The 52,107-nt window shown below is 57.4% G+C and carries 35 protein-coding genes; 15 read left to right on the top strand and 20 right to left on the bottom strand.

Going from position 1 to position 52,107, the window contains the following annotated elements:
• On the bottom strand, positions 1–618 hold a 618-nt coding region (locus IEY52_RS22800; protein ID WP_268239757.1), incomplete at its 3' end, for an alpha-amylase family glycosyl hydrolase.
• A gap of 813 nt (positions 619–1,431) precedes the next feature.
• Between IEY52_RS22800 and IEY52_RS22795 the strand changes: the two genes are divergently transcribed.
• Positions 1,432–3,801, top strand: a complete 2,370-nt coding sequence (locus IEY52_RS22795) for an isoamylase (protein WP_189007541.1) — start codon at positions 1,432–1,434, stop codon at positions 3,799–3,801.
• Positions 3,802–3,971: 170 nt separating this feature from the next.
• On the opposite strand, the gene IEY52_RS22790 is transcribed toward IEY52_RS22795, so the two are convergent.
• Positions 3,972–6,521 (bottom strand): hypothetical protein, encoded by a 2,550-nt coding sequence (locus tag IEY52_RS22790; RefSeq protein ID WP_189007538.1) that lies wholly within the window; start codon positions 6,519–6,521, stop codon positions 3,972–3,974.
• A 505-nt stretch (positions 6,522–7,026) separates the two neighbouring features.
• Between IEY52_RS22790 and hslO the strand changes: the two genes are divergently transcribed.
• The 5 genes from hslO to IEY52_RS22765 all read left to right on the top strand — a co-directional run bounded on the left by hslO (position 7,027) and on the right by IEY52_RS22765 (position 10,731).
• Complete coding sequence (hslO, locus tag IEY52_RS22785; protein ID WP_308425025.1) at positions 7,027–7,893, top strand: Hsp33 family molecular chaperone HslO; 867 nt, start codon at positions 7,027–7,029, stop codon at positions 7,891–7,893.
• Positions 7,894–8,838, top strand: a complete 945-nt coding sequence (locus IEY52_RS22780; protein ID WP_189007536.1) for an RluA family pseudouridine synthase — start codon at positions 7,894–7,896, stop codon at positions 8,836–8,838.
• Positions 8,839–8,952: 114 nt separating this feature from the next.
• Positions 8,953–9,477, top strand: a complete 525-nt coding sequence (locus IEY52_RS22775) for a PH domain-containing protein (RefSeq protein WP_189007533.1) — start codon at positions 8,953–8,955, stop codon at positions 9,475–9,477.
• A 214-nt stretch (positions 9,478–9,691) separates the two neighbouring features.
• Positions 9,692–10,318 carry a superoxide dismutase gene (locus IEY52_RS22770; RefSeq protein WP_189007530.1) on the top strand — a complete coding sequence of 209 codons (627 nt, stop codon included), beginning with the start codon at positions 9,692–9,694 and terminating at the stop codon, positions 10,316–10,318.
• A gap of 68 nt (positions 10,319–10,386) precedes the next feature.
• A complete protein-coding gene (locus tag IEY52_RS22765) occupies positions 10,387–10,731 on the top strand; it encodes a hypothetical protein (protein ID WP_189007527.1) in 345 nt (114 codons plus the stop codon).
• Positions 10,732–10,803: 72 nt separating this feature from the next.
• Here the strand turns inward: IEY52_RS22765 and IEY52_RS22760 are convergent, their stop codons facing one another.
• From IEY52_RS22760 to IEY52_RS22750, 3 genes are all read right to left on the bottom strand, one after another.
• Positions 10,804–12,618, bottom strand: coding sequence for an MDR family MFS transporter (locus IEY52_RS22760; RefSeq protein WP_189007524.1), 1,815 nt, complete (start codon positions 12,616–12,618; stop codon positions 10,804–10,806).
• Positions 12,615–13,058 carry a MarR family winged helix-turn-helix transcriptional regulator gene (locus IEY52_RS22755; protein ID WP_189007522.1) on the bottom strand — a complete coding sequence of 148 codons (444 nt, stop codon included), beginning with the start codon at positions 13,056–13,058 and terminating at the stop codon, positions 12,615–12,617. Before IEY52_RS22755 ends, IEY52_RS22760 begins: the two co-directional genes overlap by 4 nt.
• Before the next feature lie 119 nt (positions 13,059–13,177).
• Positions 13,178–16,180: a tetratricopeptide repeat protein gene (locus IEY52_RS22750; RefSeq protein ID WP_189007520.1), complete on the bottom strand. Its 3,003-nt coding sequence runs from the start codon at positions 16,178–16,180 to the stop codon at positions 13,178–13,180.
• 268 nt (positions 16,181–16,448) lie between these two features.
• Here IEY52_RS22750 and IEY52_RS22745 point away from each other — a divergent pair, with 268 nt between their 5' ends.
• The 5 genes from IEY52_RS22745 to IEY52_RS22725 all read left to right on the top strand — a co-directional run bounded on the left by IEY52_RS22745 (position 16,449) and on the right by IEY52_RS22725 (position 21,032).
• Entirely contained in the window at positions 16,449–17,165 is a 717-nt protein-coding gene (locus IEY52_RS22745; protein WP_189007518.1) for a hypothetical protein, read from the top strand.
• Between the two features lie 206 nt (positions 17,166–17,371).
• Positions 17,372–17,974 carry an FAD-binding oxidoreductase gene (locus IEY52_RS22740; protein ID WP_189007516.1) on the top strand — a complete coding sequence of 201 codons (603 nt, stop codon included), beginning with the start codon at positions 17,372–17,374 and terminating at the stop codon, positions 17,972–17,974.
• A 110-nt stretch (positions 17,975–18,084) separates the two neighbouring features.
• Positions 18,085–18,852, top strand: a complete 768-nt coding sequence (locus IEY52_RS22735; RefSeq protein ID WP_189007514.1) for a tetratricopeptide repeat protein — start codon at positions 18,085–18,087, stop codon at positions 18,850–18,852.
• Between the two features lie 2 nt (positions 18,853–18,854).
• Positions 18,855–20,288, top strand: coding sequence for an NAD(P)H-hydrate dehydratase (locus IEY52_RS22730; RefSeq protein ID WP_189007512.1), 1,434 nt, complete (start codon positions 18,855–18,857; stop codon positions 20,286–20,288).
• Positions 20,289–21,032 carry an ImmA/IrrE family metallo-endopeptidase gene (locus tag IEY52_RS22725; protein WP_189007510.1) on the top strand — a complete coding sequence of 248 codons (744 nt, stop codon included), beginning with the start codon at positions 20,289–20,291 and terminating at the stop codon, positions 21,030–21,032.
• 20 nt (positions 21,033–21,052) lie between these two features.
• On the opposite strand, the gene IEY52_RS22720 is transcribed toward IEY52_RS22725, so the two are convergent.
• The gene (locus IEY52_RS22720) at positions 21,053–21,736 is read right to left on the bottom strand and encodes a response regulator transcription factor (protein WP_189007497.1); all 684 of its coding nucleotides are present in this window, start codon (positions 21,734–21,736) and stop codon (positions 21,053–21,055) included.
• Between the two features lie 113 nt (positions 21,737–21,849).
• On the opposite strand from IEY52_RS22720, the gene IEY52_RS22715 reads away from it, so the two are divergent.
• Complete coding sequence (locus IEY52_RS22715; RefSeq protein WP_189007494.1) at positions 21,850–22,836, top strand: PAS domain S-box protein; 987 nt, start codon at positions 21,850–21,852, stop codon at positions 22,834–22,836.
• A 194-nt stretch (positions 22,837–23,030) separates the two neighbouring features.
• Here IEY52_RS22715 and IEY52_RS22710 read toward each other — a convergent pair whose 3' ends face one another.
• The 5 genes from IEY52_RS22710 to IEY52_RS22690 form a co-directional block, all read right to left on the bottom strand.
• Positions 23,031–27,965, bottom strand: coding sequence for a right-handed parallel beta-helix repeat-containing protein (locus IEY52_RS22710; RefSeq protein ID WP_189007491.1), 4,935 nt, complete (start codon positions 27,963–27,965; stop codon positions 23,031–23,033).
• Positions 27,965–33,085 (bottom strand): hypothetical protein, encoded by a 5,121-nt coding sequence (locus IEY52_RS22705; RefSeq protein ID WP_189007488.1) that lies wholly within the window; start codon positions 33,083–33,085, stop codon positions 27,965–27,967. The genes IEY52_RS22710 and IEY52_RS22705 overlap by 1 nt, the downstream gene beginning before the upstream one ends.
• Entirely contained in the window at positions 33,082–35,832 is a 2,751-nt protein-coding gene (locus IEY52_RS22700) for an isopeptide-forming domain-containing fimbrial protein (RefSeq protein ID WP_189007485.1), read from the bottom strand. The genes IEY52_RS22705 and IEY52_RS22700 overlap by 4 nt, the downstream gene beginning before the upstream one ends.
• An 80-nt stretch (positions 35,833–35,912) precedes the next feature.
• A complete protein-coding gene (locus IEY52_RS22695; protein ID WP_189007483.1) occupies positions 35,913–38,669 on the bottom strand; it encodes a beta strand repeat-containing protein in 2,757 nt (918 codons plus the stop codon).
• Between the two features lie 8 nt (positions 38,670–38,677).
• Positions 38,678–39,169 carry a hypothetical protein gene (locus tag IEY52_RS22690; RefSeq protein ID WP_189007480.1) on the bottom strand — a complete coding sequence of 164 codons (492 nt, stop codon included), beginning with the start codon at positions 39,167–39,169 and terminating at the stop codon, positions 38,678–38,680.
• Between the two features lie 391 nt (positions 39,170–39,560).
• On the opposite strand from IEY52_RS22690, the gene IEY52_RS22685 reads away from it, so the two are divergent.
• Positions 39,561–40,067 carry a pyridoxamine 5'-phosphate oxidase family protein gene (locus IEY52_RS22685; RefSeq protein WP_189007477.1) on the top strand — a complete coding sequence of 169 codons (507 nt, stop codon included), beginning with the start codon at positions 39,561–39,563 and terminating at the stop codon, positions 40,065–40,067.
• Positions 40,068–40,120: 53 nt separating this feature from the next.
• Here IEY52_RS22685 and IEY52_RS22680 read toward each other — a convergent pair whose 3' ends face one another.
• The gene (locus IEY52_RS22680; RefSeq protein ID WP_189007474.1) at positions 40,121–40,645 is read right to left on the bottom strand and encodes a cyclin-dependent kinase inhibitor 3 family protein; all 525 of its coding nucleotides are present in this window, start codon (positions 40,643–40,645) and stop codon (positions 40,121–40,123) included.
• 73 nt (positions 40,646–40,718) lie between these two features.
• Between IEY52_RS22680 and IEY52_RS22675 the strand changes: the two genes are divergently transcribed.
• On the top strand, positions 40,719–41,048 hold the full coding sequence (locus tag IEY52_RS22675) for a hypothetical protein (protein WP_189007471.1): 330 nt from the start codon (positions 40,719–40,721) through the stop codon (positions 41,046–41,048).
• A gap of 95 nt (positions 41,049–41,143) precedes the next feature.
• Here IEY52_RS22675 and lpdA read toward each other — a convergent pair whose 3' ends face one another.
• From lpdA to menC, 8 genes are all read right to left on the bottom strand, one after another.
• Positions 41,144–42,550, bottom strand: a complete 1,407-nt coding sequence (gene lpdA, locus IEY52_RS22670; protein WP_189007468.1) for a dihydrolipoyl dehydrogenase — start codon at positions 42,548–42,550, stop codon at positions 41,144–41,146.
• A gap of 140 nt (positions 42,551–42,690) precedes the next feature.
• Positions 42,691–43,920, bottom strand: a complete 1,230-nt coding sequence (odhB, locus tag IEY52_RS22665) for a 2-oxoglutarate dehydrogenase complex dihydrolipoyllysine-residue succinyltransferase (RefSeq protein ID WP_189007466.1) — start codon at positions 43,918–43,920, stop codon at positions 42,691–42,693.
• Positions 43,921–44,015: 95 nt separating this feature from the next.
• A complete protein-coding gene (locus IEY52_RS22660; RefSeq protein WP_189007463.1) occupies positions 44,016–46,814 on the bottom strand; it encodes a 2-oxoglutarate dehydrogenase E1 component in 2,799 nt (932 codons plus the stop codon).
• 147 nt (positions 46,815–46,961) lie between these two features.
• A complete protein-coding gene (locus tag IEY52_RS22655) occupies positions 46,962–48,125 on the bottom strand; it encodes a pyridoxal phosphate-dependent aminotransferase (RefSeq protein WP_189007460.1) in 1,164 nt (387 codons plus the stop codon).
• A 56-nt stretch (positions 48,126–48,181) separates the two neighbouring features.
• Entirely contained in the window at positions 48,182–49,027 is an 846-nt protein-coding gene (locus tag IEY52_RS22650; RefSeq protein WP_189007457.1) for a hypothetical protein, read from the bottom strand.
• A gap of 108 nt (positions 49,028–49,135) precedes the next feature.
• Positions 49,136–49,627, bottom strand: a complete 492-nt coding sequence (locus IEY52_RS22645; RefSeq protein WP_189007454.1) for a hypothetical protein — start codon at positions 49,625–49,627, stop codon at positions 49,136–49,138.
• 102 nt (positions 49,628–49,729) lie between these two features.
• Entirely contained in the window at positions 49,730–50,506 is a 777-nt protein-coding gene (locus IEY52_RS22640; RefSeq protein ID WP_229684926.1) for a GNAT family N-acetyltransferase, read from the bottom strand.
• Positions 50,503–51,609 carry an o-succinylbenzoate synthase gene (menC, locus tag IEY52_RS22635; protein ID WP_189007451.1) on the bottom strand — a complete coding sequence of 369 codons (1,107 nt, stop codon included), beginning with the start codon at positions 51,607–51,609 and terminating at the stop codon, positions 50,503–50,505. The genes IEY52_RS22640 and menC overlap by 4 nt, the downstream gene beginning before the upstream one ends.
• A gap of 113 nt (positions 51,610–51,722) precedes the next feature.
• Here menC and IEY52_RS22630 point away from each other — a divergent pair.
• The coding region (locus IEY52_RS22630; RefSeq protein WP_229684925.1) for an ATP-binding cassette domain-containing protein at positions 51,723–52,107 on the top strand (385 nt) is incomplete at its 3' end.

The following is a 52,107-nucleotide window of genomic DNA, read 5'->3' as shown; positions in this document are numbered from 1 at the left end:
TGCGAAGTCGGGCAATCCAGAAAGCGGGCAGGTGATGTCGTTTCCGGTGCAGTTGCTGTGGAACCAGGTGGGGTTGGTGCTGGCGACAGTTGCGCCATATCCGGCGTGGTTGACCACCATGTCCATCATGAATTTCATGTTGTTGGCAGGCAGGTGCAGGTCGGAAATCAGACCGGTCAGGTCGCTGCTGCTGCCCAGTTTGGGCTCCACACTGGTGTCTGCTGCGTTGTTGGTGAAGTTGGCCCAGTAACCGTGGTAGCCGCAGGAGCTGCCGACCAGTCCGACCTGTTTGTAAACCGGGGTGGTCCAGACAGTGGTGGCCCCCAGGGATTTGATGTAACTGATTTTGTTGCGCACGCCCTGAAGATCGCCGCCGTGGAATTTGGTGCCACTGGCAGGGTCAAAGCAGTTGGCGGCTCCAGCATTGTCGTTGGCGGTGTTTCCGTTGGAGAAACGGTCTGGAATCAGCAGGTAAATCACCTGTTTGCGCCAGGTGTCGATGTTGGTGCCAGAAATGGTTTGTTGATCAATCTGGGAAGGAGAGACAGGGGCGGTTTGCTGGCTGCAGGCAGCAAGGGCCAGCGTCAGCAGGGCAATCAAGCCACGACGTTTCAGCATGAAAAAACTCCTTTTGGTAGAGGGTGAAAGGGAATTTGTTTTTGGGTTGACTGATCATAGCTCAGGATCTGGCAAAGTGGAACCATTTCCAGAAACCCTCAGGTCAACTTGTATAGACAATCTCGCATAGGGTGTAATGATAACACTCTTTTTACAAATCGAAAGCTTTCGAAAGGATGGATGCTTATGCGATCCGGTGAATTCTTGTGCAGTACAAGCTTTTCTTGGGGGTTGGTGTTGGATGCCCCGAGACTCAGTTTTTTTATTGCAATACTTCGTTATTTTATGGCTGTCAGAATTCTGTCAGACTTGTTCGCTGCCAATGGGGGATTCTGACCTCAAAACCATGGATCAAACAAAACGAACTATCGCTGCAATCTCAAAAGGCAGGAATTCCCCTGCCCAATAAAAGTTTGAATCCAGTCAAAGAAAATCCAGAATGATTGATCGTAAGCGCTTTCCCTGCTGGGGAGAATCTGAAAACAACGTCCTGCAGAAACGATAAACCTGATTTTCAGAACCTGTCAGATTTTGGAAAGGGTTTGTAAGATTTCTGTGAATTATGTCTAGACAAATTTTGGAATTGGTTCCATTTTTGCCATTGATCGTATTGGAATTGATTCCGGAACGTGTTAGCATTTGCTTACCTCAAACAACCCCGGTTGCCACTGCAAGGTGGTGCGCCTTCCTTTGCTCCTTCACTGCCTGGTTTCACAGCAGTTCTGCTTTCAGGTTTTCAGGTTTCTGGCCCCCTGTGTTTGCTTTGCGTGCTGCCAAGACGCAAAGGGACCTTTTATGCCTTCAGGAGCTCAAATGCGCAAACCCGTTCTTGGATTCACACTGATGCTTGCCCTCGCCGCCTGCGGAACCCAGATGCCCGTACAGCCCCAGGAAAGCAGCATTGCCATTTCAAAAGAAGCCCTGAGCCCCACCGCATTGGGAGCCCGCTACACCGATTCCACAGGCAACGTGACCGGCACCACCCACATCACCTTCCGGGTGTATTCCTCTAAAGCCACCCGACTGGATGTTTACCTGTACGCTGGTGCTGCAGGAGCTGCTGAAAAAACCAAATACACCCTGGTGAAAGACGCTGCCACCAACATCTGGAAGGTCACTGTTCCTGTCTCCAGCCTCACCGCTGCAGGGATTGGCAGCACCGTGTATTACGGTTACCGCGCCTGGGGACCCAACTGGACTTACAACGCAAGCTGGACCAAAGGCAGCAACCTCGGGTTTGTCTCTGACGTGGACGCAGCAGGCAACCGCTTCAACCCCAACAAACTGCTGCTGGACCCCTATGCACTCGAAGTTTCCCACGACCCCACCAGCCCCACCTCTGGCAACTACACCGGATTTGCCTACGCCTCCGGTCCCAGCTACAGAAACCTGGACTCTGGCAATGTGGCTCCCAAAGGGATTGTGCTGAACACCGACACCACCAGCTACGGCACCAAACCCACCCGCGCCCAGAAAGACGACATCGTCTATGAAGTGCACCTGCGTGGCCTGACCAGAGGAGACAGCAGCATCGCCAGTTGCGCTGGAACCTACTCTGGTGCTGCCCAGAAAGCCGCTTACCTGCAAACCCTGGGCATCACCGCCGTGGAATTCCTGCCCGTGCAGGAAACCGACAACGACACCAACGATGTCACAGACGCTGCCTCCGGGAAATCTGCCACCAGCACCAACGGAGACAACTACTGGGGCTACATGACCACCAACTACTTTGCTCCTGATCGCCGCTACAGCTGCGACAAGACTGCAGGCGGACCCACCAGAGAATTCAAAGCCATGGTCAAAGCCTTCCACGACCGGGGCATCAAAGTCATGATTGACGTGGTGTACAACCACACCGCAGAGGGCGGCACCTGGGGCACCAGCAACACCGCCACCATCTTCAGTTTCCGTGGCCTGGACAACGCCGTGTACTACTCCCTCACCGCAGACAGGCAGAACTTCTGGGACAACACCGGCATCGGGCACAACTACAACACCCGCAACCCCATCGCACAGAACCTGATCATCGATTCCCTGAAATACTGGCGCGACGAACTGGGCATCGACGGCTTCCGCTTTGACCTCGCCTCCGTGCTGGGCAACACCTGCGAACACGGCTGCTTCAACTTCGACAAGATGGACAGTGGCAATGCCCTCAACAAGATTGTCGCCAGCGTGACCCCCAGACCCGCAGCAGGGGGCAGCGGTGTGGACCTGGTGGCAGAACCCTGGGCCATTGGAGGAAACTCCTACCAGGTGGGCAACTTCCCCACAGGCTGGAGCGAATGGAACGGCGATTACCGCGACACCATCCGCAAAGACCAGAACAAACTGGGCACCGACGCCATCACCCCCGGACAGCTGGCCAACAAATTCGCTGGCTCCAGCGAACTGTACCAGGACGATGGCCGCAAACCCTGGCACAGCGTGAACTTCATGGTGGCCCACGACGGCTTCACCCTCAAAGACCTGTACTCCTGCAACGGCAAAAACAACTCCCAGGCCTGGCCTTACGGCGCAAGCGACGGTGGGGAAGACAACAACAACAGCTGGGACCAGGGCAGCATTGCCGCAGACCAGCGCAAAGCCGCCCGCAACGGCACTGCCCTGCTGATGCTGAACGCTGGAACCCCCATGATGACCGGTGGCGATGAATTCCTGCGCAGCATCAACTGCAACAACAACCCTTACAACCTGGATTCCAGCGCCAACTGGCTGAACTACACCCTGAACACCGACCAGACCAACTTCAAAACCTTCACCCAGAACATGATCGCCTTCAGAAAAGCCCATGCTGCCCTGCGCCCTGCCAACTTCTACTCCAGCGTGGACAACAACGGCAACGTGATGGAACAGCTGCGCTGGTTCAAACCCGACGGCAATGTGGCAGATGGTGCTTACTTCGGAAGCTCCAGCAACCATGCCCTCGCCTACCGCATCGACGCCACCGAATTTGGTGAAACCAACCAGGCCATCTATATTGCCTACAACGGCTGGTCCGGCGCAGTGAATTTCGTGCTCCCCTGGCCTGGCGCCGGCAAGAACTGGTACCGCGTCACCGACACCTGCACCTGGGCAGAAGGCGCAGGCCAGGTGGACCTGAATGCCACCACCAACCTCGGCGGCGAATGGACCAACTACAGCGTGTGCGGACGGGGTCTGCTGGTGCTGGTCGCAAAATAAGCTGAAACTCCACTCCCTTTCCTGAAATTCGAAGATCGCCCCTGCAAAGGGGTGGTTTTCTTTTGCCGAGGGCTTATAAATGCTTTAAGATCCCATGTGAAGAGAAGTGGCTTTTAGGCCACTTCTCTTCAGTCTTTTTTGCTGTGTTCAGCAGATTTGTCAGAATGCAATCAGAGGCCTACGAGACGCACTTTCTTCACATTGACATAAGCTTTGCCGGGCCAGTACACCCTGAAATCATATTTGGTGTTCAGGTCAGGATTCTGAGCAAAATCCACTGAGAAGGTCTGGTACTGATCGGAAGCCAGGAATTGAGACCTGTTCAGAACTTTTTCAGCCAGAAGCTGCCCTGTGGTGAGGTTGTACACCTGTACACGTGCGATTTCATCATTGCTTGCCAGGAGGTCTTTGACCTTCAGATCGAACTCGGCTCGCAGTGGAGCATTCACAACGATTGGCATCTGATAATTTGCACCATAGATCAGATAGGCAGGGGATGGACTGGTGCCCGAGGTGGCCGCCCAGCCTTCACCTTCTGCAGATCCTGTGGTGTGAAAGAGCTTGTTCGCTTGCCATTCCAGATCATGGAGGGTGGTGCTGCGGTGTTTCAGGCTGATCCCACCTGCCCACTTGATCCTGAATTCGTAGGCTTCATCGTAGCCGCCTCTTGGAAACACCAGTGGGAAAGTCTGGAAGGTGTTGGCTTTGGCAAAGTCAGACCGACGCAGGGTCCGGCTGCCCAGGGTTCGCATGCCATAATTGGTCACTGCATCAATGGTGGCCACCACATCATTGGTGCCCACAGTGTTGTCAATGGCCAGCTCAAAATCGGCTTGCAGGCAGCATCTCCACTCTGAGCCCATCACTTTGACGCTGGGACCATAGGACATGCTGTAACTTCTGATGACCTGGCCCAGGAACCAGACATCTGCTGGTGGGAAGTCTCGACCCGCCACCACAGACCAGTTCCCTTCAGCATCCACAGAACCATAGCTGTGATTCAACTGACTGGATGTCCACTTCTGGGTGGGCTGGGGAACATAAGCTTTGAAACCAGTTGCAGGAGCAGTCTGTCTGATCGAATAAATTCCACTGGCGAAGCTGTCCCAGGGGTCAGAGATCAGGACGCGATCGTAAGGGTGATCCACAGTGGTGACATAGGTCTGAATGCGCGCACGAATGTGGGGGTAAGAAACCACATAAGACAGCACAGGAGAATAATGCATGCTGAAAATGGGTTTGCTGGGTGGGCGGTAAAGAGCGACGGTGATGAAGTTGCGATTGCCCACACCATCACGAACAGCATTGGCCATTCCATTGGAAGCATTGATAAAAGGCAGGGCATCCAGAGCAATCAGTTTGAAATTGCTGGTGACCGTGTATTTGGGGGTGCCATAGTCTCTTGTCTGGTCATCAAAAAACTTTTGCATGCCTTCAGTGAATTTCCAGGGATAGGTTGCCGTGTTGAACATGGGTTGTCCTTCGGGCCAGGTCCCAAAGTTCAGGGTGCACGCTCCCATGTATTGCTGTGATCTGGACATTCCACCCGCAGACTTGTTTCCCAGAATGGCAGCAGGATTGTTCGGGATGGCAGACTTCAACGGGGTAGAACCTGATCGATCAACCATTTTGTAGTTGTAGAAAGATTCACCTGTTTCAAACGGTTTGCCATAGAACTGAGCACCATCGAATTCCCAGAGCCACTGCGCCACGGCACCCAGGGTGGCAGGACCGCATCCCAACAATCCCTGATATGGATCGTGTTCTGCGCCTGCTACCCTGGAAACAATGTGGCTGATGAAATTGTCAAACTGGGTGTTGCCTGTGACATTCCCCAGGCAGCGCGGTAGCGTGTAATTCTGGGATTGATACGGTGCGTCCTTGTCGTAAAGATAGGGAAATTGAGCATAACCTCCTGGCAGGTTTTGAACCTTGTTGTCGGACATTGCACCCTGATAGGTCTCGCTGCAGATGAAGTTCAGGGGCCACCACCAGCAGCTCTTGGCCACAAGATTGTCTCCAGTCGGCCCAAGGGTGTTGACGGCAGATTGACGGATGATGGTGCCATCTGATGGAATCGCCGCAAGGGGCTGTCCATAACTGGCCGCGAGGGTCTGGAAATTCACATTTCCGGTGCTGTCCGTGATGGATGAAACAGCCAGTTTGCTGAACCCTGTGGTGGTCTGGTTGAGGGGGGTCAGCACGTCATTCCAGTTGTCTTGCAGGCCCTGTGCAAGCTCAGCATCACTGTTCTGCTGAACCAGGCTCTGGTAGTCCTTGGTTTGCTGCTCCACCTGCTGGGCTGTCATGGGGGTGGATTCACCAATGGGCCAGAAGTTTCCTGCTTTGTCCTTGATGGTCAGGAAAGATGGAGCAAAAGCAACATAGGCTGCCACATTGCCTGTTCCTCCCACCTTCTGCACCGTTTTGGCAATCTTGATCAGGGTGTACAGACCGAACTCCTGTGCAGAGACCACAGAGCGTGCGGTTGTTGCCCCCACCACAGAGGTGTACCATCTGGCGGGATCCAGCTTCCATTCCGTACCTGTCAGAGTGAGACCAAAAGCAAGGGGGTCTGTGAAGGTGCGGGGTGCCGTTGAGATCACATGAACAAAGTCATATCCCAGCACATCTTTGAAGGTGATGGTGCGGGCCGTCAGCGTGCCAATGTCTGTGGCAGAGAGTGCCTTGATTCCCTGCTGCTGGCTGAGTCCAATCAATTGCCCAATGTTTTTGGGTACAGGTTGCGCTGTCCCGAGCAAGTTGACGGTTGCCTGTTTCTGTATTCCAACTGCTTCAACATGCGTGGTTTCCTGATTTGCTGGTGATGGAGACCTGACGCTGTTGCAAGCAACAAGAACACAGCTGAGTGCCAATACATACAATTTATTCATTCTCACCTCAGTGCCATATTTCATTGCGGCACACCAAATGTTACATAGAAATGAACAAATTTGTCACTTTCTTTACATTTCTCTCATGTGTTTTTTTGAATTTTATGGTGTTCAGGTCATTGGAAAATGAATGTATATACAAGATTTTTTGATCCTTGCGGTTTTGAACCAAAAGCTGCAGCCAGGAAAACCGCAGCCAGGGAACGTGTACGGTCCAGGGCGTCTTCCCCTGCCGGAGGTTTCCTGGGTTCTGGCCTCCTGAAACCTTCTGCTGTCCTGCAAAGTAACCTTGTTTACCCCCCACTCTCATGATTTCACGTAAAATCTGAGGGTGAGTTCGTATCTGATCAAGGGCACTGCCGCCGAGGGAACGCTCCGCGTGCTGGCCGCCCAAACCACCGAAACCGTTCAAGAATCCAGCGACAGGCACAACCTGTCCATGACCGCCACCGCAGCCCTCGGGCGACTGATCACCGGAGCAGCACTGTTTGCCCAGGTCATCAGCAAGCACGAGAAAAGCCGCGTGACCCTGCGTGTGCAGGGTGGAGGCCCCATCGGGTACCTGCTGGCAGAAGGCAGCACCGATGGCAGTGTGCGGGGCTATGTCGCCAACCCCCATGCAGATTTGCCCCCCAGAACCACCGATGGCAAGCTTGATGTGGGCGGTCTGGTGGGCAACGATGGGGATGTGGCCGTGATGCGCCTGCTGGAAAACACCGATCCCTACACCTCCAGCACGGCTCTGGTGAGTGGCGAGATTGCCGATGACCTGACTTTTTACCTGGTGAAAAGCGAACAGGTGCCCAGTGCCCTGCTGCTTGGGGTGTATCTGGAAGGCGGAAAAGTCCACACTGCCGGAGGACTGTTGATCCAGGTGATGCCCGGAGCCAGCGAAGCCACCCTGCAAACCCTGGAGAAGAACATCAAGAGCCTGGGTCCGGTCACTGAAGCGCTCAGGGGCAGAAGCCTGATTGAAGTGATTGAAAAAGCCACCGAAGGCCTGGGTTTTGAGCAGATGGAGGAACCCCTGCCCATCCGGTTGCAGTGCCGCTGCTCCAGAGAGAAAGCCATTGGCAGCATCCAGTACTTCTCTGAAGCAGAGCGCGAAGAGATGATCGAGGCCGGAGGTCAGGAAGTGGTGTGTGACTGGTGCGGCACCCGCTACCAGATCACCCCCCAGGAAATCCGGGAAGCCTGAGTGGAAACCCACACTTTCACGGCTGAAAAAGGCCGTCTGGATCAGCAGGTCAGCTTGCACACCGTGTATTCCCGTTCCCAGGTTCAGCAGTGGATCGAGGCCGGACTGGTGCAGGTGACCGGAGAGGCCATCACCCGCACCGGATTCAAACTCAAGGGTGGGGAAGAGGTGACCTTCCAGATTCCCCCCGAGAAACCCATGCATGTGGTGGCAGAAGATGTCCCTTTGGAGGTGATTTACGAAGACGAACACCTGATTGCCGTCAACAAACCTCCGGGCATGATGACGCACCCCTCGCAGGGCATTGTGACCGGAACACTGGTGAATGCCTTGATGGGACGCATCCAGCTTCCAGATGCAGACCAGGACTTCGGGGAAGAAGGCTACCGTCCGGGCATTGTGCACCGTCTGGACCGGGACACTTCTGGGGTGATTGTGGTCGCAAAAACCGTGCTGGCCCATGCCAGACTGGCAGAAGCCTTCAAGGAACGCACCACCCAGAAAACCTACCTGGCCATCACCACAGGACGGGTGAACCAGGGAAAAATCATCACCCTGGATGCCCCGGTGGGTCGCCATCCGGTGCAGCGCCAGATGATGACGGTGGGAGGGGCCGCTTCCCGTGAATCCCAGACCCACTTCCAGACCCTGGCAGAAGTGCGGGATGAAGCGGGCCGCTGGTATGCCCTGGTGCAAGCAAAACCCCGCACGGGACGCACCCACCAGATCCGGGTGCACCTGCAGCACCTCAAAGCCCCTGTGCTGGGAGATGAGGTGTACGGGAAGGCCCACCCGGCCATTCCCAGACAGGCCCTGCATGCGTTCAGGCTGCAAATTCCCCATCCCGAGACAGGGAAAATGCTGGACCTGCAGGCAAATTTACCCGCAGACATGACAGGGGCGTGGCTGACCCTGGGTGGAACCGAAGCAGACCTGCCCGGCTGAGTCCTCTTTGTAACAAAAAAACTGCAACACCATGAACGTGCAGCGCCACAAAAACGTCATAGAATGAGAAAGATCTGAAATTCAGGTTTTCTCAATCACAGAGGTGTCTGCCGCATGCAAACTGTCTTCACACCGCACCCGCCTGAGAAATCACGCCTGACCCTCTGGTGGGTGTTCAGTGCCATCATGCTGATCCTGACGGGATACGTGTTCTGGATCACCCGCAATGCAGAAGAGCAGAATTTCATTCCCAGTTTTGTGCTGCTGGTTGTCTCCCTGCTGGTGCTGGGCATCTGCCTGCTGGCCGTGCTGGGACCCCTGCGCATGAAATACATCATCACCGAGCAGAGCCTGATCCTCAAAGGTTTTTCTGGACAGAAGGTTCTGCCGATCAAAGACCTCAAAGCCCAGGTGCTGGAACCCTCCATCAGCTTGCGGGTGATGGGAACTGGGGTTCCCGGCTACTTCACGGGCCTGTATGCCAGTGAACAGGGCAACATCCAGGTGATCGCCACCACCACCTCCAGAGGAGTGCTGCTGGAACACGCGAAGGGCAAGGTGTTCATCACCCCGGAAGATGAAGAGTTGTTTTTGCAGATTTTGATTCAGAGGCAGAGAAGCATGATGTCTGCTGTGTGAGAGCAGAAAGCAGAAGGCAACAAATGCTTTAGCGAAGGCTGTGCAGTAAAAGCCTTCTGCTTTCAGCCTTTTGCCTTCTGCTGCACAACAACCTGTCACCCACAACAGAACCCTCTAGGACATTTGTAATCCAGCCCCCTTCGCCCCCCTCAACTCCCGGTATGATGAGAGTCGTCCCGTTTCGGACCACACATCTTTTTTTGGAGGTTTTACCATGCCCAAGTACGAATTGCCCCAGCTGCCTTACGCTTACGATGCTTTAGAGCCCCACATTGATGCCCGCACCATGGAGATCCACCACACCAAGCACCACCAGGCATACATCAACAATGCCAATGCTGCTCTGGAAGGCCTCGAAGACCTGCAAGCCCTCAGCCCCGAAGAGCTGGTCGCTGATCTTTCCAAAGTGCCTGACGCCAAGCGTGGCGCACTGCGCAACAACGCTGGCGGTCACGTGAACCACAGCTTCTTCTGGCAGGTTCTGGGCACCGGCACCGAGCTGAAAGGTGAACTGAAAGACGCCATCGAAGCCGCTTTCGGCTCCGTGGACAGCTTCAAAGAAAAATTTGCCGCTGCAGGCGCAACCCGTTTCGGCAGCGGCTGGGCCTGGCTGGTCGTCAAGCCTGATGGCAGCCTCGCTGTGGGATCCACCGCCAACCAGGACAGCCCCCTGATGGGTGAAGCTGTTGCTGGCCTGAGCGGCACCCCCATCCTGGGCCTTGATGTCTGGGAGCACGCCTACTACCTGAACTACCAGAACCGCCGCCCTGACTACATCTCTGCTTTCTGGAACGTGGTCAACTGGGACAAAGTGGCTGAACTGTACGCTGCTGCGAAGTGATTTAACCTCACCCCGCTCTGCTCCCTCTCCTGAAAGGAGAGGGTTTTTTTGGTATGCAAAAATAAACCATGTTGCCTGCTGAAATTCAAAACTGGAAAAATGAAGTTCATGGGGTCCATCTGGAGCTTCTGGAAGCCCTGGAGGCTTTTGGGGTGCAGTTTTCCTGGAAGCAGATTGAGAAGACCCTGGTCTGGTTTGAGCTGCGCTCGATTTATGCTGGCCGAGTTTACGAACATGTTCCCTATGAATCGGATAGACACTTAACAGAAACCGCAGAATGGCTGATCCTGAAAACAGCCCAGACCTTGCAGCACCAGGGTTTTGTTTCTCCCATCGAGCTGTCCAGTGTGCCCCTTTCCGATGAATGGGTGGCCGTCTGGAGTGATGTGATCGAAGATCCAGGCCTGACATGAAAAATACCCCCCTGAATTTTCAGGGGAGGAAAACGAATGAAATGAGCAAGGTGGGGTAAGACGAGGTGGGGCTTACTCCATCACAGGAGGTCCCTGTCTGGGTCCTTCCTGTTTCTTGAACGGCACTTCAGGAATCAGGGCGGTGACGATCATGCCCAGGATCACCACGATCAGGCCCACCTCAAAGATGCCCCGGATGGCGTCCGTCCAGGCGGTTTTGTAGGCCACGCTGACCTTATGAATGCCAGTGGTGGCGGTTTTTTCCACCTCATCCAGTTTTTTGAGGGCATTGTCGTATGCGGTCTTCAGGAAGGGTTTGGCCTGAGGAGACACCTCCCCAGAAGCCAGGGTTTGCCTGAAAGCCGCAGGCACTTCGGGGTTTTTGGCAAATTCCTTCATGGCTTCGGGTTTGTTGTCGATCAGGGCTTCTTTGACCAGGGTGCGTTGTTCTGCAAATTTCTTCTGGGTGTCTGTCAGGATTTTCTTTTCATTGAAGCCAGTGGCTGCGTTGCCTTCGCTGGATTTGCTTTGCTGGCCAGCAAACATGGACTGCATTTCTTTGGGAACCACAGGCACCACTTTTGTTTCAAACTGGTGGGTCAGGCTGCTGGCAAACACCGTTCCCAGCACAGCCACCCCGATGGTGCTGCCCATCTGCCTCAGGAAGGTGGCGCTGGAGGAGGCCATGCCAATTTTGTCTCTGGGTGCGGTGTTGATCATCAGTTGCGTGTAAAGCGGAATGGAGGGTCCCAGACCAATGCCCAGCAGCACCAGTTTGGCGATGATGCTGCCCTGGGTTTCGTCGGGATGCAGGGTGAAGACCAGAATCAGGTAGCCTGCCAGCAAAATCACCAGGCTGCCCAGCAGCACGGGTTTGTATTTGCCGATGCGGGCCACCAGCTGACCGCTGAGGATGTTCCCGGCCACCACCCCGAGGGTCAGGGGGGTGAGGGCGGCTCCGGCACGGGTGGCACTGACGCCCAGCACGTTCACCATGAAAAGCGGCAGGAACACGATGGTGCCCAGGAACGCTGCGCCCAGCAGGAAAGCTGCCAGTGCGGTGATGGTGTAGGTGCGGTTCTGGAACAGTTTGAGGTCCACGATGGGTTCGCCGGTGCGCCGTTCCTGCCAGATGAACAGGATCAGCGACACCAGGGACAGGCCAAACATCCCCAGAATTTGGGTGCTGCCCCAGGCGTAAGTGTCGGGGGCCAGTGTGAGGGCCAGCAGCAGGGGGACCACGGCCACAATCAGGAACATGCCGCCCACATAATCAATTTTCCCGCCACGGGAGGATTTGAGGGGAGGCATTTTGGTGATCATGAACCACAAAGCAATGATGGCGATGGGGACGTTGATGTAAAACACCCACCTCCAGCTGATGTAGTCGGTCAGGAGGCCCCCTGCGTAAGGTCCCACCACGCTGGAAAGGCCAAAGACGGCCCCGAAGAAGCCCTGGTATTTGGGGCGCTCCTGTGCAGTGAAAATGTCACCCACCACGGCAAAAGCGGTGGAGAAGATGGCCGCACTTCCCAGGCCCTGCAGTGCTCGGTAGAGCACCAGCTGGGTGGGGTCCTGGGCCAGTCCACACAGCATGCTGGCCAGGGTGAACAGCACCACCCCGGTCATGATGATGCGCCTTCTGCCATACAGATCCGAGAGCTTGCCCCAGATCGGGAGGGTGGCGGTGCTGGTCACCAGATAGGCGGTGGTGAGCCAGGTGATCCAGCTGGTCTTGAAGTTCAGCTCCTTGATGATCTCGGGGGTGGCTGTGGAGACCACCGTCTGGTCCAGTGCGGCCAGAAAAAGGGCCAGCAGCACACCGATCAATGTGGCCATCTTCTGCTGCTGCGTGTAGGCGGGGGGCTGGGTGGAGACCTGGGTCATGTGTCCTCCTTGAGTGCTTCACTGAGTTTCAACAGTTCCTGAGAAATGTGTCGGAGTTCAGCAGAGCTGAGTTTTGAATTCTGGAACCGGCTCTGCAGAAAATGATGTGCCTGCTGAACCACACTTTTTCCTGTGTCGGTGAGGTTCAGCCGGATGCGTCTGGAATCCTCAGGATCGAGTTCACGGGAAACCAGTCCCTGCCTGACGGTGCGAACGATCATCTGGGACACCACCGGAGGAGGAAATCCGAACCCCTGGCTGATTTCTCCAGGATGCACGTACCCCTGGTGCAAAGCCTGCAAAAGCGGCATGTCTGAGGCATCGATGTTCAGTTCACGCTCGATGTCCCGCATCATGCCGTGTTTCATGGAATGGAAAAATTGCCTCCAGGCCAGCATGAATTCGGTGCAGTCTTCCTGGGTGGGAGGTTCTTCTTGCATTTTTTAATATTTATGTTTTTTAACTATTTAAAGTGTGAAAGATCTGACAATGTTTGAAGGCTGCCTGGCGGTTCTGTGGGGCAGCCTTCAAACATTCTGTTGCAGTTTAAAGTTGCAGTTTAAACCAGCATGCTCAGGGCATCCCGCAAGCTGAGTTCGCAACCTTTGAGTTGCGGAAAGACCTCCAGCATGGTTTTCTGGGCCTGTTGCTGGTCCTGGTGGTCTTCCAGCGCCTTGCCAATTTCCCGCATCACACTGGCCTTGAATCCGGCAAGGTCTGGGTCCTGCATTGCGGTTTTGACCCACAGCAAAGTGGCTTTCAGGTCGGGTTCGGTTTGCATCAGGGCGCGGGCTTCCAGGCTGATCAGGGCGCTGGTCACGCCGGGATCCGGGCGGGTCTGGTTGCTGGGGTCCTGCATGCCCAGGGCTGCCCGCCTGAGCAGGGCATGGGCACGGTTGACCTCTGCCAGGGCTTTGTCTGCTTCCTGCATGCGCAAATACACATCTGCCAGGGTGGCCCGCACCTGGGCCTCTGCGTAACTGTGGTTGGTGAGATCCAGTGCCCGTTTTGCATGCACCAGAGCCTTGTGGGCATCGGGTTCTGCTGCAGCAAGATTCAAGAGGATGTCCGTGATCAGGATGGTGTAACGGTCTGCCGTGTGGGTGTAGGGGGTGGCTTCCTCCAGAACCCGGTGCAGGATGGTTCTGGCCACCTGGATGTCCGGGTGGTCAAAATTGGGACCGGGGAAGGGAGGCAAATACGGATTTCCCAGACCCCTGGCCAGATACGCCAGTCCGATGCGGTAACTGGCCCGCCATTCCCGGTACTGGGCTTCCTGGCGGCGTTCGGTTCCGGTGCGCAGGGCCTGCGTTGCAGCCTGGGCCAGCCGCAGACCTTCCCGGAAGTTCTCCATCGCCAGCATGATGGGCGCTTTTTCGGAGATCACCCGGGCCTGAATCACCGGATCGGTGCCCTGGGACAGCCTCTCTGCTTCATCCATCACGGTTTTGGCTTCTGGGATGCGGCCCAGTCGCCTCAAACCTGTGGCATAACGGGCGGTCACACGTGCCCTTTCTTCCAGCGCTGCACCTGCACTTTCCAGGGCATCATGGGCTTCTTTTAAAGCAGTGACAGCAGGAAAAGGCTGACCCAGACGCAGCCTCAAATCCCCTTCCTGGTACCTGGCACGGGCATAAAGCAGGGGGTCACGGTCCAGAATGGCGGAAAGGTCATTCAAAGCCTCGGTCCAGTGCCCGGAGTCTTTCATGATCAGGCCGCGCCACAACTTGGTGCGGTTGGACAGGGTGGAGTCTGCCTCACTGGCGTATTCCACGGCCAGATTGACGGATTTTGTGGCGGCTTCCAGGTCTCCCTGCCAGCGTGAAAGAGCGGCCTGCACCAGCACCGCTTCTGCACGGGTCACACGGGCAATTTCACTGGTTTCTTTGCCCGACAGCACATCCTGAATGTCATGGTTGTTTAAAAGGTTCTGGGCGGCCTCGTAAGCTGCACGGTCAATGGCGCTCTCGGCCAGTTTGACGCGACCCCAGGCGCGTGCTCCGGTGTCGTTGCTTTCCAGCATCACGCTGATGGCATCTCTGGCGTCCGGGTGGGCGTACTGTCCGAGAGCGGCGTAATAACCCGCCACCACGCGGGCCAGCGATTCCAGCACCCCGCCATGCACCTGCCGTCTGGCCCTGGCCCAGGCATCGGCCAGCACCCCATAGCGTTCACCGTGTTTGGAGACCCACTGGATCACCTCGGCCCAGGCTCCAGAGCGGGCCAGGTGGGCCAGCATGCGTTCTTCAAAGACAGCTTTTTCACCTTCACGGGCATTTTCCAGCGCTTTTGCATAAGCATCCGAGGCCAGACGGTGGGCTTTGGCCAGTTCTTCGCTGCGCAGGTGTTTTTTGACCTCCGGGAGCAAATCCCTGGAGACCACCCGCACGGTTTTGCTGGAGGTGTCGTCCATCAGGTTGCGGTACACCTCTGGGAGGGTGCCCAGAGGACGGCCCATGGCATGTTCCACCACGAAACGGGGAGCGCTGGATTCTCCAGGCAGGATGGCTGCAGCCAGCACCGTCAGCAGGGAACGCACTTCAGGGTCGCTCAGGACGGTGCGCACATCATGCACTTTGGCGCCACTGCCCAGCGCTGAAAGCCCTGCAATCAGGGCCAGTTGTTCCAGATTGCGCCCACTCTGCCGGATCAGGCGGTCTGCTTCGCTGGGGGTGGCAGGCATGCGGGTGGTCAGAAAGCGCCGGGCTTCTTCCAGCGTGGGGGGTTTCAAGGTGATGATCTCACCTTTGTAGTGCGGATGCACCTCACGGGGATCACTGAGGGCCAGCAGCACACTGGTGGAGGTGGTCTGCAAAGGCAAAAACAGGTTCTCCCACACCCAGCGGGACAGGCTGATGGTTTCTCCCAGCGCATTTCTGGGTTGCGTGCCAGCAATGGTGTTGGGGGCGTTGCCAATGCGGATCAGCAGGATCTTGCCTTCCATGCGTTCCCGGATCAGGCGGGCCACCTCATGTTGCAGGCTGGCCTGCACGGCAAAAGGCAGACCCGAGTGCAATCTGGCCAGGCTTTCTGCATTGGCCCCGGACAGTTCCAGAATGCTGGTCAATGAGGGGGCAATTTCGCCATCGAGCATCAGGCGGTAACTTTCCTGCACGCCCAGTTCCCTGAGAGAGCGTTCCAGGTGGTCAATCAGGATGGTTTTTCCGACCCCATTGCGCCCCACCACCACCATCCTCGGCGCACGGCCTGTCCTGATGCCTGCAATGAACTGGCGGTAGGCCCGCTTTTTCTGCCGTCCCAGCAGCTGGGAGGCCTGTTTCATCACCCGGCTGGAGGCCACATCCCTGGCCCCTTCGGGGGGTTCGGGCAACTCCATGTTGTTCTGCTCGTACAGGCTGGCAATGATCTGAAACAGGGTGCTCTTGTCCTCTGCGGTGCCAATCTCTCTGTAAATGATGTTGCGCACAGCGTGTGGATTGGCATTCTTGGATTCCATCTGCTTTTCCAGCCAGCGCAGGCTGCCCACGTGCCCGTGCTCGTCCCGCTGGCCGCGCAGGGAGGGCCGCAGGTGTTCCAGGATTTTCAGCCAGGTGGTTTGCATTGCATGACTCCTCGGGTGGTGTTCTAAATGTCGAGAACCATTATACGGTTTATGACATCAGGTAAACCAGTGTACAGACTGGCAAAACATACACCACCATAACCTTTCGCTGGTTCAGAAATGCTGAAAATGTCGGAAAGAGGAGAGGGATTTTGGGCAAATCTGAAGAAGGTTTTTGCTTTTCCAGAACTGTGTTGAGAAACGCTCAAGGCTTTTTGACTGTTTTTCTGCTACAATCTATACCAAGTTCAAAAATATGGAGGAACACATGCGCTCAATCCTGGTGACCCTTGCACTCACCCTTGGCTCTCTGGCTTTTGCGGCCACCCCCAAAGATGTCAACACCCTCATCGAAAAAGGCGACACCAAAGGGGCCGTGACCCTGGCCCTGACCCTGGGCAGTGCAGAAGCTTACGCTTACGCTGCCCGTGCCACCAGTTACGGTGGTGCATTGGTGCCAGACAGCGAAAAACGGGCCATCTACGAAAAAGCCGAAGATTACGCCCGCAAAGCCCTGGAACTGGACAAAAACAGTGCGCTGGCCCACTTCGAACTGGCCCGTGCCCTGGGACGCAAAGCCCAGTTTGTGGGCATTCTGGAAAGCCTTCCCATTGCCCCAGAAGTCAAACGCGAACTGGAAACCGCCATCAAGCTGGACCCCAAAATGGCCGGACCTTATGTGGCACTGGCCGTCTGGAATGCTGAAATTGCCTCCAAGGGTGTGCTGGTTTCTGGACCCCTCGGTGCAGATTTTGACAATGTGCGCCCCAACATGCAAAAAGGCATTCAACTGGAACCCACGGAGATCATTCACCGCCTGGAGTTTGCCAAGGCCCTGTTGAAAGACGGCAACCGCCGCAGCAAAGCCAGGAGCAGACAGGAAGCCATTGCTGTGCTGGAAGCTGCTGTCAAAATGGAGCCCACCGATTTCTGGGCCAAACGTGATCTGGCAGAAGCCAAATCCCTGCTGGCTTCATTGCGTTGACCCTCACTCTCACTTCGCTGGTGCTGTCCCCCTTGTGAAAAAGGGGGATTTTTGCTGGCTGACTGTGCAGGGCTTCTGAACGTTTTCCAGCCGCCATCAGAGCGAATCAACATCAGATCTAAAATCCAGTTGAAAAACCCAAAAGCCCTCACCTGCACCCTAAACAAACCCTGCTGCTGCCAGATCAAAGTGTTATGATTGAAGCCATGAAACTGGAACTCGAAGACCTCCTGCTTGTGGTCAATGCCACAGAGAACCTGCAAGACATTCACCAGCACCTGCCTGAAGGGGTGCGCCTGCGGGCAGCAAAAGTCAACCTGACCCTGGGCGAATGTCTGGCCAGAGGAGGCTTTGGAGAACTGAATGCCAACCCTTTCCGCCATGAGGTGCTGGGCCTGACCTACCTCAGTGAAGTGGGGGCTGTGGAAACCGGGGGCATCGTGGTGAAAAACGTCAGCGGATACGACCTGACCCGTCTGGTGATTGGCAGTGGAAAACAGGCGTTCCAGAGTGCCAACTTGCGCCTCAGGCCTGAACCCACCAGCAAACTGTACCGCACCACGGCCCAGGTCAGCTTTGCAGAACTGAAACAGCAAGGCTGGGCCTACGCCTGGAAAACCATGCAACACACTTATGTGGAAGGCGATCAGGTGGAAGGTGATCAGGACGTCCCTGCAGGTTTTGAGCAGGTGGTTTACTGCACCGATGTGCCCACCGAAGACGTGCGGGGGCCCCTGGGCTTGCAACCCGTTCAGAACGACCTGACCCTCAGGGTGCTGGACGCACTGAAACTGAAAAGTCAGGCCTGAGCACCCCTCCCAGGCTGCTTCCAATCCCTTCAGCTCTGTTTGAAAATAGACCTTGTAAACTGCTTGCTGATCGCTGACAGCTGAGGGCTGAAAGCTATACAATACCTGTCATGACTGACAGCAAGACCCCGCTGAGCTGGCGGGAGTCCATTCAAGCAGGCAACTTCGAGCAGGCCGAGGCCCGCATCCAGGCTCTGGAACTGGTGGGGGAGTACCATCCAGAGCTGCTGGCTGCCGTGCAGGCCATGGTTGCCCTGCTGGGCGATGTGCGTTCCCGGCAGTTCTCAAAGGCTTTGCAACAGACCAGAGCACTGGAGCCCCTCCGGGAATTCCTGTCTCCAGAGGAGCTCAGGCTTGGCATCGAGAACCTGCAACAAACCGAAAAGCAAGACACCCGCGATCCAGAAGCCCTGAAAGCACAGTTGCAGACTGCTCTGGACACCCCTTACGTGCGCGCAGAAGCCCTGAACCGACTGGGGGTTTTGCAGGTGCGCCTGAAAGATCCGGTGCAGGCCCGCAGCCTGTTTGAAGCGGCGGTGCAGGCCGACCCCCGCCATTACCGGGCCATCAGCAACCTGGGAAACATTGCCCTGGAAGCAGGAAACAACAAGGAAGCAGAAGCCCATTACCGCAAAGCCCTGGAGATCAACCCCGAGTATCCGCTGGCCCACAACAACCTGGCGGTGCTGCTCAGGAAACAGAAGCGGTACGGGGCTTCCATACAGTCCCTCAAGAAAAGCCAGCGTCTGGAACAGCGCGCCCTCCTGCAACAGGCCCGTGAGGAAGGTCGCCAGCAAAGCATGAACCTGCGGCTGGGGGCCATTGCTTTTTATGTGGTGCTGGTGCTGCTGGTGCTCTGGTTTGTGCTTTCGAGGTAAACATGGCATTGATTCTCACCTCCCGACAGATCAAAAAACTGGACCAGACCCTGGCCGAAAAAGGGCTGCTGGAAGTCACGGTGGAGAATGCAGGCCGCAGTGTGGCCGAAGCGCTGCACCGCTCCCATGCTCAGGCACGGGTGCTGGTGGTGGCCGGGAAAGGATTCAATGGGGCAGATGCACTGGTGGCCGCCCGTCACCTGCTCACCCTTGGCCATGAGATCCGGGTGCTGGTTCACCCGGAGGCCCACCCGGACAGCCTGCAGAAATTGCAGGTTTTTGCGCACACCACGCCCCTGAACAACGAGCAGTTGCGCCTCAATTTGCCCCAGGTGGACGTGGTGCTGGAAGGGTTGCTGGGCACCGGGTTTCGCCCCCCGCTCAGCCTGGAGTACGCCTCCTGGATTGAACTCCTGAACGCCTCCAGAAAACCTGTGCTGAGCATTGATTTGCCCAGTGGGGTGCAGGCCGATGTGCCCGTGCTGCCTGAACTGGCGGTCCGGGCCACCCGCACCCTGGCCCTGGGGGGCTTCAAGCCCTGCCACCTTTTTGAACCGGCCAGCGAATGGGCCGGAGAGGTGGAACTGCTGTCCATCGGGGTGCCCGGTCAGTACACCCACCAGTTCACCAGCACCCACACCATGGAAGCCTACGAAGTGCGGCAATGGCTTCCCAGACGCAACCAGAGTGCGCACAAAGGCAGCGCCGGGGAAGTGTGGGTGCTGGGAGGAAAGTCAGGCATGACGGGATGTGTGGCCCTCACTGCCCTGGCTGCGCTGCGCACCGGAAGTGGTCTGGTGCGGTATTCCAGCATTGTGCCCATTGATGGCGCTCCGCTGGAAGCCATTGGCCATGCCCTGAAAGACTGGCAGGAGGTGCAAAACCTGCCTTTCAAAGGGGCAGTGGCCCTCGGGATGGGTCTGGGAGAGCAGGCGGCTGAAGTGGCAGACTGGGTTTTGAAAAAACACATTCCCACCGTCATAGATGCAGATGCCCTGCAAACCTCCCTGCGCGGCAAAGGCCATGAATGGGCGGTGTTCACCCCGCACCCCGGAGAGGCTGCCCGCATGCTGGAAACAGACACAGCAGAAGTGCTTGCAGATCCTCTCACAACTGTGAAAGCCCTGCAGAAGCAGTATGGAGGGGTGGTGGTCCTGAAAGGTGGTCCCACCGTCACCGCCACCAAACAGACCACCTGGGTCAACACCACCGGCAACCCCGGCATGGCCTCCGCAGGCATGGGAGACACCCTGGCAGGCATCATTGCCAGTTTGCTGGGACAGGGCCTCAGTGCCAAACATGCTGCCCTCAGTGGTGTTTATCTGCACGGTCTGGCCGGAGACCTCTGCTTCAAACACCACCATTATGGCCTGCAGGCCAGCGATGTGTCCCGGCACCTCGGAACGGCCTGGCACACCCTCATCCACGGAGATTGAATGGACCCCAAACCCCAGCACAAAGACCGCATGCGTGAACTCGCCCTGGATTTTGCCCGCACCCATCAGGCCAGGGATCTGTACAGCCTGGGAGAGGCTGCCGGAGCCAGACTGGTGTTCATGGACCTCGGAGAGCGGGATGGTGCCTATGATCCGGTGCACAAGGCCATCATCATCAACCCCACCCGCGACCTCAACCGCCAGAAGTTCACCCTGGCCCATGAAATCGCCCATGCCCTGTTGCTGGACGACGACGAACTCCTCAGTGACATCCACGAAGACTTTGAAGGGGACGGTCTGGAAGTGGTCATCGAGAAACTCTGCGACTGGGGTGCAGCGAACATCCTGATCGAGCCAGAGGTTCTGAAAGAGGTCACAGATCGGCACGGAATCAGTGCGCAGGCCGTGATGGACCTCAGCCGCAAAGCCCAGATCAGCTTGCGCAGTGCCATGGTGGCCATTGCAGAACATGCCCAGACGCCTGCTTTGATTGTGCTTTTCCAGCCTGCAGCACCGCAAAAACCATTGATTGTGAACTTCACAGCCCAGAATGCCCTGTTCAAATACACCCTGACCCTCGGGCAGGTGCTGCCACAGGACCATGCGGTGCAGGTCAGTTTCGACACCCGCCTCCCGCTGGATGAAGACAGCTACGTTCCGTTTGCCAGCGGCAAAAAAATGCCTGCCCACCTCACCACCTACCCGGAGAAGCACCGGGTCGTTGGGGTGTTCAGGACACGCTGACTTTTTCCAGGGAAACAGGTTTACTTTCCAGCTTCTTCAGGGTGCAACTGGTAACCCACGCCGCGAACAGTCTGGATCACCTTGTTGCCCAGTTTCTTGCGCAGGGAAACCACCATCACATCGATGATGCGTTCTCCACCCTGAAAATCTGAGCTCCAGACGTTGTCCAGCAACTCCTGACGGGAGTGTGACTTTTCTGGGTGTTCTGCCATGTACCAGAGCAGTTCGGTTTCCTGCTTGGAGAGGTCAATTTTCTTCTGGGCAATGTAAACGCACTGATCCACCTTGCTGATCCTCAGGGACCCCGTGGTGGATTCCAGCGGATTGAAGTTCTGCCGCAGCAGGGCCTGAATGCGGGCTTCCAGTTCGGTCAGGTCGAAGGGTTTGCCCAGGTAGTCATCTGCGCCGCTTTTCAAACCGCGCACCTTGAAAGGCGTATCTGATAAGGTGCTGAGCATGATCACCTTGGCCCGCAAATGGTTCTCCCGGATGTGGGTGAGCACCTCATAACCGCTCATGTCAGGCAAAATCACATCCAGGATCACCAGATCGGCCTGGGAAACCTGCTCCAGGGCAGATTTGCCAGTGTGGGCAGCCATGACCTGGTACTCCTGACCTTTCAGGTAAGACTGCATCATGGAAGACTGCACCAGGCTGTCTTCAACAATCAGGATTCTCGGTTGGGACCGATGGGAAGAGGACATGTTGCAACGATTATATGCAAATTGCGAACATTTTTCTGTCGGTTCTGTGGCCTTCAGGGAATCTCCTGATGCAGAACACAGCCACTGAAGGCACTTTGGGTATGATAAAGAACATGACAAGCACAGTCAGTTCGGGCGAAGTGCACCTGCTCTGCATTTTCCGACTTCAAAACGATGGCAGCCTCAAGCACACCTCCTGGTTCACCGAACCCAGAGAGGAGGTTTTTGCCGCCCTGCAGTATGCCAGCGACAACCTGCAACTGGCTGATGAACAGCAGAACAATTTCCTGCGCCTGAACGAATACCGACTGCAAATCCTGCGTGAACTGGGAGGGCAGGGCTTCAATGTGCTGGTGTACCACGATGTTCCAGATGCCCCTCTGGAACACGCCACCGACAATGTTTTTTATTCGGTGTTCAAATACTCTTCCATTGGGATGGCCCTGGTGGGCATTGATGGGAAGTGGCTGCAGGTCAACGATGCCCTCTGCGACCTCCTGAAATACTCCCGCGATGAACTGCTGAACATGTCCTTCCAGGAGGTCACCCACCCCGAGGATGTCAAAGAAGACCTCAATTACCTGCAACTCCTGCTGGACCGCAAAATCGAGACCTACCAGCTGCTCAAACGCTACATCACCCGTGAAGGAAAAGTGCTGTGGGCACAGCTGAATGTCTCCCTGATCTGGCGCAGGGACGGCACCCCCCGTTTCCTGGTGGCCCAGATTCAGGACCAGACCGAAAGCATCCAGTACCGCGACCACCTGGAAAAACTCAATTACGACCTGGAAGAAGCCCAGAAAACCGCCCGCATCGCCACCTTCCTGATTGACCTGCAGGCCCACACCATCACCTTCTCCAAAAGCGTGCGGGAACTGGTCAGCCACTGGAAAGGCACCATGCGTTTCCGTTCCCTGCAGCAGGACCTCAGCGCCGAACAGTACGAGGCTTTCCTGAACTGGATCAGCCGTTGCCAGGACTCCCTCAAACCAGAAGACCTGGAAGTGCACCTGACCGGTTTTGTGAACGCCAGCCTGCTGTTCAAAGGCCGTCTGGACCAGCACGACCACAACAGGATTCTCGGGGTGGTGCAGAGGTAAGATCCCCGTCTTTTTTGGGTGGGCGTCTGAGGTTGCTGGGGGCCAGATCCCCCTGCGCTTCACTTCGTTTGGCGCTGTCCCCCGTCAGCGACAGGCAGGGGGATTTAAACCCTCAGTGCCCCCAAACGCCCACCCCAGAACCCAGCAAAAAGTCCCCCTTCGCTGAAAGGGGGACCGTGCGTTTACAGGGGGATCTACTGCACCTGCACCCGGTACAGGAAGTATCCAGACTGGCTGGGTTTGACCACCGTTCCACCTCCGCAGATGAAGTTCAGGTTGACGGTGATGGTGGTGGCGTTTTCTGCAGCCAGATCGAAACTGGTGCCGGTGGGGCAGAAAACGCGAACTTCTGCGGTGCCGAAGACATCTGCGACCACTTTGGTTTCGTTGGGCACCGGGTCAGACAGGATCACCTGTGAGACGTTGGCGAGGCCCAGGTTGGTGTAGCTGATGCGGTATTCCAGAACCTGCCCCACGGTGGCCGGGGCGGTGCTGCTGAAAGAGCCGCCTGTGGTGACGTTGCGCACCTCTTTGGTGAGTTTCAGCTGACCGCCAGTTGCGCTCTGGATGGTGGTGGTGTCTTTCACGGTCACCAGATCAGTGACGGAAGGGCCGGTCCACAGCAGGCTGGCTTTGAAGTCTGCAGCGTCCTTGGTGCCTGCGGGCAGGTTGGAGGGAACCAGCACCCGCACCAGGATGGGGCAACTGGACAGGCTGCCGTCTGTGTCTCTGGGCCAGGTGGCGTTCACAGTGAGCAGGCTCACGGCCACGTTTTTCTCTGCGGCAGACACGGTGCCGTCGCAGTTGAGGTCAGGGTAGAACTGGTACTTGAGGGCTCCGGTCATGCTGAAGGTCACAGTCCCGAGGGTGCCGGGCTGGTATTCGTGCAGGTATTCGATGGTGCTGGGGCTGAAGGCCTGCTGGCTCTGGTTGGTTTTCAGAACGCTTGAGCGCACCACCCCGAAATTCAGGCTGTCCTGGGCGTTCCCCAGAGCAAGGGTCAGGGTGCGTCTGGAGGCGTTGGCATCCGAGAAACTGCTGGCCAGGGACACCGAGGCATTTGCCAGGTTGGTTCCGGTGGCAGGTCGTTCTGGGTGGCTGATGGTGACGGCGGTGCCTGCATAGGCGGTGCCCAGGTACAGGATGTATTTTCCGGTGGCATCGGTCAGCACGTCTTTGGTGTTGCTGCCGCTGGTGGCGGTCACTTTGATGCCGCTCATGCCCAACTCCTGCCCGTCCTGGATGGCATTGTTGGCGGTTCCTGCAGTTCTGCCATCGTCGCGGAACACGGTTCCTGAGAAGCGGATGCCCTTGAAGAACCCGAAGTTCACATCGGTGACGTCTGCCCCGTTGATGGTGGCGGCCACGCTGGAAGGGTTGGGGCTGACGGTGATGAAGCCAGAGGGAACCACAGGACTGGTGCCTGCTGCACTGCTGGTCACAATCACGGTGTAGCTTCCGGGGGGCAGGGCGGTGAAGCTGTACAGTCCCGTGCCTGCATTGACCGTGAAGGTCTTGTAGACGGCGCTGTTCTGCAGCAGGTTCACATAAACGGTGCTGCCGCTGGCCCAGTTTTCCGGGTTGGTCTTGACGCGGTTGGTGTCCACGTCTTCGTACACGCCGCCCGAGAGGGTGCGTCCGGCAATGATCTGCTGGTTGGCACTGAATTCCGAGGTGCCGTAAGTCGCCAGGGTGGTGGTGAGGGTCACGCTGTCTGCAACAGTCACACCAGACACCGTGAAGAAGCAATTGAAGGTGCCGTTGGAGGCGGTGGTGCAGGTGCCCAGGTATTTGGAGGCCTCACCGTGGCCCACCGAGAGGCCGTCTCCGACCTCAATGGCACCGTTCTGGTTGGCTGGGCTGTTGTCGGTCAGGAAGGCTTCAATGGTGAAGGTCCCAGATACAGGGGTGGCAGCCTTGCCCACCTGCCCTTTGATTTCCAGACTGGTTCCGGTCAGCACTGCGTAGGTGAGGGTGGGGTAGTCGATGGCCTGGTTGCCTGCGGCGGCAGTGTAGATGCTGTCGTTGGGTGTGACCCCATCGCCGATGGATTGGTTGGTGCTGTCAAACCTCAGGTCGATGCCCAGGTTGCTGTTGTCGTAGATCAGGTTCTGGGTCAGGGTGTTGTTGCTGACCCCACCCGCAATGAGCACCCCGGTGCCCAGGTTGTTGGTGATCAGGTTCTGAGAGAGGGTGTTGCCGCTGGAAAGCAGGCGCACCCCGGCCAGAATGCCGGTCTGGTCCTGCACGTTGTTGGTGATGGTGTTCTGGGAAAGGGTGGCAGTGCCCGACAGAATCCCCACACCTGACCCGTGGTTGCTGGCCACCCGGTTCTGGCTGAAAGTGATGACTCCACTGCCTGCCTGCCGGACTGCAGGAACTGCAGGGAATTCGATGTTGCTGTTCTGGATTTCATTTCCGGTGAACGTTCCTGCAGAAGTTCCGTTCAGATAGATGCTGTATCCGCCAGAGTAGGCAAACAGGTTGTTGACCACACTGAGGCCTGTGGCATTGTTCGCTCCCAGCAGGGCAGAAACGGTGCGGGAACCCACGCCAGGGTCAGAAAGCCCAACAGCAGGGCTGCCAAACACGTTCAATTGCACTGTTGCAGAGGCTGCATTGATCTGCAATGCACCGTTGGGGGTGGTGCTGTCTCCGGCTCCAAAGCCATAAAGCGCAAGGCCACGGATCTGGTTGCTGGTTCCGGTCACAATCAGACCGGAGTTCAGGCTTCTGGCCCCAGAAATTCTGACCTCTGGGCCAGGAATCTGGTTGAAGGTCACGCTGGTGCTGCCCACGGTGCCTCCGGTGCCCAGAGACACACTGTTGGTGTTCCCGATGTTGATGGTCTGGGTGGTGGCGTCCAGTGAGGTGCTGGGACCGCTCATGGTCTGGGCGGCGGTCAGGTTGATCACGCCCACCCCACTGGTGAGCTGTGCAGCGGGAATCATGAAGATGCTGTTTTCCACCCCTGCAGGCAGGGATTCCGTCACTCCAGCGCTGCTCAGGCGGTTTCCGACCTGGGCCAGGCTGCTTTCATCGCCCAGGGCGTTGGAGTTGGTGATGAACTGGGCCAGTGAACCCTGACCCGAAGCATTGGTGTTCACAATGGTGTCGAAGTTGTACCCGAAGTCGATGTTCTGGATGGTGTAGTTGGTGACGGTCACCGTGGCCACCGACTGGGCGGTCTGGGTGCTGGTGGTCAGGCTGGCCAGGGTGGCACTGGTGGTGTTGCTGGGTGCGTCCACCTTGCTGGGGTCTTCGCCGCCTACCTTGTTGGTGACTGCCGTGACCGTGGTGCCAGAGGCGTTGGTGCGGTAGGTCTGCACGGGCAGGAGTCCAGACACATAACCACTGCGTGGACTGGTGACGGTGCTGCTGACACACCTGAACGTGTATGTCCCTGCTGGCACACTGATGAAGTAATCTCCGGCACCACTGGTGGTGGTGGAAGATACGAAGTTCCCGGAACTGTCGTAGACTTCAATGCGGGCATTGCCGCGACCAGAGATGCCCCCGACGGTGGTGTTGCGTCCGGCCCCTCCGCCGTAATTCATGTCGGTGAAGACCTTGCCTGAAAGTTCGTAAGACAGACCTCCACCCACCTGCACCACCACCGAGGCACTGCCCGAAGCAATGGAGTAGCTCTGGTTGCTGATCAGGGTGTTGTAATCGATGGTGGCCCGGTTGTAGATGTAGGTTCCGATGGCAACCCCTGCTCCAATGGTCACCCTGAAGCGGATTTCGGTGGTGTCGTTCTGGTTGAAAGTTCCCCCGATGCTGCTGTTGGCCCCGGTCCCGGACCTGACCCGGATGCAGTTGGCGCTGTTGCAGAAAGCCCCATATTCGCCCCGATCGTCTGCGTTGGCATCGGTGACGGTCACACCATCGATCTTCAGGCTGCCCGGCACATAGACGGTGTTGTCCGGGATGGCATCTGAGAGGGTGACGTTGGTGGCCTGACCCAGCCCTTCGTTTTTCAGGTTGATCACGTATTCCAGCTGATCGCTGGCGGTGATCACCCCTCCGTTGACATCAATCACCCCTTTGGTGGTCTTCATGTCAGGCTGGTAGATGTCCGTCGAGAAGGTCACCACCCCAGGGAAGTACTGGTCTCCTGAGCTGGTGAATTTCAGGTAAGCTGTTCGGTTGCCGTTTTTGATGGGGTTGCCGGTGCCAGACATGGTGAAGAAATCCACATCCACCCCCAGGTTGTTCAGGTAATTGGGGTTCTTGGCACTGAAGGTGACCCCACCGCGGCTGATGGTGCTGTTGAAGGAGTTGTCAGAGGGGTTCTGGGCATCGGAGAGCACCGTGAAGGTGGTGTTGTCGTTGCTCAGGCTCAGGGTGTCCCCGGTGAGACCATAATCCCCTTCGTAGGCCATCACGCCCACTTCGGTGTTGACGGTGCCCTGCAGGGGGGTGGTGAAGCCCGTCACCGAAATGGTGGAGGTGCTGTTGTTGATGTTCACGTAACCGTCAAAAACAGTGAGGTTGCGGGGTTGCAGCTGTGCCGGGTCACGGTACACCACCACCAGACCCCACACGGCGTAGGTGTTGGTGGTGGTGTTGCCCACACTGGCCCGCACCCCACCCACCGTGTAGGTGCCTGAGCCGTAGGTTCTGAGCTGGGTGGTGACATCGGCAAACGACTGGTAGTCTGCGCCAGTGGCGTCCGTCTGGGCTGAGGTCAGGGTGCTGTAACTCCCCCCAGGAGGTTTGAAACGGACCTGTCGGCGGTCGGTGCTGTCGGTGGTGACGCTGTCACGGGCAGACCAGTAAATCCCGGCCCACAGCACGGTGGCGTTGGTGGGCAGGGTCAGGGTGGCCGTGGAGGAGTTGTTAAAGGCAGGGGTGTCGGTGGCATCCACGTCCACATAAGCACTGCCGTGGTTGTTGTTGTTGTTGTCTGCCAGAACGGCAGCCGAGCGGGTCAGGGCAGCAGCACAGGTGGCCTGACCCGTGGCCCCGGCAGCCGTTGAACAGGTCATCAGGGTGTTGCCGATCACCTGGATGTTCCCGGTGTCGGTGGCGTTGTAGCGGGGCGTGAAGCTGCGGATCACCTGGGCATTGGCAACCTGCAACACCAGGGCCAGCAGCAGCAATAAGGGAAGAAGGAATCTGCGCATCATTTGTCCTCTGATTTGAAGCTGTTTTCATCCAGCAGGAAGTCCAGTCTGAAGTAAAATCCTGCCTGACTGTCGATGGGGGCAATTCCAGTAAAGCCCTGGGGATTGTAGCCGATTGTGGCCCACACCCCATTCCACACGTTCACGCTGCCTTCAATGCCATACCCGAAAGCCTGGGTGTTGTTGAAGGGCTGGTCCAGGTAGCGCACCACGGCCCCCAGAGCCAGCCAGTCGGTGATGTACCAGTTGGCACCCACCAGGCCCTGCACGGTAAAAGCGTCTGCATCATCCAGCAGGTAGCGTGCGTCCAGCTGTCCACGGATCTGGTAGGAGGGCTGCACGTAGTTGCCTGCAATGTGCGCCCCAAACTGGGCATTGCCACGGGCCAGGGTGCCATCCGAGTAATTCAGTGCCCCCAGCAGGGAAGCGCTGTTCATGCGGCCTGCAAAATTCACATTCAGGCGGGTGCCCAGTCCATCGTTGCCGAACTCTTTGAGGCCATCGAACCCCAGGGTCCACTGGTCGTCCAGTCTTCCGGTGGCGGTGGCCCGCAAGGAGAACTTGCTGCTGCTTCCAGAGTTGGCGTAATCCAGACCCAGGGTGCTGTTGAAGTTTTTCACGCTGTACTTGAGGGTGCTGCCTGCCCCGAAGGTGAGCTGGTCTTTTGCCAGGTCGTCTGCTGCATTTCCTTTGAGGTCCACACTCCAGCGGTCATCGAGCTGGTAGGTGGTGTTGGCACTCAGGCGGGCACGGTTGCCTTCTCCAGAGCTGTTGGGCAGCTCATAGCCAATGCTGTAATTGGTGTTCCCCAGGCTGCTCTCCATCCCGATGAAGGCGGTGTTGTTGCCGCCCCAGGTGTACTCATCTCTGAAAACCGCACTGGTGTTCTGGTCGATCTGGTAGGAGGCCTTGAAGGTGGTGATGTTGGGGACACTGGAGGCCAGGTTGATCTGCTGGTCCAGAGACACTTTCCAGGGGTCCTGCTCGTAAGCTGCGCCCAGGAAAACACTGTAGGTGTTCTTCTCCCCAAAGCTTCTGCCCAGCCGCACCGAGGCGCTGAAAGGCTCCTCACTGTACTGCACCCCGGTTCTGACGCTGGCATTGTCCACGCCACTGAAGGTGTCGTAGTCGGCCTGACCCAGCCACGCCCAGTGCGGATCAAAACGGTAGCTGGCTTGCAGGTTCAGGTGCATGCCGTCTTGCTGTTTGTCCAGCCCCTGGTAGCCTTTGCTTTGCACGCCCCCTTTGAGGGAGACGTTCCAGGGCTGGCTGTTGATGCTGGCACTGGCTTCAGAGCGGTAGCCTTTGAGGTCGGTGCTGGCCTGGAAATCCACTTTGGAGGTGTCGGTTTTGGTGGTGAAGACCACGGTGGCGGTGGTGCTCTCGGGCAGGCGCACTGCAGCAAGTTTCAATTCGCTGCTGTCGGTTTTGCTGCTGACCTGTGCTCCCCAGGCGGCAAACTCTGCGGTGTCGCCCTCGATGGTGTAGGTGACCCGGATGCGCACATGGTTGAGGTCCTGGTCCAGTCCGGTCAGGGGCTGCCCGAATTCGATGATGCCGTGGGTGTAGTCCATCACGTAATCGATGCCGTAAGTCAGCACCTTGATGATGTCTTCCCCCTGAACGGTGGTGATCATCTCCACGCGTTCGCTGGAGGTGTTGATCTGGCCGTCGGGCAGGGCGTAGGTTCTGGAACCCACCGGAATGATGGTGAAGTTGCGGGTGTGGCTGGGCATCAGGCCCACAAAACCAGAGAGCTGGTCCACCTGGGGGGTGTCTTTGCTCATGTCAGCGGTCTGGCCACTCAGGTACACGTGGTTCTGCGGAATGGGCAGGGCGTCCACGGGCACTGGGCCTTCCCGGTAAGCCAGTTTGAAATCGGGATGGTCGTACTGGAAAGCCACCGGGGTGTCTCCGTACAGGGGCTGGTCTTCGATGCTGGAGTCGCCACGCAGGGCAAAGTTCTGTGGGGTGGTGGTTTTTTCCAGACCGCTGCTGTTGATGGCCAGTTGCAGTTGCCCATCTCCCAGAGGGGTTTCCAGGTAGGCAGCGCCTTTGCCCTGCACATTGAAAGGGAAGAGGTGCGCGGTGATGCTGGCCAGCCCCACCCCCACCTGACGGGTGCTGAATTGCAGGGGCACTTCCAGCATCTGGTTGAGCTGGTCCATCTTGAGGGTCAGGTTCAGGGGGCGGGTGCTGGTGGTGGGACGCAGTTCCAGCAGGGCCTCGCCGTCCACCATGCGGATCTGGTAACCGCCTTCAAAGGGGTTCACGTCGGGCTGGTTGGGTTCCAGGCTGGTCAGCACATCCACAAAGCCTTCACCGCTGGGGAGGCCGTTTGCGTCGCGGGCCACCACCTTCATGCGGATGGGGGTCACGCCATCTGCCAGGTTCTGCACAGGCTCAACGGTCAGTTTGACCGGAGCGCTGGCCAGGAACACTTCAATCTGCTCCTGCCCGATGGTGAGGGTGTTTTTGCCTTTTTTCAGTGGAAGCCCGATGTATTCGAAGGTGGAGATGCCCAGATCCGGGTCCAGGCTTCTGAGGCCGATGGTGGATTCATCCACGGGTTCACCGTTGACCAGCAGGGTTTCGCTGCTGTCTGCAGGCAACTGGATTTTCACCGAGATGCGGTCCCGGTTGCGGAACACCGTTCCAGCCAGGGGCAATTTGATGGCTCCGGCATTTTCGGTGCGGGCCAGAATGGGTTTGGCGTACTGGTAATCTGCGAGGTGAAACACCCCGGTGAGCACTTCAGGTTCCCGGTTGTCCACCAGGGCCACCACTGCAGGTTCTGCCACCCCATCCAGGGGTTTCTGGTGGACGACGCGGTATCCCAGGGTGCCGTTTTGCACGGCCTGCACTTTCCAGTACAGCACCCCGTCATTTCCAATCAGCGGATCGGGCAGGGTTTCACCGTTCAGGGTGCTGCTGCCCGCCACGTATTCGCTGCCTTCAGGGAGGGTATGGGCCAGAACCAGTTCCTTCGCGGTGCTGTTCTGGCTGAAAGGCAGTTGAAAGTCACTCTCGCGGGTGAGGGTGTACACGTTGGCAATCTCGGTGGTGAGTTCCACTGGAGTGGCCACAACGGTGTCCCCCATGAACGCCGTGAAAGTCTGGCTGGTGCTGCCTGGTTTGGTGAACAGGGCATCGAATTCCAGGGTGCCTTCCTCGAAAGACTCCAGGTTGACCAGCTGGGTTTCTTCTTCAGACAGCTTCACGGTGTCGGCGTGCTTGCCTTCCAGACGGAAAGACAGCGGTCTGGGCAGGGGGTTTTTGATGGTGAGGGTGTAGGTGGCGTGCTCTCCCATCTTGATGTTGTCTTTGCTCAATTCCAGCTTGAAATCAATCAGGGCGCGGGTGACAGGCACACTCTGCACCTGTTCTCCAGCTTCACTGGTCAGGACGCTTCTGAGGGCACCGGTGGCAGCAGCCCCGTACGCCACCTCGGCCAGAAACACATGCGAGGTTTCCTGACCGGGTTCCAGGGTTCCACTGAAATCCACCTCGGAGAGGGGCTTCAAAAAATCCCCCAGGTCGTTTTTCAGGGTGTAGTGTGCGGTGCGGGTTCCAGTGTTCTTCAGGCTGACCCGGATGGTTTGCTGTTCTCCGGGGAGCGCTGGAGACTGGATGCCAGAAACATCCATTTCCAGGTTGGGCTGGTTGATGCCAATCACCGTTTCGGTGCGGCTGTCTCCGTTGCTGCTTTTCAGCAGCGTGCGGTACATCACCCGACCAGGAGCATCGCTGTGCACTTTCACGGGCACCATGAAGGTTTTGCTTTCTCCAGCGTTCAGAGACAGCTTTTCATCCAGTTTGTCTGCAGTGATGCCGGTGTCGGTCAGGCCCTGCAGGGTCATCTCGCCACTGGGTGCAGTGCCTGCGTTTTTCACCGTCACCTTGACGGTCATTTCGCTGCCAGGGTCCACCAGAGGGCTGGATGGAACCACGTCCACCTGAATCAGGGAACTGTCGAACACCGTGACCTGCTTGCTGGCCTGCTGGTTGAAAGGGCTGAGCTGTGCAGTGGCGGTGGCGGCTCCAGATCTGGAGGCATTGGCATTCACCACCAGTTCTGCAGCACGTCCTTTGCTGATGGGCCGGGTGACTTCCAGGGCATCCTGAGAGGTGAACCCCTCGGGCAACTGGATGGACAGGGTGGCGGGGATCAGGCTCTCGAAGTCGGTGGTGGCCACGGCCTTGAAGACAAAGGTGTCGGACAGGCTGCCAGCGTCTTTTTCCACCTCCAGCGTCACATGGGTCTGGGGCACGAAGGCCAGTTGCACAATCTTGTTTTCGCCTGCCTGCGCACTGACGGCTCCGGGCGCGTTCACGGTGGTGCCGGGAAGCGCTGGGACCTTCACCTCCACCTGTCCTTTTTTCACCAGATAAACAGCGCCGTGGGCAGGAATCAACTTGCTTTCGCCGTTCAGGATGCCCTGCACGCCCACATCCCGCTGCTCATCGGGCAAAGACAGGAAAGCTGCAACGCTCACAAAAGCGGGGGTGTCATTGGTGATGGGATACAGATCCAGGGTTTCCCCGGTCAGGCTGGCTTTCAGCACACTGGGATCCGTGTCCACTTCGGTCTGGCGGCCTGAAATCAGGTAAGGGGCGTTGTCCGGGTTGAGGGGCAAATCCACGGGCAGTTGCAGCACCTGGGTGTTGCCGTTCTTGTCAGTCACCTGCAAGGTGGTGTCCACACCAGAGAGGCCTTCAAGTTTCAGGTGGGCAATGGTCTTCAGGTCATCCAGCAGCATCAGCGGCTGGAAGTGGTCGTTTGACAGGGCAAAGGTCAGGGCAGGGAAAACCACATGGCCCTGAGAAACCCGCCACTGTCCGCTGTGCGCAATGCCTTCAATGGGGTGTTTGCCCGGTTTGAGGGGGCCATCAAAAACAGTTGTCCATTGGGGGGTCAGATCAAATGCCTGACCCTCGAAACGGGCCTGTCCTTCAGGGCCCTTGCTTTGCAATTTGACGGTGCCATCCTGATCAAGCACCACCGTCGCCTGATCTGCACTCCAGTTTGCTTCGCCAGAAGAAAACTCGGGCAATACAACCCGAGCGGCAAAGGACATGGAAGTCAGTAAGAAGGTCAGAGAGGTCAGCAGGCGTTTCATTTCACATTCCACGATACCTGAGGGTCTGTTACGATGCTCTCGCCAGCCATTGTTAAGAGGAATTCATACTGCAGGGTGTGCTCACCGGCGCTCAGGTTCTGGTCGGTCAGGGTGTTCTGGCCGGTCAGCAACTGGGCGTTTTTGGGCAGCAGGTCTTCCAGCAGGAAGTCTTCCAGTGCATCCTTGGCAGTCACTTTCAGTGTCACAGTGTATCTTCCTTCCTGGCCACGGGTCACGGTCTTGCTGACCGACACGGGACCAAAATTCAGGCGGGTGGAACGCAGGGCTTCGGTTCTGGCTTTGGCGGCCAGCAGGGGGAAATCCAGGGTGCCCAGGGCGTAGATCATCGAAGACTGGGTGCCACGCTGACCGCCGTCCTGGGGGGTGGCTCTGGGGGCGTAGGTCACCGAGTTGGGATCGAGGCGCACGGCCCACACTCCGGGTTCCAGACCATCAAAGCTGTAGCGTCCCAGTTTGTCGGTGAGCACCATGCGGCCTCCGGCCAGAATCACACGGGCTTTCTCGATGGGTTTGTCCACTTCGGGTTCAAAGGTGCCGTTGTCGTTGCTGTCCAGGTACACCCGGCCCACCAGGGTGGCGATGGGTCTGGCCATGGCCCCCACCACTTTGGCGGTGGCAACCGCGGTGGAACTCATGGCGATCACGGTGGCCTGGGTGCTGCTCATGCCCATGGCGGTGAACAGGGCGGTGTTCTCAATTTTCTCGGCAGTGTCGGGACCCACGCGGGTGTTGAAGGTGACGTTCATGACATCACCAGATTTCATGCCGGGGAGGCCGGTCCAGGTGAGCTTCTGGCCTTGCACTTCTGGGTCTTTGAAGGCCACGCCGTTCACTCTGGTGCTTCCTGCGATGTAGCTCAGGCCACGGGGCAGGTCGTCCACAATCTTCACTTCGGAGAGGTCGCCGGTGGTGCTCTTGTTGGTGGCGGTCAGTTTCCAGCCGAGCTGGTCTCCGATCATCACCTGGTCCTGCAGGGCCGCCTTGGCAAACAGGATGCCAGAGGACCACACGCCCAGCTTCACTTCGTTGGAGAGTTTGTTCTTGATTTCATCGCTGGTCAGACCGAAGGTGTTGCGCAGGATGCTGCCATCTGCCAGGTCGTTCTTCAGTTTGACGGTGATCTGAATGTTGTTTTTACCGGGTTGCAGGGTGCCCAGGTCCCAGGCCAGAGCAGTCTGGTTCTCAGGGAGGCTGGTGTTGCTGCTGGGGGTCACGCTGGCACTTACAAACTCCAGACCGCTGATCAATGTGTCAGAGATGCGAACGTTGTGCAGGTCGGTTCCGGTGGTGTTGTTGTACTCCAGCACGTAGGTGACGTTCTCGCCCGCCAGGTAAGGACCGAACAGGGGAGCCGTGCCTCTGGCATCCTTGATGCGCTTGGTCAGCACCACCAGGTCACCGGAAACCAGGTTCAGTTTGACGGTGTCCCAGGTCTGGTTCACAGGGCCGTGGGCAGAGGTGGCGGTCAGCACAAAATCGGCGGTGGTGTTGGTGGCGTCTCCGGTGTGCTCGTAGCAGACCCAGTAGGTCAGGGCTTCACGGGCTTTCAGGTGGATGGGCTGGGCCAGGGGCAGGCGGAAAAGGTCCAGGAACACAGCCTTCCAGTTGCTGCTGGGCAGTTCGGCGCTCAGGGTGTAATCGTCGTCGCTGTTGGCGGGGTTCAGCAGGGTGTGCTCGAAGCACATCTCTGCATCAGGGGTGTTGATTTCCTGCTCCTGGCGGTCTGAAGCAGAGCCTTCAGGGGCTTCGGGATCGCCCACAGGACCCAGGGCCACACCGTACTCGGCGGCAATTTCGGTCTGGGCTTTGGCTTCCACGCTCAGGTGGGCATCGTTCAGGCTGTCTGCCGTGGCAGTCGCGATGTTCTCGCGGCTGCCAGCCAGGGCCAGTTCGTCGGCTTTCAGCTGGAATTCCAGGGAGGCCTGCTCCATGGGGGCCAGTTCGGTCAGGGTGGCGGAAATCTGCCCGTCTGTTTCCTTGACTTCAGGGTTGCTGGTCAGGGCCTTCAGGGAGCCAGGAACGTAACTGAAACCTGCCAGAGAGAGCTGGTTCAGGTTGTCCTCGATGTCCAGCCCTTTCAGGTAGGTGTTTCCGGTGTTTTTAACGGTGAGGTTCACCGTGACGGTTTCTCCAGCTTTCACCAGGGCAGGGGTCATGGTCTTGGTGAGGGCCATGCTGCTCTGGGTGTTCAGTTTGATCTGAAAGACGTTGTTGTCGTCTTTGCTGCCATCCGCACAGCTCGCGGAGGGGTCCAGAAAAGTGTCGCTGCTGGCGGATTTGGGAACCGAAAAGGTCATCAGCAGTCTGACGGCATCATTCATGCTCACATCATGGCTGTTCTTCTCAATGTCAGCGCTGTCCAGCTGACCGTTTTCGTTCACATCCAGGTAGAACTTCACGTTTTCTGGGGTCCAGGTGGGGTTGAACTGCACCCAGGAAAGGGCGTAGGTGCTGTTCTCGTTGCCACTGTTTCTCAGGGTGAGGGGCACCACCACTTTGCTGCCGGCCAGAACTTCAAACACCTGACCCGGATGGCTGAGGTCGCCGTCTGGAGTCAGGGTGGGTTTGCACACTGCGGTGATGATGGTGTTGACTGCGTTGCTGAGGGTGGTTTCGCCATCTCCGACCACAATGGCCTGGTTGATCAGGGTGGTTCCGGAGGGGGTGATCGCCAGTGCAGAACCGAGGCTCAGGAAGGAGATTGTGGAGAGCAGAATGTTTTTCACCTGAAACCTCGATTCTTTGAAAATGGCGTCACTTTGACAGGAGAGAGGCAGGGTGGAGGGTTCCACCCTGCCGTGTGGAATTACTGGACTTTGACTTTGAAGATCACGCTGACGGTGGCGCTGGGGGCCAGGTAGTCGGTGTTGGTGATGGTGCCGTCGCCGTTGGTGTCGAAGGCCACGAAGACGGTGCGGTTGCTTCCCCATTCAGCGGCACTGATCACGCCGTCGCTGTTGGCATCGGCAGTGGCCCAGGTGACCCAGGTGGCTCCGCCGTCTCTGGAAACCAGCACCTTGTTCTTGGCGATGGTGGCGGTGTCGATGTCCAGGCTCAGGAAGTCGGTGTAGTTGGGGGTGGGGTCAGACACGATCACCTTGCTGATGGGCTGGGTGCCGATGTTCTGAGAGCTGATGGTGTAGGTGAGGGTGTCGCCGGGTTTGGCGGTGCCCTTGTCCACCACTTTGCTGACTTTCAGGTTGCCCCCGATCACGGTGGTGGTGTCGTTGGCGGTGACGGTGGCGTCCTGGGTGTAGCTGGCCAGCACGGTGTTGTTGTAGTCCACTCCGGCGGTGACGGCCAGGGTTTCAGCGGTGCCGATGGCGGTGCCTGCGGGAACAATCACCCGGACCACGATGGTCTTGTTGGTGCCAGCGGCCAGCAGGAAGGGATCGGGGTTGACTGCGAAGGTGGTACCGCCGTCGGTGGAGATCAGGTAGGTGAAGCCCTTGCCGCTGGTCATGGAAGCCACATCGATGATCGCCGAGGCATTGCCGGTGTTGGTGACGGTGTGGGTGTACTCGATGGTGCCAGGAGCGCCCACGGTTCCGCTGCGGTCAGGCAGCAGCTGCACGCTGTTCACGGCATTCACGTTCACAGGGAAGGTCATGGTGTCGGAGAGGCCAGCGCTGCTGTTGCTGCTCACCACCACAGGGATGTTGTCCACACCGGGCACGTCGCCGTAAGGAGGGGTCAGCACGACCACATACTTGGTGGTGGTGGCAGGGTTCATGATGGGGGTGGAGTTCACAGCCACGCCCACTTCACCAGCGTCCACCACACCGTTGCTGTTGGTATCGTTCCACTGGTAGATGGTGGCGGTGTAGCCGGGGAAAGCAGTGAGGTTGGGGGTGAGGTTGTAGGTGTCGTTCTGCTGGCCGTTGTTGGTGACAGAGAAGCCGTAGGTCACGCTTGCGCCAGGGTTCACATTCTGGGTGGGGGCGGTGTCGTTGGCAGGATCGGCGTCTGCACCGTTGGTGGGGGTGGCATCGGCGTCCATGGCGTAACCGGACTGGATGGCGGTGCCCTGCAGGGTCACGGAGTCCACACCATCGTTCAGGGTTGCGTCGTTTCCGGAGGGGTTGCCCACGCTGGTGGCGGTCAGTTTCAGGCTGGGAACATTGCCCACGGTGGCGCTGGTGGGCACCTGGCACTTCACCACGATGTCCTGGGTTGCACCGCTGGCCAGAGGACCGAAGGTGTTGGGCAGGGGGGTGATGCCGTCGGCGTAGTACAGCAGGCAGTTCTGCAGGTCAGACAGGCCAGAGAGGGCCAGGGTGAAGCTGTCAGAGATGTTGCCGTTGTTGGTGACTTTGACGTTGAAGGTCAGCACGCTGCCCTGGTACACGGTGCCAGCAGCGGTGATGGTGTCTCCGGTCAGACCGTCGGTGGCCTTGCCACTGCCGTTGTCTTTACCAGCTGCGATGGCGTAGATGGTGGAGATGGTGTTGGTGGTCTGGTTGGAGGTGAAGTTGTCGGTTCCACCATCGTTGTCGATGTCAACGGTCAGGGTACCGGTGTTGTTGATGTTGGTGTTGGCAGGGATGGCGGTGGCGGCGTTGCCGTCGGTGACCGTGACGCGGAAGTCCAGGGAGTACTGGGCGGTCTGGGGGAAGAAGCCAGGAGCGGTGGCGTGGTTGACGTTCTCGATCAGCAGGCCCACACGGGTGGCGCTGGCAGAGATGGTGGTGGTCCAGGCGCTTCCCACGTAGTAGTACACGGTGACGGCCCCGGCCCCGGCGCTGGCGTTGGGGGTGTAGGTGGTGTCCAGCACGGTGTTGGTGGGCAGGGTGTCAGAGATGAAGATGCCGTTTTTGCCAGGGATCACGTTGGCCACGGAAGCGGCTGCGCTGCCCCCGTTGTTGGTGCCTTTCAGGGTGTAGACGATGGTGTCGCCTTCCTTGATGTAGGTGGGGCCACTGGCGGTTTTGTTGAAGGTCAGCACGGCCTTGGTGGTGACATTGACACGGACGGTGTTCAGCAGGGCTGCGCCGCTTCCTGCTTCAGCGAAGGAGCCGGAGGCCACGGTGCTGCCGGTGCCGACCAGGTTCAGGTCCACGGTGTTGGTGTTGACCAGGGTGCCGGGGGTGGTGACGGCGGCCACCAGTTTGACCACTTCGTCGGCAGCCAGGCTGATGGAAGAAGCAGTGATTTCGGTTTCACCGCTGTCCACCAGACCGTTCTGGTTGGCATCCAGGTAGAGTTTCTTGCTGGAGAAGTTGCCGCTGTCGCCGGTGAGGTCGTTCATGCTGAAAGACACGGAGATGTTGGCGTTACCGGTGTTGGTGACGGTGTAGGGGAAGTAGACTTCCTGGCCAGCCAGGGCGCTTTTCTGCTGGGCAGGGGTGGCTGCAGCAGTGGCTTCGTCCGGGGTGATGCTGAAAGAAGGCAACTCTTGAACGACCGTGATCACCTGGTTGGAGATGGTGGACTGGGCGCGGCCCTGGTCATCAACGTAGCTGGCAGAGGCAACGTTGCGAATTTCGGTTCCAGCGAGGGTGCCTTTGGCCTGGGCAGCAGCGGCAAGCAGGAGAGCGGTGGAGATCAGCAGTTTCTTGTTCATGGGTCACCTTATCGGACGTTGACGCGAACTTCGAGCGTCTGGGAGGCTTCAGGCTGGATGCTTTTCAGGACCCACTTCACATGGGTGTATTGCTGGGGGGCGATGGTGACTTCTTTTTCAATCTTTTTGCCATTTTCCTCGACCAACACGGTCTTCTTCAGCGGCTCCTTTGCGAAGGTTTTGCCACCGTCTGCGCTGTACTGCAGTTGTGCGCTGTCCAGCTGGGTGGCCGAGTTGGCGAGGTACTGGGTTTGTTCCGGGATGGGCTGGACAATGGAAACATTGCTCAGGGCTTTCTGGGTCACGTTTTGCACTGCAGTGGTCAGAACCAGCAGGTCTTTGGGCTTCACCGAAGTGGGGTTGAGTTTGCGATTCTCCTGAACTTTGCCGTCTTTGGTTTGGGTCGTCACCAGGTAGGTGCTGCTTTTGACCACCAGGGCACTGGTTGTGGCAGAAATCAGCAAAACGGGGACAACCCACAGAGCTGTGAGTGCTTTCATCGTTCCTCCATCAGAACTTGAAGTGAGGTCAGTGTACTAAGGGGTGGGTACCAGGAGTCTTAAAGCGGTTTATTAACAGAAGTTAATACTTTTGCACCGCCCAGCTGAACTGAACCTGAGTGACAGCTTAAGCCTGTTGAGATCACGGGTTTCTTACTTTTTTTGTTCACCAAATAAGTGTGAAATGCTTACAGTTGTGCACAATCTGCAAACCTGCAAGGTTTTTTCAGCTGACTTTAAAGGCCAGTTCGTGGTGCTTTGCAGAGCAGTTTGTGTGCTGCTTTACAGGGTCACGCACCAAAGCTGCAAAAAAACATACACACCTGATCCAGCGGGGCTTCTATGATCAGAAGGTCGATTCACCGCACCCATTCAAACCCAGGAGGTTTTTATGTCTGATCCCAAACACACCGCCCATCAGGAATTTCTGGCCAAAATCAACGACATGCTGAAAGACATCCGTATTGCCATGCTGACCACCCAGCATGAAGGCGGCGAACTTTACAGCCGACCCATGGCCACCCAGGAAGCCCAGTTTGACGGCACCCTTTACTTCATGACCAGCAAAAAATCTGGCAAAATCAGCGATTTGCTCAACTACCCCAAGGTGAACCTTGCCTACAGCCATCCGGGCAAGAACAGCTTTGTCAGCATCTCTGGCCGTGCTGAATTGGTCGATGACCAGAAAAAGATCGATGAACTCTGGAACCCCATCAACGCAGCCTTCTTCCCGGACGGCAAGGATGACCCGGACATCGTGCTGATCAAAGTGGAAGCCGAAAGCGCCGAATACTGGGACAGCCCCAGCAGCAAAATCATCCAGGCCTACAGCTTCATCAAAACCGCCATCACTGGTAACCATGACGATGCAGGCAAGAACGAAAGACAGAAAATCTGATCTCCCAGCTTTTGTAGGGGCGAGGCGTGCCTCGCCCTGTTTTTATTCTGGTTTCACTGTCTCCATCCCAGCACAAAATCTTCCTGCTCACGGGTCTGGATGGTGCCATTCCTGGCTTTTCTGACGGCATCCACAGACGCTTCAGGACGGTAACCATGCAGTTCCTGCAGCAAAATGGCCGCCAGAACCCCGGTGCGTCCCAGTCCACCCACACAATGAATGGTGAAAGTCGCCCCATCCTGATAGAGGGCTTTCAGGTCATCCACAAAAGCCTCAAAGGCATCCAGATCTTCTGGAACACTCAAATCCACAATCGGAAAGTGCAGGTGCTGCATCCCAAGTTGCAGGGCTGCTTCCCTCAGGTCTGCAATGTGCAGCATGTCCAGCTCGAAATCCTCCACCAGGGTGATCAGGTGGGTGGTCTCGTAGGTGTCCCTCAGGCGCAACAGATCGGTTTGCAGGTTCCGGTTGTGCACCGTTCCAGACAGCGCTCCTCTGCCTTTCTTGCCAGGAGCAAAAGTCATGTGAATGCGGGTGCCCGGAACATGGGGGGCCAGAATGGGGTTGTCCTGTGCCATATGGATTCATTTTAAGCTGGTGCATGCTGTTGGATCTGGTTTTCTGAGGGTGGCCGTCAAACCATGAAAAGCAATGGGGCGTACCTCCTGCCTGAAAGCCCTGCTGTACCCTGAACCCATGCATGATCTGTATCAGGAAGAAGTGTTCATTGAAAACAGCTCCGAACAATCCATGTATGTTGAGCTCGAAATGACAGGAACTGTATATGACTTGCAACCTCGACAGGTGCTGAAAGTTCTGGTCACCTATGACCTCCCCAGGCTTCCTGGTGCATCCCATTTTTACGTCCAGTGGTCTTCCAGAGGGCTTACCTATTATGTGGCCAACACAGCGGTGCAATCCCTGCATCTGGTACGGTATACGGTCTGGATCGACGACAAAATTGTGGGCGAATTCGACTGAGACAACAAAAAGGGCGCAGTATGCTGTCTGGTAAAGAACGAGACCAAAAAGGGCGCAGCACGCTGCGCCCCTGCAGAACAATGATGGAATATAACTCAGCTGTGGATCATGCGTTTGTCCACACCCATTGCAGCTTCCTTCACCGCTTCGGAGAGGGTGGGGTGGGCGTGCACGGTGCGGGCCAGGTCTTCTGCGCTTCCACCGAATTCCATCACCGTGACCACTTCGCCGATCAGCTCTGACACGCTGGGGCCAATCATGTGGGCAGCGATCAGGCGGTCGGTTTTGGCATCGGCAATGATCTTCACGAAACCACGGGTGTCGTCGTGGGCCAGTGCGCGACCGTTGGCAATGAACTTGAAGCTGCCGACTTTGTATTCCACGCCTTTGTCTTTCAGTTGCTTCTCGGTGGGTCCCACCCAGGCAATTTCAGGGCTGGTGTAAATCACGCTGGGAACACAGTCGTAGTTCACGTGTCCGGCCTGACCGGCGATCAATTCGGCGCAGGCCACACCCTCATCTTCGGCTTTGTGGGCCAGCATCAGGCCACCCACCACGTCCCCGATGGCGTACACGCCTTTCAGGTTGGTGTGGTAGTGCTCATCGATCTTGATGAAGCCCCGTTCGGTGAGTTCCAGACCCACTTTTGCTGCCCCGAGGTTGTCGGTGTTGGGAATGCGGCCCACAGAGGCGATCAGTTTGTCGCACTCGTAGGTCTGCTCTCCGTTGCCATCGGTGTAGGTCACCACCACTTTGTCGCCCAGGTCTTCCACTCTGGAGATCTTGACGTTCAGAATGATCTTCATGCCCTGTTTCTGGAAGTGACGGAGGGCTTCTTTGGCGATGCCTTCATCGGCAATTTCCAGGAACCCACCTGCTTCCAGTGCAGTCACTTCTGAACCCATCCGACGCCACACGCTGCCCAGTTCCAGACCGATCACACCTGCACCAATCACACCGAGTTTTGCAGGAATCTGGTCCAGACTCAGTGCACCAACGTTGTCCAGGATGTTGCCACCAAACTTGAAGAAAGGCAGCTCGCGGGGTTTGGATCCGGTGGCCAGAATCACGTGCCTGGCTTTCAGTTCCTCTTCTCCGACTTTCACCACCCACTGTTCGCCTTCCTGGCGGTCCAGGGTGCCGTAACCGTGGTAAGCGGTGACCTTGTTCTTCTTGAACAGCATCTGGATGCCGCCCGTCAGCTGTTTGACGATGCTGTCTTTGCGGCCCATCAGTTTGGCAAGATCCAGTTTGACCCCGGAAACCTCAATGCCGTGGTCTGCATATTCATGCTGCACGGCTTCCAGCTTGTGGGTGGAATCCAGCAGGGCTTTGGAGGGAATGCATCCCACATTCAGGCAGGTTCCGCCCAGGGACTGTTTGCCTTCCTTGTTGCTGAAAGCGTCCACACAGGCCACTTTGAAGCCCAGCTGGGCAGCGCGAATGGCAGCCACATAACCACCGGGGCCACCACCAATCACCAGAACATCGTATTCAGACATGGTTCTTCTCCTGAATCCCCCCTTCTGGTGAAGGAGGGATGGTTGAGAGGGGAAGCTTGCTCGCTCAGGGAAATGTCCCCACTCGAAGAGGGGGGACAGCTTCGAGCCTGCGAGAAGCAGGGGGTTTAGAGGCAGAGATCTTACAGATCCAGCAGCAGGCGGGCGGGATCTTCCAGCAGTTTCTTGATGGTCACCAGGAACTGCACAGCTTCGCGTCCGTCGATGATGCGGTGGTCGTAGCTGAGGGCCACGTACATGATGGGGCGAATCACCACCTGTCCGTTTTCGGCCACGGGGCGCTCCACGATGTTGTGCATGCCCAGAATGGCGCTCTGGGGGGCGTTCAGGATGGGGGTGGAGAGCATGCTGCCGAAGGTTCCACCGTTGGTGATGGAGAAGGTGCCTCCGGTCATGTCGTCCAGACCCAGTTTGCCGTTCTTGGCTTTCTGGGCGTATTCACCGATCTGCTTCTCGATGTCTGCGAGGTTGGACTGGTCGGTGTTGCGCAGGATCGGCACCACCAGACCGCGTTCGCTGGCCACGGCAATTCCGATGTCGTAGTAGCCGTGGTAGATGATGTCGTTGCCGTCCACGCTGGCATTGATCACGGGGTAGGCTTTGAGGGCCTCGGTGGCGGCACGCACGAAGAAGCTCATGAAGCCCAGTTTGATGCCGTGCTTCTTCACGAACTCATCCTGGTACTTCTTGCGAAGATCCATGATGGGTTTCATGTCCACTTCGTTGAAGGTGGTCAGGATGGCGGCGGTGTTCTGCACTTCTTTCAGACGCTTGGAGATGGTCTGGCGGATGCGGGTCATGGGCACGCGCTGGTCAGGACGGGCACCAGCGGGCAGATCAATTTGTACAGGGGCCACTTGCACAGGGGTCTGGCTGACAGGTTTGCTGATGTGGGTCAGCACGTCGCCCTTGGTGATGTTGCCTTTGGGACCGGTGGCCTGCACTTCAGCGGGGTTCACACCACTCTCGGCGACCAGTTTGCGCACGGCAGGGGAGAAGTCTCCGCTGGTGGTGTGCACCTGGGTGGGACCCTGGGGCAGTTCGGCCTTGGCACTGTCTTTTTTGGGTTCTTCGGGGGCTGCGGGGGTTGCAGCGGGGGCAGCAGCGGCACTGGCAGCGGTGTCGATTCTGGCAATGACTTCTTCGCTGGTGACGGTGTCGCCTTCATTCTTGAGGGTGTCGGTCAGCACGCCAGCATCCTGGGCGTACACTTCCAGAACCACCTTGTCGGTTTCAATTTCAATCAGGACGTCGCCTTTGGCCACGGCCTGACCTTTCTGTTTCTTCCACCCCAAGAGGGTGCCTTCGCTCACGGACTCTGAAAATACAGGAACTTTTACGTCAACAGTCATGTGTCTGGGTCTCCTTCAGGATCATACCCCGTGCGGGATTGCGGCGGGGCGGCATGAAAAGGGCAGTGGTCTCCCACTGCCCGGGGGCTTCCTTTTTATTTTAATCCCAGGGCGCGCTGGATCACGTCCTGCTGCTCCTGGTTGTGCTTGCTGGTGTAACCCACTGCGGGACTGGCGCTGCGGGGACGGGTCGCGTCCTTCAGGGTCTGTCCGCTTTGCATGCTCTGCTCGATGTCCTCGCGCACGAACATCCAGGCCCCCATGTTGCGGGGTTCTTCCTGGGCCCACACCACTTCTGCTCCGGGGTACTGCTCCAGGATGCCTTTCAGCTGATCGTGGGCAAAGGGGTAGAGTTGTTCGATGCGCACGATGGCGACGTTCTTCAGGCCAGCTTCTTCACGGGCCTTGAACAGTTCAAAGTACAGCTTGCCAGAACACAGCACCACACGGTTGACTTCTTCTTTGACAGCAGCAGTGTCAGGAATGATCTCCTGGAATTTGCCGTTCGTCAGGTCTTCCAGGGAAGACACACACAGGGGGTTTCTGAGCAGGCTCTTGCCGGTCATCACCACCAGGGGTTTGCGGTAGTTGCGGATGATCTGGCGGCGCAGCATGTGGAACACCTGTGCAGGGGTGGAGGGCACCACCACCTGGATGTTGTCCTGGGCGGTCAGCTGCATGAAGCGTTCCAGACGGGCGCTGGAGTGCTCAGGTCCCTGGCCTTCGTAGCCGTGGGGAAGCAGCATCACCAGTCCGGCCAGACGGCCCCATTTGGCTTCGCTGCTCGAGATGAACTGGTCAATCACGGGCTGGGCGCAGTTGGCAAAATCACCGAACTGGGCTTCCCACAGCACCAGCGTAGAAGGATCGGTGGCAGCGTATCCGTACTCGTAGGCCAGCACAGCTTCTTCAGAGAGGGTGGAGTCGATGACTTCCACACGGCCCTGGTTTTCAGACACGTGGGCGAGGGTCAGGTACTCTTCGCCTTCGGGGATGTCCTCGGTGAGCTGGTTGTGCCACACGGCATGGCGGTGGGTGAAGGTTCCGCGTCCAGCGTCTTCACCGCACAGGCGCACGTTGAAGCCCTCGTTCAGCAGGGTGCCGTAAGCGAGGTTTTCGGCCATGCCCCAGTCCAGGGGTTGTTTGCCGTCCACCATGTCGCGGCGGGCTTTGGCCACACGCTCCACACCCCGGTGCAGCTTGAAGCTTTCGGGGATGGTGGTGATGGCCTGCCCCACTTTTTGCAGGCTTTCAGGATCCACGGCTGTGTTGGCGGGTGCCGTCCAGTGGGTGCCCAGCACAGTTTTCCATTGTTTGGAACGCTCTGCATTGAAGTCGGTTTCCACTGCGTCTGCAACGGTGTCGCCTTTTTCCAGGGCAGCACGGTACTCTTCCACATAGGTTTCAGGGTCTTTCTCGGAGATGACTCCTTCCCTGGCCAGCACCTGACCGTACAGCGCACGGGTGCCAGGGTTGGCCTGGATCTTGCGGTACATCATGGGCTGGGTCATGCTGGGATCGTCGCTCTCGTTGTGGCCCAGTTTGCGGTACCCGATCAAATCAATGAAAACATCCTTGTGGAAGGTCTGGCGGTAATCCAGGGCCAGCTCAGAAGCCCACACGCAGGCTTCGGGATCGTCGGCATTGACGTGGAACACCGGAGCATCAATCATCTTGGCAACATCGGTGCAGTAGCGGCTGGTGCGGGCATCCCGCAGGTCGGAGATGGTGAAGCCCACCTGGTTGTTGACCACGATGTGCAGGGTTCCACCCACAGCGAAGCCACGGATGCCAGCCAGGTTGAGGGTCTCAGCCACCACACCTTGCCCTGCCACAGCAGCGTCGCCGTGCAGCACGATGGGAAGCACCGTGGAGCGGCCTTCCACATCGCCCAGACGGGCCTGACGGGCACGCACAGAACCAGCCACCACAGGGTTCACGATTTCCAGGTGGGAGGGGTTGAAGGCCAGGGCCAGGTGCACAGGACCGCCTTCGGTCTGCACGTCACTGGAAAAGCCCATGTGGTATTTCACGTCACCAGCAAAGTCGCTGGAGATGGTTTTCTTGCCATCGAATTCAGCAAAGAGGTCTCTGGGTTTCTTGCCGAAAATGTTGATCAGCACATTCAGACGGCCACGGTGGGCCATCCCGACCACCACATCCTTGACACCCAGTTTGCCTGCACGAAGCACAATGCTGTCCAGCATGGGGATCAGGGTTTCGGTGCCTTCCAGGGAGAAACGTTTCTGACCCACATAACGCACGTGCAGGTAACGCTCCAGACCTTCAGCACTGGTGAGCTTTCTCAGGACGCGCTTTTTGGTGTCTGCACTGAAATTGAAGCGGGCCTTGGCGTCTTCAATGCGCTTTTGCAGCCACTGGCGTTCCTCAGAAGGAATGTACACATATTCATAGCCGATGGACCCGCAGTAGGTTTGCAACAGCTGTCCGCGCACTTCGGCCAGGGTGCCTTTGAAACCGCCATCTTCCACATGGGAAGACAGATCGGCTTCGGTGAGGCCATAAAAGCCCAGCGAAAGCTCTGGAACATCTTCTTCCTTGCGCAGGTTCAGCGGATCGATTTTGGCCCGCAGGTGTCCCAGCAGGCGGTAAGCCGCAATGTAGGCGGAAATGCCGGTGTTGGCCTTGCCTTCTTTGGCCGTGACAGCACTGTGACCATTGAGCCCAGTGAAACGCAGCAGGGGCTTCTGACCGAGGGCCAGGAAGGCTTGCTGCACTGGAGAGTGGGGTGTGTCGGTGGGTGCACCATTGCCCTCAAAAAAACGGCGCCACTCAGGCGCTACCGATGAGGGGTCACCCAGATAATCTTCATACAGGGCTTCCAGGAAACTGGCACTTCCTCCGTACATGATCGTGCTCTCGGCTGACTTCATAACGTCTATAGCATACCCCTCTGACACACGGGGGGAAAAGGTGAAATGCTTGATTTGTCACTGTAACTCTCAGAGTACATACGTTTTTTGCACGACCCTGAAAAGAAAGCCCGGAAATTTGAAGACAGAGGTGCAGAAATTCAAGCCTTACAGCACTTTGCATCCAGCATACAATCGCTCAGCAGCCTGCTCCAGGGTCTCCTGTCCTTTGCAGAAAGCAAAGCGCAAACCTGCAAAGGGACTGACCCCCTGATCGTAAAAAACCCCCATCGGAATGCTGGCCACCCCCACCACTTTGAGCATCCAGTCACAGGCCTGCTGTTCGGTCATGCCCATATGGGAGACATCTGCCACCACAAAGTAACCCCCTTCGGGCCGGGAGATGGGAAAACCTGCTTCCTGCAAGGCAGAGGAGAGGAAATCCCTTTTTTGCACATAATCCTGCTGCACGCTGGCCGAGTAATCAAACGTCTGGGCGGTCTTTAAAGCCAGCATGGTGGCTTGCTGCAAAGGACTGGGGGCACAGAAAGACACCCACTGGTGCACCCCCCGGATGGCTTTTGAGAGGGCTGCACTGGCAAACGCCCAGCCCACCCGCCATCCGGTCACCGCAAAAGTCTTGCCCGCACTGCCCACCGTGATGGTCCGGTCCTGCATCCCTTCCAGCGTGTGAATGCAGGTGTGCGCTGCACCGTAAGTCAGGCGGTCATAGACCTCATCGGAGATCACGTACAGGTCATGCTGGATGGCCAGAGCTGCAATGGCTTGCAATTCCGCCTTTGTGAACACCTTGCCCGTGGGATTGTGGGGGGTGTTCAGGATGATCACCCTGGTTTTCTCGGAGAGGGCAGACTTTAAACCCTCTGCATCCAGCACATAGCTTCCCTCAAATTTGAGGGGCACAAACACCGGAACACCACCTGCCAGTTTCACCTGGGGAGCATACATGTCGTAGGTGGGCTCCAGAATGACCACCTCATCCCCAGGCTGCAAGATGCCCTGCAAGGCACTCTGCACGGCTTCTGTGGCCCCTGCAGTGATGGTCACTTCGGTGGCAGCGTCCAGATTCAGGCCCAGGCGTTTTTTTGCATCCCTCGCCAGTTCTTCACGCAGAGACAGCAAACCTGCCACAGGCACATATTGCTGGGGTCCAGTGAAGGACTGTTGCAAAGCTTCCTGCACAAAGGCTGGAGGGGCATGGTCTGGAAATCCCTGCCCCAGATTCACAGCCCCCAGTTCCAGGGCACGCAGGGTCATCTGGGTGAAAGGGCTGTCTCTGAAGGTCTGCAAAACTGGGTTGAGTTCCCGCATAGAGGGGAGTGTAACACCTGCAGTGACTTCCCTCGCCTCGCTCGTTTACACAGCGCTTACTGGTTCAAATAATGCGACAGCGTCCTGCTGGCCTGATCGATCTGGATGCGGTCCTGCATGCTGAAAATCAATCCATGCCTGAGGTGACGGATGTTGAGCCTCAGGGCGTTGGAGAAGGAGTCCACGCTTTCGAGTTCTTCCCATTTGACGGTCAGGAAGGAAGAAACGCTGTTGAAGACCAGTCTTTTGCTGGTGATCAGCAGTTCCCCGGACGCCTGGGGCCGCATGCCTTCCGTGAACACGTAGTCACTGAGGGGGCTGGACAGGTGATACTGCACCGTGCGAATGATTCTGCATCCGATGTTGTCCAGCAAAGGGTTCTGCTCGGAGAACATGTGCAGGCCTGTGAGCAGCACATGCACTTTTTCATCCGGGGCCAGATAAGCTGGACGATAATCCAGCAAGGGAAGCTTCAGGGGATCCAGGCTTCCTGATGTTTTGCTGCTTTTGATGGAGGTGACATAGCTGTTCAGCTCTGCAGGCAGGGGAGCATCTGGGGGCGCGTCGATGTCCAGGGCAGACTCATCGGCCAGGTCTGTGGCATCGAGGACTGCAACCTCCACAGCTGCAATTTCCACAACTGTCAATTCTGCGGCAGCACCGACGGCCAGTGAAGTTTCCAGTCGGGGTGCAACCGGGGTTTCCAGAAGGGGTTGTTCAATGGTTTTTTTGGAGGTGCTTTTGCGGGTGGCGCGGGTGGGTTTGGCACTGCGGCTGACTTCTGCAGAAAGCAAAACATTGGAGGGAAGGGGAAGGTGCAAAGCAGAGTCATCTGCAGATGGAGGCGCTTCAATCAGCGTTCCATCCACATCTGGCGTTTGGGTTGTTTTTTTACGCGGCATACGACCACCTGACACGGGATGGATTCCCGGGATTGACATGCGTTCACAATGGGTTGAACCCATTATAATGGTTTTTTCTGACACAAAAGTGTTGGACTGACCCAGGGGTCATTGTAGTTCATCAATAAACAGAGGAACGTGAGACTTTTCAATCACCTGATAAATGCGCTCCAGCACCTCTGGGTTGATGCCGGGCGAGGCCAGACGGAAACAGGCAGCATATTTGTTGTATAGCTCTCTGGTCCCTTCCCCGAGGCGTTGCAACTCTGCAGGGGTCAGCAGTTTCAGGAAACCTTCCTCTTCAAAGAACACCACATCACGTCCTGCGAAAAGCACCGCATGCAAGAATTCACTGACGCATCTGGGGTTGTACCAGAAGCCGTAATTCATTTCATCGGTGAGGTCATCAAGTTCGGAAAGCTCAGCGGGTTCCATCCCGGTGCTGACCAGCTTTCCGGCCAGTTCCATGCGCCTGAGGCGGATTCTGGCATACTCCTGCAGGGAAAGTTTCTGGTTTCTGGGCCCGAGTTTTCCGCCCACCATGCGTTTCAGGCGGTACGCCAGAACGTAATCCTGGTACTCAAGGAGGAGCTGTTCCACGGGCCTTTCCATCTGTCTTTACTTTAATACGCAGAGCAAAAAGCAACCGTTCACGAAAAGCCCTGAACGGTTTAATCTTTCTGTAAGGTTTCAGGACAAAGCTTAAGGTCGTGGTTTTTCTCTGGTCAGCAGGTAAAAATTTCCCTGCTGGCGCACAAAGTCTGTGATGGTGTATCCCTGCCTCAGGTAATGGGTGAGGGCTTCTCGACCTGCAGCACGCACCTGTTTTGCTGCCTCCAGATCATCTTTCAGCAAAGCCCCAAAATCCTCGGGAAGCTGGTACAGCAGGGTGGGGTCCTGCAAGTTCAACTGGTTGTCCAGGCCCATGTTGATGCAGGGGAGGTGCTGGATGTCCGGGGTCACCGGAGGGGCATAAATGCGCTGGTACACCTGTGGGTCCAGCAGGTTCCATTCTGCAATCACCCGGTCGCTGTCCACCCCGGCATTCACCCCGCTCATCTGGCCATACAGGTTCGGGTGGTATTCCCGCACCACCGCCCCCAGTTTGCGCACATTGAAGTTGGCATTCACAGAACGCAGCGGGTCATAACTCCACACCACCGTATCAATGCCTCTGGACAGGCACCAGTCCCGCTGGAAGCGCTTGAGCTGCACCGCGACATCGCTGCCCCGGTACTCAGGCAACACCCCCAGCATGTGGGAGTGCTGCTTTCTGGGGTCTGCGGTGGGAATGCCCATCACAAAACCAATCATCTCTGGACCTTCATAGGCAGCAGCCACCAGCCCACCCTGGTAAATGAAAGCCACGGTCAGACCCTGAGGCACGATGTCCAGTTCACTGCGGCCCCACACCTGGGCCTGCAATTCCTGAATCTGCTGAATTTCGCTGTGGTCTTTCAGTTCCCGGATCAAACTCACGCCTTGACCTCATGCTGGCGCAGCGTGATGGTTTTCAGGAAATCCTGATTCAAAGTCACCCCGATTCCGGGGCCAACAGGAACAGGCATCAGACCGTCCACAGCTTCCAAAGGCTCGTTGATGATGTCGGTTTCCCAGTAACGGCTGGAACTCGAGGTGTCACCGGGCTTGGTGAATCCGGGCAGGCTGGAAATGTGGATGTTGAAGGCCCGTCCCACTCCGGCTTCCAGCATGCCCCCCATCCACAATGGAACCCCGAAAGACTGGGCCACGGTGTGGATTTTCAGGCTTTCACTGACCCCACCCACACGGGCAGGTTTCAGGTTGATCACCCTTCCAGCGTGGGTTTCCAGGGCTTTGCGGGTGTCCTCACTGGAGAGGATGCTCTCGTCCAGGCACAGGGGCGTCTGGATCAATTTCTGCAGTTTGGCATGGTCATGCAGGTCTTCATGGGCCAGAGGCTGCTCGATGTAATCCAGCTGGTAAGCATCCATTTTCTGGAAGGTGCGCACATCCGCCATGGTGTAGGCACTGTTGGCATCCACAGTCAAAGTGATGTCCGGGAATTCGGCCCGCACGTCCTTGACGATGTTCAGGTCCCAGCCGGGTTTGATTTTCAGTTTGATGCGGCGGTACCCCTGCATCACATGTTTTTCCACGGACCTCACGGTGTCATCCACAGTGGGCTGAATGCCCAGCGACACCCCCACGGTGACTTCTTTGCGCACCCCTCCAATCAGGTGGGAGAGGGACACCTGCAGGCTTCTGGCCCACAAGTCCCAGAAAGCCATTTCCAGCACGGCTTTGGCCATGCGGTTCCCCTTGAAGGGAGCCAGCACCAGACCCAATTCCTGCGGGTTGTTGAAGGTCTTGCCCAGCACACGGGGCAGCAGCACCTCTTTCAGCAGGTACTCTGCGCCAGGTGTGGTTTCCTCCCGGTACTGGGGCAGCATTTCCATCACGCTCTCGCCGTATCCTTCCAGCCCTTCCCCCCTGAGGGTCAAAACCAGAATGGTGCGTCTGGTCTGCACGCCAAAAGAGGTCTCAAAGCGAAACTTGAGGGGAAGCTCGATGAGCTGCAGGGTGGCGGATTCAATTTTCATGCTATGAGGTATAACACGCTGCTTCTGGGATTAAGCAAAATGGCGCATGGCTGGATCGGGTGTAATATGGAGAGGCGCAGCCAGATCCCAGCAACCTGTATACAATGATCTGCATGGGATACCAGTATCCAGCCAGACTCCAGAGCGCCAGAGACATCATCATTGCCGAGAAAGTCAACAAACATTACGGCGCTTACCACGCCCTCCGGGACGTGTCCATCACCGTCAAACAGGGTGAGGTCGTCGTCATCATTGGCCCCTCCGGATCAGGAAAATCCACCTTCATCCGCACCATCAACCACCTCGAGCAACACCAGGGCGGCACCATCACCGTGGACGGCACGTTACTCAACAACGATGTCAAAAACATCGACCAGATCCGGCGGGAAGTGGGGATGGTCTTCCAGCAGTTCAACCTGTTCCCGCACCTGACGGTGCTGCAGAACATCACGCTGGCTCCGATCCGGGTGCGCAAATGGGACAAAAAGAAAGCCGAGC

It is taken from the genome of Deinococcus roseus, from assembly GCF_014646895.1.
GTDB lineage: Bacteria > Deinococcota > Deinococci > Deinococcales > Deinococcaceae > Deinococcus_C > Deinococcus_C roseus.
The sequence above is the reverse complement of the archived record's forward strand: the minus strand, read 5'-3'. Positions and strand labels throughout refer to the sequence as shown.

Bases quoted from the DNA above. Each gene is read 5' to 3' on its own strand.
- IEY52_RS22775 (WP_189007533.1), top strand. From the start codon at position 8,953: ATGCAAACTGTCTTCACACCGCACCCGCCTGAGAAATCACGCCTGACC.
- IEY52_RS22720 (WP_189007497.1), bottom strand. From the start codon at position 21,736: ATGTCCTCTTCCCATCGGTCCCAACCGAGAATCCTGATTGTTGAAGAC.
- IEY52_RS22660 (WP_189007463.1), bottom strand. From the start codon at position 46,814: ATGAAGTCAGCCGAGAGCACGATCATGTACGGAGGAAGTGCCAGTTTC.
- IEY52_RS22770 (WP_189007530.1), top strand. From the start codon at position 9,692: ATGCCCAAGTACGAATTGCCCCAGCTGCCTTACGCTTACGATGCTTTA.
- IEY52_RS22695 (WP_189007483.1), bottom strand. From the start codon at position 38,669: ATGAACAAGAAACTGCTGATCTCCACCGCTCTCCTGCTTGCCGCTGCT.
- IEY52_RS22765 (WP_189007527.1), top strand. From the start codon at position 10,387: ATGTTGCCTGCTGAAATTCAAAACTGGAAAAATGAAGTTCATGGGGTC.
- IEY52_RS22740 (WP_189007516.1), top strand. From the start codon at position 17,372: ATGAAACTGGAACTCGAAGACCTCCTGCTTGTGGTCAATGCCACAGAG.
- IEY52_RS22745 (WP_189007518.1), top strand. From the start codon at position 16,449: ATGCGCTCAATCCTGGTGACCCTTGCACTCACCCTTGGCTCTCTGGCT.
- IEY52_RS22755 (WP_189007522.1), bottom strand. From the start codon at position 13,058: ATGCAAGAAGAACCTCCCACCCAGGAAGACTGCACCGAATTCATGCTG.
- IEY52_RS22655 (WP_189007460.1), bottom strand. From the start codon at position 48,125: ATGCGGGAACTCAACCCAGTTTTGCAGACCTTCAGAGACAGCCCTTTC.
- IEY52_RS22795 (WP_189007541.1), top strand. From the start codon at position 1,432: ATGCGCAAACCCGTTCTTGGATTCACACTGATGCTTGCCCTCGCCGCC.
- lpdA (WP_189007468.1), bottom strand. From the start codon at position 42,550: ATGTCTGAATACGATGTTCTGGTGATTGGTGGTGGCCCCGGTGGTTAT.
- IEY52_RS22685 (WP_189007477.1), top strand. From the start codon at position 39,561: ATGTCTGATCCCAAACACACCGCCCATCAGGAATTTCTGGCCAAAATC.
- IEY52_RS22730 (WP_189007512.1), top strand. From the start codon at position 18,855: ATGGCATTGATTCTCACCTCCCGACAGATCAAAAAACTGGACCAGACC.
- IEY52_RS22675 (WP_189007471.1), top strand. From the start codon at position 40,719: ATGGGGCGTACCTCCTGCCTGAAAGCCCTGCTGTACCCTGAACCCATG.
- IEY52_RS22710 (WP_189007491.1), bottom strand. From the start codon at position 27,965: ATGCGCAGATTCCTTCTTCCCTTATTGCTGCTGCTGGCCCTGGTGTTG.
- IEY52_RS22690 (WP_189007480.1), bottom strand. From the start codon at position 39,169: ATGAAAGCACTCACAGCTCTGTGGGTTGTCCCCGTTTTGCTGATTTCT.
- IEY52_RS22650 (WP_189007457.1), bottom strand. From the start codon at position 49,027: ATGCCGCGTAAAAAAACAACCCAAACGCCAGATGTGGATGGAACGCTG.
- IEY52_RS22680 (WP_189007474.1), bottom strand. From the start codon at position 40,645: ATGGCACAGGACAACCCCATTCTGGCCCCCCATGTTCCGGGCACCCGC.
- IEY52_RS22715 (WP_189007494.1), top strand. From the start codon at position 21,850: ATGACAAGCACAGTCAGTTCGGGCGAAGTGCACCTGCTCTGCATTTTC.
- IEY52_RS22705 (WP_189007488.1), bottom strand. From the start codon at position 33,085: ATGAAACGCCTGCTGACCTCTCTGACCTTCTTACTGACTTCCATGTCC.
- IEY52_RS22750 (WP_189007520.1), bottom strand. From the start codon at position 16,180: ATGCAAACCACCTGGCTGAAAATCCTGGAACACCTGCGGCCCTCCCTG.
- odhB (WP_189007466.1), bottom strand. From the start codon at position 43,920: ATGACTGTTGACGTAAAAGTTCCTGTATTTTCAGAGTCCGTGAGCGAA.
- menC (WP_189007451.1), bottom strand. From the start codon at position 51,609: ATGAAAATTGAATCCGCCACCCTGCAGCTCATCGAGCTTCCCCTCAAG.
- IEY52_RS22760 (WP_189007524.1), bottom strand. From the start codon at position 12,618: ATGACCCAGGTCTCCACCCAGCCCCCCGCCTACACGCAGCAGCAGAAG.
- IEY52_RS22725 (WP_189007510.1), top strand. From the start codon at position 20,289: ATGGACCCCAAACCCCAGCACAAAGACCGCATGCGTGAACTCGCCCTG.
- IEY52_RS22735 (WP_189007514.1), top strand. From the start codon at position 18,085: ATGACTGACAGCAAGACCCCGCTGAGCTGGCGGGAGTCCATTCAAGCA.